Source organism: Pseudobutyrivibrio sp. (genome assembly GCF_015057185.1).
GTDB lineage: Bacteria > Bacillota > Clostridia > Lachnospirales > Lachnospiraceae > Pseudobutyrivibrio.
Map to the genome: position 1 here is coordinate 1 of NZ_SVEV01000004.1, position 57,671 is coordinate 57,671.

At 38.9% G+C, this 57,671-nt stretch carries 48 protein-coding genes (1 of these 48 running past the window's edge); 41 read left to right on the forward strand and 7 right to left on the reverse strand.

The window, feature by feature from the left end:
• Positions 1-333: elongation factor P (locus tag E7276_RS02725; protein ID WP_442960438.1), on the forward strand; the 333-nt coding region annotated here is incomplete at its 5' end.
• Positions 334-340: 7 nt separating this feature from the next.
• The gene (locus tag E7276_RS02730) at positions 341-541 is read left to right on the forward strand and encodes a hypothetical protein (protein ID WP_294213436.1); all 201 of its coding nucleotides are present in this window, start codon (positions 341-343) and stop codon (positions 539-541) included.
• A gap of 57 nt (positions 542-598) precedes the next feature.
• On the opposite strand, the gene E7276_RS02735 is transcribed toward E7276_RS02730, so the two are convergent.
• Complete coding sequence (locus E7276_RS02735; RefSeq protein ID WP_294213438.1) at positions 599-1,378, reverse strand: response regulator transcription factor; 780 nt, start codon at positions 1,376-1,378, stop codon at positions 599-601.
• Positions 1,375-3,186, reverse strand: a complete 1,812-nt coding sequence (locus E7276_RS02740; protein ID WP_294213441.1) for a sensor histidine kinase — start codon at positions 3,184-3,186, stop codon at positions 1,375-1,377. The genes E7276_RS02735 and E7276_RS02740 overlap by 4 nt, the downstream gene beginning before the upstream one ends.
• A 176-nt stretch (positions 3,187-3,362) precedes the next feature.
• Between E7276_RS02740 and E7276_RS02745 the strand changes: the two genes are divergently transcribed.
• The 8 genes from E7276_RS02745 (at position 3,363) to E7276_RS02780 (ending at position 13,004) form a co-directional block, all read left to right on the forward strand.
• Complete coding sequence (locus tag E7276_RS02745) at positions 3,363-4,238, forward strand: carbohydrate ABC transporter permease (RefSeq protein WP_294213442.1); 876 nt, start codon at positions 3,363-3,365, stop codon at positions 4,236-4,238.
• Positions 4,238-5,068 (forward strand): carbohydrate ABC transporter permease, encoded by an 831-nt coding sequence (locus tag E7276_RS02750; protein ID WP_294213444.1) that lies wholly within the window; start codon positions 4,238-4,240, stop codon positions 5,066-5,068. Before E7276_RS02745 ends, E7276_RS02750 begins: the two co-directional genes overlap by 1 nt.
• A 3-nt stretch (positions 5,069-5,071) precedes the next feature.
• A complete protein-coding gene (locus tag E7276_RS02755) occupies positions 5,072-7,435 on the forward strand; it encodes a glycoside hydrolase family 31 protein (protein ID WP_294213446.1) in 2,364 nt (787 codons plus the stop codon).
• A gap of 33 nt (positions 7,436-7,468) precedes the next feature.
• Positions 7,469-8,836 (forward strand): hypothetical protein, encoded by a 1,368-nt coding sequence (locus E7276_RS02760; RefSeq protein ID WP_294213449.1) that lies wholly within the window; start codon positions 7,469-7,471, stop codon positions 8,834-8,836.
• Positions 8,837-8,839: 3 nt separating this feature from the next.
• Positions 8,840-9,970, forward strand: a complete 1,131-nt coding sequence (locus tag E7276_RS02765; RefSeq protein ID WP_294213453.1) for an aminotransferase class V-fold PLP-dependent enzyme — start codon at positions 8,840-8,842, stop codon at positions 9,968-9,970.
• A 3-nt stretch (positions 9,971-9,973) separates the two neighbouring features.
• Positions 9,974-10,273 (forward strand): hypothetical protein, encoded by a 300-nt coding sequence (locus E7276_RS02770; protein WP_294213457.1) that lies wholly within the window; start codon positions 9,974-9,976, stop codon positions 10,271-10,273.
• 127 nt (positions 10,274-10,400) lie between these two features.
• Positions 10,401-11,741, forward strand: coding sequence for an ABC transporter substrate-binding protein (locus E7276_RS02775; protein ID WP_294213460.1), 1,341 nt, complete (start codon positions 10,401-10,403; stop codon positions 11,739-11,741).
• Between the two features lie 105 nt (positions 11,742-11,846).
• Positions 11,847-13,004, forward strand: a complete 1,158-nt coding sequence (locus E7276_RS02780; protein ID WP_294213463.1) for an FprA family A-type flavoprotein — start codon at positions 11,847-11,849, stop codon at positions 13,002-13,004.
• Positions 13,005-13,021: 17 nt separating this feature from the next.
• Here E7276_RS02780 and E7276_RS02785 read toward each other — a convergent pair whose 3' ends face one another.
• A complete protein-coding gene (locus tag E7276_RS02785; protein WP_294213465.1) occupies positions 13,022-13,858 on the reverse strand; it encodes an AraC family transcriptional regulator in 837 nt (278 codons plus the stop codon).
• 175 nt (positions 13,859-14,033) lie between these two features.
• On the opposite strand from E7276_RS02785, the gene E7276_RS02790 reads away from it, so the two are divergent.
• The 5 genes from E7276_RS02790 (at position 14,034) to pfkB (ending at position 20,561) form a co-directional block, all read left to right on the forward strand.
• The gene (locus tag E7276_RS02790) at positions 14,034-16,247 is read left to right on the forward strand and encodes an alpha-galactosidase (RefSeq protein ID WP_294213467.1); all 2,214 of its coding nucleotides are present in this window, start codon (positions 14,034-14,036) and stop codon (positions 16,245-16,247) included.
• A gap of 100 nt (positions 16,248-16,347) precedes the next feature.
• Positions 16,348-17,664, forward strand: coding sequence for an ABC transporter substrate-binding protein (locus E7276_RS02795; protein WP_294213469.1), 1,317 nt, complete (start codon positions 16,348-16,350; stop codon positions 17,662-17,664).
• A gap of 100 nt (positions 17,665-17,764) precedes the next feature.
• Entirely contained in the window at positions 17,765-18,655 is an 891-nt protein-coding gene (locus E7276_RS02800; protein WP_294213473.1) for a carbohydrate ABC transporter permease, read from the forward strand.
• Positions 18,656-18,671: 16 nt separating this feature from the next.
• The gene (locus tag E7276_RS02805) at positions 18,672-19,493 is read left to right on the forward strand and encodes a carbohydrate ABC transporter permease (protein ID WP_294213475.1); all 822 of its coding nucleotides are present in this window, start codon (positions 18,672-18,674) and stop codon (positions 19,491-19,493) included.
• A 117-nt stretch (positions 19,494-19,610) separates the two neighbouring features.
• Positions 19,611-20,561 (forward strand): 1-phosphofructokinase, encoded by a 951-nt coding sequence (gene pfkB / locus E7276_RS02810; protein WP_294213478.1) that lies wholly within the window; start codon positions 19,611-19,613, stop codon positions 20,559-20,561.
• A gap of 597 nt (positions 20,562-21,158) precedes the next feature.
• On the opposite strand, the gene E7276_RS02815 is transcribed toward pfkB, so the two are convergent.
• Complete coding sequence (locus E7276_RS02815; RefSeq protein ID WP_294213480.1) at positions 21,159-21,677, reverse strand: hypothetical protein; 519 nt, start codon at positions 21,675-21,677, stop codon at positions 21,159-21,161.
• Positions 21,678-21,689: 12 nt separating this feature from the next.
• Entirely contained in the window at positions 21,690-22,541 is an 852-nt protein-coding gene (locus tag E7276_RS02820; RefSeq protein ID WP_294213482.1) for an AraC family transcriptional regulator, read from the reverse strand.
• Between the two features lie 156 nt (positions 22,542-22,697).
• On the opposite strand from E7276_RS02820, the gene E7276_RS02825 reads away from it, so the two are divergent.
• The 12 genes from E7276_RS02825 to E7276_RS02880 all read left to right on the forward strand — a co-directional run bounded on the left by E7276_RS02825 (position 22,698) and on the right by E7276_RS02880 (position 38,390).
• Complete coding sequence (locus E7276_RS02825; protein ID WP_294213484.1) at positions 22,698-24,506, forward strand: L-fucose isomerase; 1,809 nt, start codon at positions 22,698-22,700, stop codon at positions 24,504-24,506.
• A gap of 82 nt (positions 24,507-24,588) precedes the next feature.
• Positions 24,589-25,602, forward strand: coding sequence for a LacI family DNA-binding transcriptional regulator (locus E7276_RS02830; protein ID WP_294213486.1), 1,014 nt, complete (start codon positions 24,589-24,591; stop codon positions 25,600-25,602).
• A gap of 28 nt (positions 25,603-25,630) precedes the next feature.
• Positions 25,631-27,112: a xylulokinase gene (xylB, locus tag E7276_RS02835; protein WP_294213489.1), complete on the forward strand. Its 1,482-nt coding sequence runs from the start codon at positions 25,631-25,633 to the stop codon at positions 27,110-27,112.
• A gap of 21 nt (positions 27,113-27,133) precedes the next feature.
• Entirely contained in the window at positions 27,134-28,183 is a 1,050-nt protein-coding gene (locus tag E7276_RS02840; RefSeq protein WP_294213492.1) for a galactitol-1-phosphate 5-dehydrogenase, read from the forward strand.
• A 16-nt stretch (positions 28,184-28,199) separates the two neighbouring features.
• Complete coding sequence (locus tag E7276_RS02845; RefSeq protein ID WP_294213494.1) at positions 28,200-29,210, forward strand: aldo/keto reductase; 1,011 nt, start codon at positions 28,200-28,202, stop codon at positions 29,208-29,210.
• A 143-nt stretch (positions 29,211-29,353) separates the two neighbouring features.
• Positions 29,354-30,202, forward strand: a complete 849-nt coding sequence (gene fba, locus E7276_RS02850) for a class II fructose-1,6-bisphosphate aldolase (RefSeq protein ID WP_294213496.1) — start codon at positions 29,354-29,356, stop codon at positions 30,200-30,202.
• A 37-nt stretch (positions 30,203-30,239) separates the two neighbouring features.
• Positions 30,240-31,211: an ABC transporter permease gene (locus E7276_RS02855; protein ID WP_294213499.1), complete on the forward strand. Its 972-nt coding sequence runs from the start codon at positions 30,240-30,242 to the stop codon at positions 31,209-31,211.
• A 17-nt stretch (positions 31,212-31,228) separates the two neighbouring features.
• Positions 31,229-32,728 (forward strand): sugar ABC transporter ATP-binding protein, encoded by a 1,500-nt coding sequence (locus E7276_RS02860; RefSeq protein ID WP_294213501.1) that lies wholly within the window; start codon positions 31,229-31,231, stop codon positions 32,726-32,728.
• A 15-nt stretch (positions 32,729-32,743) separates the two neighbouring features.
• Positions 32,744-33,733 (forward strand): ABC transporter permease, encoded by a 990-nt coding sequence (locus E7276_RS02865; RefSeq protein WP_294213504.1) that lies wholly within the window; start codon positions 32,744-32,746, stop codon positions 33,731-33,733.
• 78 nt (positions 33,734-33,811) lie between these two features.
• Positions 33,812-34,945, forward strand: a complete 1,134-nt coding sequence (locus tag E7276_RS02870) for a substrate-binding domain-containing protein (RefSeq protein ID WP_294213507.1) — start codon at positions 33,812-33,814, stop codon at positions 34,943-34,945.
• 150 nt (positions 34,946-35,095) lie between these two features.
• Positions 35,096-35,557: an RbsD/FucU family protein gene (locus tag E7276_RS02875; protein WP_294213510.1), complete on the forward strand. Its 462-nt coding sequence runs from the start codon at positions 35,096-35,098 to the stop codon at positions 35,555-35,557.
• Between the two features lie 871 nt (positions 35,558-36,428).
• Positions 36,429-38,390: a fructose-1,6-bisphosphatase gene (locus E7276_RS02880; protein WP_294213512.1), complete on the forward strand. Its 1,962-nt coding sequence runs from the start codon at positions 36,429-36,431 to the stop codon at positions 38,388-38,390.
• Here E7276_RS02880 and E7276_RS02885 read toward each other — a convergent pair whose 3' ends face one another.
• The gene (locus tag E7276_RS02885; RefSeq protein WP_294213513.1) at positions 38,391-39,404 is read right to left on the reverse strand and encodes an AraC family transcriptional regulator; all 1,014 of its coding nucleotides are present in this window, start codon (positions 39,402-39,404) and stop codon (positions 38,391-38,393) included.
• A gap of 162 nt (positions 39,405-39,566) precedes the next feature.
• Here E7276_RS02885 and E7276_RS02890 point away from each other — a divergent pair, with 162 nt between their 5' ends.
• From E7276_RS02890 to fucO, 10 genes are all read left to right on the forward strand, one after another.
• The gene (locus tag E7276_RS02890; RefSeq protein WP_294213514.1) at positions 39,567-40,922 is read left to right on the forward strand and encodes an MFS transporter; all 1,356 of its coding nucleotides are present in this window, start codon (positions 39,567-39,569) and stop codon (positions 40,920-40,922) included.
• Positions 40,915-43,152, forward strand: coding sequence for a family 78 glycoside hydrolase catalytic domain (locus tag E7276_RS02895; RefSeq protein WP_294213516.1), 2,238 nt, complete (start codon positions 40,915-40,917; stop codon positions 43,150-43,152). Before E7276_RS02890 ends, E7276_RS02895 begins: the two co-directional genes overlap by 8 nt.
• 5 nt (positions 43,153-43,157) lie before the next feature.
• Entirely contained in the window at positions 43,158-44,504 is a 1,347-nt protein-coding gene (locus E7276_RS02900; RefSeq protein WP_294213518.1) for a family 43 glycosylhydrolase, read from the forward strand.
• Between the two features lie 8 nt (positions 44,505-44,512).
• Positions 44,513-45,406 carry a glycoside hydrolase family 43 protein gene (locus E7276_RS02905; protein ID WP_294213523.1) on the forward strand — a complete coding sequence of 298 codons (894 nt, stop codon included), beginning with the start codon at positions 44,513-44,515 and terminating at the stop codon, positions 45,404-45,406.
• Positions 45,407-45,545: 139 nt separating this feature from the next.
• Positions 45,546-46,604 carry a Fic family protein gene (locus E7276_RS02910; RefSeq protein WP_294213526.1) on the forward strand — a complete coding sequence of 353 codons (1,059 nt, stop codon included), beginning with the start codon at positions 45,546-45,548 and terminating at the stop codon, positions 46,602-46,604.
• 17 nt (positions 46,605-46,621) lie between these two features.
• Positions 46,622-47,170 carry a TetR/AcrR family transcriptional regulator gene (locus E7276_RS02915; RefSeq protein ID WP_294213529.1) on the forward strand — a complete coding sequence of 183 codons (549 nt, stop codon included), beginning with the start codon at positions 46,622-46,624 and terminating at the stop codon, positions 47,168-47,170.
• 8 nt (positions 47,171-47,178) lie between these two features.
• Entirely contained in the window at positions 47,179-47,913 is a 735-nt protein-coding gene (locus E7276_RS02920) for a MurR/RpiR family transcriptional regulator (protein WP_294213531.1), read from the forward strand.
• A gap of 202 nt (positions 47,914-48,115) precedes the next feature.
• Complete coding sequence (locus tag E7276_RS02925) at positions 48,116-49,516, forward strand: PTS transporter subunit EIIC (RefSeq protein WP_294213534.1); 1,401 nt, start codon at positions 48,116-48,118, stop codon at positions 49,514-49,516.
• A gap of 14 nt (positions 49,517-49,530) precedes the next feature.
• Positions 49,531-50,961, forward strand: coding sequence for a 6-phospho-beta-glucosidase (locus E7276_RS02930; RefSeq protein WP_294213536.1), 1,431 nt, complete (start codon positions 49,531-49,533; stop codon positions 50,959-50,961).
• A gap of 131 nt (positions 50,962-51,092) precedes the next feature.
• Positions 51,093-52,241, forward strand: a complete 1,149-nt coding sequence (gene fucO, locus E7276_RS02935; protein WP_294213539.1) for a lactaldehyde reductase — start codon at positions 51,093-51,095, stop codon at positions 52,239-52,241.
• Here the strand turns inward: fucO and E7276_RS02940 are convergent.
• Positions 52,231-53,247, reverse strand: coding sequence for a LacI family DNA-binding transcriptional regulator (locus tag E7276_RS02940; RefSeq protein WP_294213543.1), 1,017 nt, complete (start codon positions 53,245-53,247; stop codon positions 52,231-52,233). The two genes, fucO and E7276_RS02940, sit on opposite strands and share 11 nt — an antisense overlap.
• Positions 53,248-53,384: 137 nt before the next feature.
• Between E7276_RS02940 and E7276_RS02945 the strand changes: the two genes are divergently transcribed.
• The 4 genes from E7276_RS02945 to E7276_RS02960 all read left to right on the forward strand — a co-directional run.
• Positions 53,385-54,788, forward strand: a complete 1,404-nt coding sequence (locus E7276_RS02945; protein ID WP_294213545.1) for an L-fucose/L-arabinose isomerase family protein — start codon at positions 53,385-53,387, stop codon at positions 54,786-54,788.
• A gap of 111 nt (positions 54,789-54,899) precedes the next feature.
• Complete coding sequence (locus tag E7276_RS02950) at positions 54,900-55,739, forward strand: transketolase (RefSeq protein ID WP_294213547.1); 840 nt, start codon at positions 54,900-54,902, stop codon at positions 55,737-55,739.
• Positions 55,732-56,676 (forward strand): transketolase family protein, encoded by a 945-nt coding sequence (locus E7276_RS02955; protein WP_294213550.1) that lies wholly within the window; start codon positions 55,732-55,734, stop codon positions 56,674-56,676. Before E7276_RS02950 ends, E7276_RS02955 begins: the two co-directional genes overlap by 8 nt.
• Positions 56,677-56,685: 9 nt before the next feature.
• A protein-coding gene (locus E7276_RS02960; RefSeq protein ID WP_294213553.1) for an FGGY-family carbohydrate kinase crosses the window boundary here: on the forward strand, positions 56,686-57,671 show its 5' portion. It continues 487 nt past the right edge of the window; 986 of the gene's 1,473 nt are visible here — the first part of the coding sequence; it begins with the start codon at positions 56,686-56,688; its stop codon lies off the right edge, out of view.

A 57,671-nucleotide genomic window follows, 5' to 3' on the forward strand; every position in this document is an offset into this window, starting at 1 on the left:
GATGGTGAGCTTTACAACTTCATGGATGTTGAGACATATGATCAGGTAGCTCTTACATCTGACCAGATTGGTGATGCTCTTAAGTTTGTTAAGGAAAATGAAATCGTAAAGATGCTTTCACATAATGGTTCTATCTTCTCAGTTGAGCCACCTATGTTCGTAGAGCTTCAGATTACAGATACAGAGCCAGGTTTCAAGGGCGATACAGCTACAGGTGCTACAAAGCCTGCTACAGTTGAGACTGGTGCTGTTGTATACGTTCCACTTTTCGTTGAGAACGGCGAGACAATCAAGATCGATACAAGAACAGGAGAGTACTTGTCAAGAGTATAATTTTATTATGGACTATAGAGAATATCCGCTTTCACAGTTACTTCAAAATAGAAAAATATTTGCCGTATTTGATGAGGAGTTCAGAAAGGGTACATGGCTAGATGCCACCGCACTCCTTGGAAGCGAAGGCACAATCAATTCACTTTATCGTGATGGCACAGTTCCACGCGAGACATTGGATAACATTGTTGCTAGACTCTCTAAATAATCACAGGACCTTGGGTACACCCAAGGTCCTTTCTTAATGCAATGGTAATGGTAAGGGCTAGTCGTGTAATTGCAGGTTTTCAGGATTGCCGTCAATTTCACGGAAGGCAGAGGGGTTCATGCCAACTACCTTGCGGAAGGTTTTGCTGAAATGGAATTGATCGGGGTAGCCAACTTCTTTGCCGATTTCTTGGATTGAATATTTGGTGTTTTTAAGGAGCTTCTTGGCGTTGTGTATTCGTATATTTGTTAGCATTTTGATGGGCGTAGTTCCAGTGAAGCGCTTGAATATTTTTGAAAGATAGGCAGAAGTAAATCCCATTTGATCTGCTAATTCTCCGATGTCTACAGCATCCATATAATGCTCCTGGATGTAATTTACAATGTAGTCAACTTGCTCTCTGGCGTCATAGTTTCCAAATTCGCTAACATCTGAGTTGATGTTGACTTGGCCTAGCTTTAGACCGGCTTTGCTTAGAACCTTGTGTAGTACTTCTGGGTCAACAGGCTTTAATAGATATTCAAATGCGTGCTGACGCAATGCTTCTTGAGCGTATTCGAAATCGGCGTACCCAGTTAGGATGATAGTGATGGTATCCGGGTATTGTCTGTTGATGCGCTCAGCTAGCTGGAGCCCGTTCATTACAGGCATTTGAATGTCAGTGATTACAATTTGGATGTCATCTTTTTCTAGGCATTCCAATGCTTCGTTGCCGTTTGAAGCCTGGGCAGTAACTTTAAAGGCGTCATCAAGGCTGTCAATGGTTCTAACGATGGATTGACGCAAAAAGTGTTCATCTTCCACCAGTAATACGTTGTAAAACTCCCTCTCATTCATAGTTTTTTACCTTCGTCCCCAATCGTACTTGATTTTTCAATACTTCGTCCGATTTTGACAAAGGCTCCTCCTTCTACATTATTCCCAAAATCAAATAAGAAAGTAATACCGTCAAGTAGATATAGCCTTATGAAAATGTTAAGTATCCCCATACCTTCGATTTTCAGACTTGGAAGCACGCCAGTTTCAAGGATGGAATCCATTTGCTTCCTTAAATGTATATCTACGTCTTTATCAAAACCTGGTCCTGTGTCTTTGACCTCAAGGAACCAGTTTTCACCATCTATATATCCATGTATACATATGTGCCATGGCAAAGGTCCTGTAGTTGTAGATTTAATTGCGTTTTCAACTAATAGCTGAATGCAAAGCTTAGGAACATAAAAATCTAGTAATTTGTCTTCAACGTCAAACTCATATGTTAGGTCATCTCCAAATCTGTACTTTAGGCATTCTAGGTACATGTCACATAAATCTAATTCTTCTTCCACGGTAATAACCTGCTCTTTGTTTGAAGAGATGGCTCTTAGAATTGTAGATATATCCTTTACCATGGTGGATACTGAATCCGTCATTCCTTGGTTGGCCATTTCCTCGATGCAAGCAAGAGAGTTGTACAGGAAATGGGGATTCATCTGCGATTGTAGAGCAAGCATTTCCGCTTGTATTTCTTGTTGCTGCAATCCTAACATTGTTTTTGTTTGAGTCTGGGATTGTAAAATATATTCGTTAATTGATTTAGCCAGCTTATCAATTTCTCTGATGTGGGTTGATTCCATATCTAGAGTGTTAAATTGGCTGCTGGAATCTCTGTCATTTAAAAAATGATAAATGTCTCTAATTGGTTTGCTTATTCGTTTGGCTAAAAGCTGGGTAAGCATTAAACCGGCAATAAAAATAGCTATTGAGAAAAATAGTATTATTTTTAAGGCTGAAAGAATCGGTGTAAAAAAGTTGGTGTTTTCAACATACAATACAATTTTGTAGCCTGAATGAGGCATACTGTAGCTGAATAGGTAATCAGTGAACAAAGAAGAACTCTGTAATTTTACATGACCTTCTGTTGCAGCGTTGTAGTAGTTTTCAGCGTTTTCGTCTTCATATTCTAAAGGAAAAACTAGATTTCCTTCTTCGTCATATACGTAAATATCAGGATTATATGCGTATCGATTTTCAAAAGCTGATTTGAAAACCTCGGTATAATACTTTCTAGCTTCTATTGTTCCCACAGGATAGTAGTAAACATTATAGTAGGTTCGAGAAATGGAATAATAGGTATTGCCTTCTGTGAGGGCTCCATTTGTAGCCATATTACCGATTAATACATTTCGTAGTCCATTGGCACTCATTGTTTTTTGGTACCAGGCTGTGTCTGTGTAGTCGGTAATGGAGCCTAGGTAATCACCTACGCCATAGCCTAAGTCGTCTGTGGAATATATATTTAACTGTCGTACTGAGTAATCAAAACCTTTTAGCGAAGTAAGTGCCGCCGCTAAATGTTGTCTTGCTGAAATGTGCTTGTAGGCATCAGTAGAGTTTGTGGAAACGTAGTAGTCTAGAGCGGCAGTAAGTTCAGCCGAATTAATTGCATTTAGAGTGATAGTATCTAGCTGATATATTTGCAAATCAATGTTATCTCCGATTTGCACACAGATTCTATCCAAATCCGAAATGGCATTTTTCTTTATATTATGATACTCAATTGTCGAAAAAATAATCGCTGTGGTACCTAAAACAAAGGTGATCAACAGCACCATATTTTTTGAGAGTATTTTCTTAAGAGTCTTAACTTTTCTGTTTCGTAACATTATCCAACCCACAATACAAAAATAACTTCCGCTGACTTGGATTATAGCACATTTTCCCAAAAATAATCTTCGTTGGTTAAAAAAATACATAAATATGACAAATGAGTCAATGTGAACCATTGTTGATTTTGGCTAAAATAAAATCACATTAAAGGATGTAGCGGGAGGATGATGTAATGAACAAGAAAAAACTTTATCCATGGTATTTCGCCTTTGGCTCTGTATTTATCTATACATTGCTCAGTGTTATTCCAGGCGTAATTGGTATTGGATACTCATTTACAGACTGGAGTTCATATAGTAATGAAATTCATTTCGTTGGTCTCAGAAATTTCCAAGCAGTATTTAGCGGCGATAATGATTATCTTCGATATATCGTAAATACGTTGTTTTTTACATTGGTAACAACAATTTGTAAAACAGGATTTGGTTTGTTGCTGGCACTTCTTTTATGCAGCAAGGTTAAATTCAAAAATCTGCATCGAGGAATAATGTATTTACCAACAGTAATTCCAATACTTGTAACCGGTCTTACATTTACATCAATTCTTAATCCTAAGATTGGTTTTTTGAACACATTCCTAAGAGCAATAGGGCTAGAGGCTTTGACTAAGCAGTGGCTTGTTGATCCAAACATTGCATTCCCATCTGTAATGTTTGTAGATATTTGGAGAGGTACCGGATACATTATGACAATGTTAATTGCAGGTATCATGGCAATTCCAAGTGTATATTATGAAGCTGCGGCAATCGATGGAGCCTCAGGATTTAGAAAATTCACCAATATTACACTTCCAATGTTAAAGCAGACATTAGCGGTAACAATTGTATTAAATGTAATCTATGGCCTAAAGATATTTGATATGGTATATGCCCTTACAAATGGTGGCCCAGGACATAGAACAGAGGTTATGTACACAGCAGTATTCAAAATGTTCTCAAAGGGACTTTATGCAGAAGGTACAACAATAAGCTCAGTAATGTTTGTATTTATGATTATCATAGGTTTCTTCATGGTTAAGATTCTTACGAAAGACGAGGTAGTTGAATAATGGTTGGTGGAAGAAAAGGAAAGATTAAATCAGTTTTGATGAATTTAATAGCAATACTGGTTTCACTGATAATGATAATGCCAATTGTTTTGATTGTAATAAATTCATTCAAGACAACAGGCGAGGCAATGACAATGACTATTGATTTGCCTAAGAAAATTGATATAAGCAATTTTGGAACAGTAATAGAAAAAGGAAAACTGATGCGAAGCTTTTTTAACAGCTTACTTTATGCAGGTGTTTCAACTGCAGTAACTATTGTGTTAGGAAGCATGTCAGCTTACGTTTTTTCACGAAGAAGAAATAGAAGCTTTGCTGCTTTGTATATGTACATAGTTCTTGGAATGGTAATTCCTGTAAACTACGTAGCTCTGATGAAGGTTATGCAGGTTATGCAGCTAAACAATTCAGCACTTGGAATAATCCTATTATATGTAGCAATCCAAACTCCATTTACCATTTTCCTGCTTTATGGATTTGTATCAAAAATTCCTACAGAGTTGGATGAAGCAGCAATTATAGATGGCTGCAATGCCAGACAGTTGTATTTCACAATTATAATGCCTCTTTTAAAACCGGCTATAGTGACTGGACTAGTGCTTTGCTTTTTAAATACATGGAATGAATTCGTAATGCCACTTTATTTCTTGAATTCATCTGAAAAATGGCCAATGACTTTGGCAGTTTACAACTTCTTTGGACAGTTTGAAACAAGCTGGAACTTGATTTGCGCAGACGTAATTTTAACATGTGCTCCAGTTATTATAATGTATCTTGTGGGACAGAAATACATTGTTGGCGGACAGACAGCAGGAGCAGTAAAGGGATAAATAATGGGAAAAGAAATAAGAAAGAATAGTAATCTAATTAAACTAGAGTCAATGGGAGACAACATCATAAGAGTTGTGTATACCACAAGGGATGCCTTTGATGATAATTCTTCGATTGGAATTGATCATAATAATCTGCAGGGGCTAGAAGCACAGCCAGAAGGTGATTGCTTTATAGCAGATGCAGGTAGATTAAAGGTAAAGGTAAATCCAGATAATCTGAATATGCAGTGGAATTCAAAGAATGGAAGGCTGTTTGATATTCCGGCTGCAAAGCTGGCCCGAACGCCAGTAATTAATTATACAACAGGCGATGAAGCTCCAATAATTAAACGTGTAAAAACAGTTGATGGCGAAAGGAACTTTGTTGAAAACTTAAAGCCTGTTGAAGATCATGAAGCCTATAGATGCAAAATATTTTTTAACTGGGCAGATGATGAGGCTATTCATGGACTTGGACAGGCAGAGGAAGGAATATTTAACCTGAGAGGCAAGGTTCAATATCTCTATCAGCACAACATGAGAATACCTATTCCATTTTTTATTTCAGATAAAGGCTACGGAGTGTTGATTGACTGTGGATGCTTAATGACCTTCAACGATGACGAAAGAGGCTCATATATCTTTTTAAAATGTGTGGAACAGCTGGATTTCTATGTGATATATGGAGATAGCTTTGATGAAATCATTGCAGGCTTCAGACAGCTTACAGGAAAGGCTGCCATGCTTCCAAAATGGGCATTCGGTTATGTACAATCTAAAGAAAAATATAGCAGCGCAGCGGAATTGGTTCAGGTAGCAAAGAAGTATAGAAAATTAAATATTCCTATTGATTGCGTGGTTCAGGACTGGAAAACCTGGGAGGGGGACTCTTGGGGCTGTAAGGTCCTAGATCAGAGCCGATATCCAGACCAATATAATTTCAGTGAAAAATTAAAAGAATTAAATGTACACTCTATGGTTTCAGTTTGGCCAAATATGAATTCTGGAACTCCTGATTATGATGAATTGATGGCAGCTGGAAAGATGCTTAACGATCTTGCTACCTATGATGCTTTCGATGATCAGGCTAGAAAAATTTATTGGAATCAGGCGAAAAAGGGTCTTTATGACAAAGGCTTTGAATCATGGTGGTGTGATTCCACAGAACCTTTTTCAGGACCAGACTGGAATGGTGAGGAGCTAAGAGAGCCTTGGGAAAGATTTGAAATCGTTGGCAAAGAACACGAGAAGTTCCTTGGACAGGAGAGGGCAAATCTTTATGCTACTTTTCATGCAAAGGGTATGTTTGAAAACCAAAGAGCAGATTTTGCAGATAAAAGAGTTTTGAATCTCACTCGCTCGGGCTATGCTGGTATCCAAAAATATGGAACCATGCTTTGGTCTGGCGATATAAGTGCGAGATGGGATGTTCTAAGAAAACAAATTGTAGAGGCTTTAAATATGGCAAGCTCAGGAATGCCATACTGGACCTTTGATATAGGAGGTTTTTTCGTAGTCCATGAAAATTGGCAGGCACGTGGTTGTGACTGCAATAATGATAACTCTCCTAAATGGTTTTGGCATGGAGACTACGAGAATGGTATAGCTGACGACGGCTATAAGGAGCTCTACGTTAGATGGCTTCAAATGGGCCTATTTCTCCCTATGTTTAGATCCCATGGAACGGACACACCTAGAGAGATTTGGAACTTTGGTAAGGCAGGAGAAAAGTATTATGACGCTATCGCATATACGATAAAGCTCAGATATAGACTTATGCCTTATATATACTCTTTGGCAGGTCAGGTGAATGCCCTTGATAGACAAATGATAGAGCCTTTATATTTTCAGTTTAATGCTGATAAGGAAGCAAAAAGCTGTGATAGTCAGTTTATGTTAGGTAAGGAGCTTTTGATTTGTCCTGTGACTGAGGAAAATGCTGACACATGGAATTGCTATCTACCTAGTGGATGCGATTGGTATGATTTTGATACTGGTGCTAAGTACCAGGGGGGCCAGTGGCTTAACAAAAAAATAGATTTGATGAGCATACCAGTATTTGTAAAGGCAGGAAGTATTATTCCAATGGAAGCAGCACTTGATTATGCTACACAAAAGGTTAGCACTCCTATGGAAATTAGAATTTATGAAGGCGCAGATGGTGCTTTCACATTCTATGAGGATGCAGGCGATGGCTATGATTATGAGAATGGAGCTTCTAATCTCATTGAAATGAAATGGAATGATGCAAAAAAAGAATTAAACTTAGCTAGTTCGAATTTTAGTTTTGATGGTGGCATCACAGGTAGAAAATGTGTAGCAAGCTTAGGAGATGCAAAAAAAGAATTTACCTATGATGGAAATGAGATAACAATTAATTTTTAGAGTTACCTTGGAGAAGGTAAAAGGAGGATAATTATGAAGCAGAAAGCTATGGAAATAAAGTTAAAGGTTAGACCTATTGTTGGATGTTTAATTCATTCACATTTTTGGGAGGGACCATGCCGTGCAGGACATGCTGAGGAAATGACACCAGAGGCAGAAAAAGCAGCAGCTGATAAGGCATTTAAGGATGCCACAGAATTGTTAAAGGGTGCTACAGATAAAATTGATTTTCTACCAGCAATAGATGCAAGATATTATGAGACCTTCGTAGTAGATAAAGAGACATATGCAAAAATAGAAGAGGATATGGATGAAGTAGATTTCTTCCTTTGCATGAATTGGAGAATTCCAAAGCTTGAAAGATATAGAAAGCCAGTTGTTATTTTACAAAACGGTAATGAGGGAATAGATTTTGCAGCATATTGTCGCTCTCTAGGAATTGAGGCATATGTTTGCATGGATTTAAAGGATTTAAACGAAATAGCACATGCACTATGGGTAAGAAAAGCAGTAGCAAATACTAGAGCGCTTGTACTTACAGCAGGCCAACAGCCAACATTTGGACTTCAGTCACTTATCCGTGATCCAGAAATCCTTCGTCAGCGTTATGGCTTCGAGGTTGTTAAATTACCATTCCTTTCAATTGTGCCATATATGGATAAAATTACTGATGAGGAAGCAAAGCCTATTATGGATAAGTTTCTTAAGAATTCATCTGACACACAGATTAAACCAGAATTCTTAATCAATGATGTAAAATACTATTTGGCTGCTAGAAAGATGATGGATGACTACGATTGCAATGCGTTCTCAACAGCATGCCACGAGCTTTGTACATCTGAGGTACCTCAGAACCGCAAGTTTACACCTTGTCTTTGCCATTCAATTATGAAGGATGATGGTATTCCAAGCGGATGCGAGGAAGATTTAAATGCATTGATGGCAATGGTAATTATGCAGTACACAGCTAATAGACCAGCATTTATGGGCAATCCAAACTACGAGCAGGATGAGCTTGCAAGAATTCATCACGCAGTTCCAGCTCTCCAGATGAATGGTTACGGCACAAAGGAATTAGACTACAAGCTTTGGGCATTCACAGGTCAGGGCTTTGGTGCAAAGCTTCAAATTGATTTTGCTCAGAATGATCAGGATGAAGTTACACTTGGAAGATTTAATCCAGCCGGAGATACAATGGTTGTAAAAACTGGAGAAGTAATAAAATCAGAATTTGTTGATGTATATTGTAGTCCATTCTATTATATTAAAATGGATGATGCTAGAAAGTGGATGCACAATCTAGCTGGCTTTGGTCACCATCAGGTGCTTATATTTGGAGACTACATGCAGGCACTTAAGAATGTAGCAGAGGTTATGTATTTCAATATTTTAGAAGGATAAAAAATGGTTTATTTGAATCAGGCAGCTACCACTTTTCCTAAGCCTAAGCAGGTTTTAGATGCTGTTTCTGATGCAATAGCAAATCAACCTCAGGGGCAGTTCCGTTCAAGCTCTGCCTCTGAGGATATATTTGATATTTGCAGGAAAAATCTTGGGAAATTGTTTGGTGTAAAACAATATCAAAATATCGTATTTACGGCGGGAGCAACTGCAGCAGCAAATGCATTATTTTATGGGTTGGATTTTGAAACTGGTAAAGTTGTGGTTTCTCAAACTGAGCATAATAGCATTTTGCGACCAGCTATGAACCTTACAGAAAAAATCAGTGAGGGGATTATTTTGCCATGCGATGAAAAGGGATATTTAGAGCCTGATACATTAGAAAGTATTCTCGAAGAAAATGACAATCAAATAAGAGCAGTGTTTATTAATCATTGCTCTAATGTAACTGGAGCAATACAACCTATTGAAAAATTGGCTCAGGTTTGTCATAAACATTTGGCTATGATTATTGCAGATTTTTCCCAGAGTGCTGGTTGCATACCAATTGATGCAGACAGCTGGGGAATAGACGCATTTATTTTTGCAGGCCATAAAGGATTGTATGGCATCCAGGGAATTGGCGGATATTACATTAGACCAGAGTATAGTGTTAAACCATTTATGTATGGAGGCACTGGTCGCGATTCAAAAATAATCAGATATGAAAATAATTTTGAGTATGAGGTAGGAACAGGAAATGGCCCAGGCGTGGCTGGGTTAAATGCAGGAGTTAGATTTATTCTTGATACTGGAGTGGAAAATATAAGATTTCACGAGCAGCAGTTAATGGATACACTTTATAAAAGGCTAGCAGATATGAAGGGGATTAATCTTATAGCTATCCCAAAGGAAAAACGAGGACCGGTTCTTAGCTTTACAGTAGAGGGAATTAATCCATCAGATGTTGCTTATATTTTGCAGAATGGATATGAAATCACGGTGCGGACAGGACTTCACTGTGCACCATTAATTCACGAGGCACTGCACACTAAGGACAAGGGGACAATTAGAGTGAGCGTGTCATATTTTAATACTAAAGAGGATGTTGATGCTTTGATAGCTGCAATGACAGATATCACAGCTGGTTTATAGATTATGAAGATAGTTGACGTTAGAGAATCAAGGGAACGATGTGCCGAATCAGGCTGGTTTGCCTATGATTTCATACTAGAAGAACAAGTAAATAAAGAATTGATTTTGGCTTTAAAGCCTTTAGGGGCAATGACTTATCTTCCTATGTTAAAAAAGCCTTTCTTTAAAATCGAGTCTAATTATTATTTCCTAAAGGGTATGGAAAAGGATGATTTTATACGTGTCGCAGTTCATGACAAGCACAGGGAAGAACTGGATAAGGTTAGGGACTATATAGAAAATTTGTCAGTTTTTTCCAGTTAAAAAATCACATAAAACAGCTTAAAAAATCCATGGTAGTAAATAGCACCATAGGGTTAAATTATAATTAATAACAGACAGTTTTGAGAGGGTTACTGTCGAAATATCAAACAGAAATGGGGGATTTCTTATGAAGAAAAAATTAATTTCTGGGTTGCTTTGTGCAACAATGGCATCCGCACTTTTTGCAGGATGCGGTGGCTCGTCTGAAACAGGATCAGACGCTTCGGGAGAGAGCGGATCTTCAGCAGCAGGCGGCACAATTACAATCATGGCTAGCCAAGATTGGATTGAAGACTCTGAGCAGGAGCTTGGAGCAAAGTTTGAGGAGGAGACAGGTATTCACGTTGACTACCAAATCCTTCCAGCAGACCAGTATCAGGATGTTTTGCTTACACGTTTGAACTCTGGTGAAGGGCCTGATATTTTCATGGCACAGTCAGGCTTTGCCATTGACACAACCTACAAGGTTCAGGAAAATGCAGTTGATTTATCTAACGAACCATGGATGAGCACTTACAGCTCATTTTCAGCAGAGCAAACGTCAGTAGACGGCAAAAACTATGGTATGACATACTATGATACAACAACAGACTACTACATGATTTACAACAAAAAAATCATGGAAGCAGCTGGTGTAACATCTGTACCAACAACATTTGCTGATTTTGAAGCTGCATGCCAAAAAATTATGGATTCAGGTGTAACACCTATTTACGAGCCTGTAGCTGATGGTTGGCATCAGACAATGCTTTGGACAGCGAACGCTCAGGTTATGGACAAGGAAGATCCAGGCATTATTGACAAGCTCAACAACAACGAGACAACATTTGCTGAGAACGAAACAATGCTTACAGCATTAACTCAGCTCAATGATTTAGCACAAAAGGGATACTTTGGAGACAACTATCTTTCAGATGAATTTGCAAATGCAGAAGGATATCTTGCATCAGGTGAATATTGCATGTGCTTCTTAAAGCCAGGTGCAATCGCATCAATCGTAGCAAATGAAAACAACGCAGGCTACACAGAAGATGATTTCGGCATCATGCTTCTTCCAATCTGTGACAACCAGTACCTCAACGTACACCCAACTGGACCATCTAAGTTTATCTACTCTGGTTCAGCAAATATCGATGCTGCAAAGCAGTACCTTGAGTACATTTCTTCTAAGGACAGCATTCAGTATGTAATCGACAACGCATCAGATGTTGAAAACCTTCCATTTGATGCAGGTCAGACACCTGAGTACTCAGCTACAACAGAAGAATTCCTTGGAAGCTTTGACGACGCAACATCAGGCATGGTTCTCCAGGACGTATGTAAATACTACAATGAGCAGTGGATGGATATTTCAGCAAACATCGCATCTATGTTCATTGGAGACATGACACCACAGGAAGTACTTGAAGCAATCGACGCAGGACGTGCACAGCTTGCAGAGGCAGCTGGCGACCCTAACTGGCAATAATATTTGAGTAACTTATATATAGGCCTTGGATTCTAATGGATCCAAGGTCTTTTTTATGAGGTGCATATTTGATATTATTAAATCAGATTATTGAGGAGGTATATCATGGGTGTTAATTTTTCAGAGGCAATAAAGTATATTGGATGTAATGACAAGACAATTGATTTATTTGAGAGCCAGTATCCTGTTCCTAATGGAGTTTCATACAACTCCTATGTGATTATGGATGACAAGATTGCGGTAATGGATACGGTGGATCCTAGATTTACTGACGAGTGGCTTGCTAATCTTGGTGAGGCATTGGCAGGACGTAAGCCTGATTATTTGGTGGTTCAGCATATGGAGCCGGATCATTCAGGTTCTATTAAGGCTTTCTTGGAGAAGTATACCGATACTACAGTTGTGGGAAATGCAAAGACATTTCCAATGATGGGACAGTTTATGGATTCGGCGCTTTTTGAAAATCGTAAATGCGTAGTGGCTGAGAGGGATACTCTTGAGCTGGGAAATCATACCTTGACATTTGTTATGGCACCAATGGTTCATTGGCCAGAGGTTATGGTTACATATGAATCTAGTGAGAAGGTGCTGTTTTCTGCTGATGGCTTCGGAAAGTTTGGTGCACTTGATGTGGATGAGCCATGGATTGATGAGGCACGTAGATATTATCTCAATATTGTGGGTAAGTATGGTGCTTCAGTACAGGGATTGTTGAAAAAGGCTACAGCTCTTGATATTAAAACTATTTGCCCTCTTCATGGTCCAATTCTCACTGAGAATTTAGGATACTATATTGATTTGTATGATACATGGAGCAGCTACAAGCCAGAGATTGATGGTGTGCTTGTAGTTAGTGCATCTATCCATGGAAACACAAAAAAGGCAGCTCTTCAAATGTATGAAAAGCTTCAGGCAGCTGGTGTAGAAGCTAAGTTTATTGATGTGTGCAGAGAGTCAGTTTCAGAAGCGGTTGCTCAGGCATTTCGTTATAGTAAAATGGTTAGCTGCGCTAGCACCTATGATGGAAATTTGTTCCTTCCAATGGAAGATTTCTTGCATCATCTAAAGGCAAAAACTTATCAAAATAGAAAGGTTGCTTTGGTTGAAAATGGAACATGGGCTCCTCAGGCAGCTAAATGCATGAAGGCAATTTTAGAGCCTATGAAGAATATTGAGTTTATCGAGCCAGTTGTTACAATAAAGTCTACTCTAAATCAAGAGAGTGAACAGAAATTGTTAGAACTTGTTGATGCGTTGAAATAAAAAAATGGGGTGAGAGATTAAGAAATCTCCACCCCATGATTTTTTCTATATTCTGTTGGCGATACATTTTTGATTCTTTTGAATGCTTTAGAGAAAGTAAAAGAATCGGAATAACCAACTAATAAAGCTATGCTGCTGATGTTTTCGGTGCTTTCCAAAAGCAATTCAGTAGCTTTTTTTATTCTATAGGTTAGAAGATATGACTGTGGTGTGTAACCAGTTGCATGCTTGAAAACTCTAGTAAGATAACTACGATTCAAGCCGCATGCAGAAGCAACCTCCTCTATTCCTATTGGTTCAGAATATTTTAGACGAATAAAGCTTATTGCATTTCTTACATAGGCAAGACGTGGATCAACATCTATTTGTTCTCGATTGGTAGAAAGCTCAATGACCTTATCAAAAAATTCATAGACCTTTGCATAGCATAGGCATTCACGGCTGCTGTTATCATATATTTCATTAATAATATCCAGTAGACATGTGCTATCAGAGCTTGGAATGAATACAGGATTTTCTGTATTGACCCCCGCGCTGTTAAAAAGCTCCAAGGTTCTAGGACCATCTATATGCATCCATGCATAGCTCCAGGGATCATCGGCGTCCGCCTCATAATATGCCTTACATTTGGCTGGAATAAGAAATCCCTGACCAGCTTTAACTTCAAATCTATTCCCATTTAAAATCAAAAATCCGCGTCCGGAGCAGACATAATGAAATATAGTTCTTGGACGGACAATAGGACCATAATTATATCCAGCTTCGCATTTATAAAAGCCAACCTCAAAAAGGTAAAAGTCGTTAGACTTTGTGTAATCCAAGAACTTTACCTTATCAACCCCAGTTACAACCATATATCTCCCTTTCTACAATGTCACATTGTGACATCATTAAAAACCATTAAGCCATAAACATTTTTAGATATCCAAATATAATTATATCAAGACTAAAACAATATTCAGATGTTTTAATTCTCTTATTTACATGATAAGGGTATTATAACAAATCTACAGGCGTTGAGGTGAATGAATGGCAGTAAAAATTAATGATTCAGAAAAACAATTTCACTTGTACAATTCCAAACTCAGCTATGTTATAGGAGAAGGTCCTGATGGTGGGATTGAGCAATTGTATTTTGGTAAAAGAATTAATGAGAATCAGATTCTCAAGGGATATCAGACTAGATGCGGTAGACCTCTTTGCTGCCCAGCAAATGAGGAAGAGACATATTCAAAGGAGCTAGGGCTTCGAGAATATCCTTCCTTTGGAACTGGAGATTTTAGAGGGGCTGCATATGAAATATGTCAGGAAAATGGCTCTAGAGTTACAGAGCTTGTTTTTAAATCCTATGAGGTTTGTAGCGGTAAAAAGAAGATACCAGGTCTCCCAGCCAGCTACGTTAACAATGAGGATGAAGCTACAACATTAAAGCTTACTTGCTTTGATGAAGTGGCAAAGGTTGAGGTGGTTCTTTATTACACTTTGTTTGAGAATTATCCAATCATTACTCGAAATGTAAGCTTTAAGAATCTGGGTAAGGAAGAGTTAAAGCTTACAAAAGCCCTTAGCTGCTGTATTGACTTCTTTGACAATGAATATGATTTGGTTCAGTTCGAAGGTGCTTGGGGAAGAGAACGTTATCCTAAGATAAGAGCAATAGAAAAAGGAATCATGCAGGTAGAAAGCATGAGAGGTCATTCTAGCCCTAACTTTAATCCATTTGTAATCATAAAAAGAAAAAATACAGATGAATTTCAGGGAGAAGCTATTGGAATTAATTTAGTTTATAGTGGAAACTTTTTGGCAAGGATAGAGGCAGGAAGCTTTGGAGGCTTCAGATTTACAATGGGAATTAATCCAACCTGGTTCCAGTGGCCACTTGGGGAGAATGAAGAGTTTTATACACCTGAGGTTATCATCACCTATACAAATGATGGACTTAATGATCTGAGCCAAAACATTCATCGTTTCATGAATAATCAATTGGTACGTTCACCATACAAGAATAAACCAAGACCAATTCTTCTCAATAACTGGGAAGCTACAGAAATGAATTTTGATGAAGAAAAAATCCTAAAGATTGCCAGAAAGGGTAAAGAAGCTGGGGTTGAACTCTTTGTATTGGATGATGGTTGGTTTGGAAAAAGAAATAATGATTACGCAGGTCTTGGAGACTGGTTCGTAAATACGGATAAATTGCCAGATGGAATTTCCGGTTTATCAAAAAAGATAAATGAAATTGGATTAGATTTTGGTTTGTGGATTGAGCCTGAAATGGTAAATGAAGATTCTGATTTGTACAGAGCACATCCTGATTGGGTGCTTGCTGCTCCAAACAGAAAGAAGACACTAGGTCGCCATCAGATGGTTTTAGATTATTCTAAGCCAGAGGTTGTTGATTATATTTATGACATGCTTCACAAGGTTATTTCAACAGCATCAATTAGCTATATTAAGTGGGATATGAACCGTGCTATCACAGAGTGCTATAGCCAAAATGTGCCAGCTGATAGGCAGGGAATGGTTTATCACAAATATATTATGGGGGTATATAGCTTGTATGAGCGATTAATCCAAGAATTCCCTAATATTTTGTTTGAATCCTGTGCCAGTGGTGGTGGACGCTTTGATGCAGGAATGCTTTATTATGCGCCACAGGCTTGGTGTTCAGATGATACAGATGGTCATGAACGTGTGAAAATTCAATATGGTACAAGCTATGGCTATCCAATTTCATCTATAGGTGCCCATGTTTCAGCTTCTCCAAATCAGCAGACAGGAAGAACCATGGATATAGACGACAGGGCAAACATTGCTTGCTTTGGTACCTTTGGCTATGAGCTTGATTTAAACGAAGTGTCAGAGGAAGAATTTGAACGAGTTAAAAAGCAAATCGAGTTTATGAAAAAGTATAGAGGACTTTTCCAGTATGGTACACTTTATCGCTTACAGTCGCCATTTGAAAAAAATACTGCAAGCTGGATGGTAGTTTCTGAGGATAAGAGCCTTGCAATCGTTGCGATTTATCGTTCTTTAAAGACTCCGAATGATGAGCTTGAAAGGATAAAGCTTCAAGGATTGACAGAAAATGCTATTTATGAAATAAATCACAAAGAAATGTATTATGGGGATTTACTTATGGCGCAGGGAATTGGTACAATGGAACCTGCTGAAAATTGGTTTGAGTCGGATAATGACTTCACTTCTAGAATGTTTATACTAGAACAGCATGTCACAAAATGACATATATAGTGATTATTATTCCATACAAAGATATGTATTTTAAGGCTATTATAAAAAAAGAATAAGGTAACCGAAAGGCACAAAATGGGAGGTAGTTTTTATGAAAGCAAAAAGAATAGGGGCTTTAGTATTGAGCTCACTCATGGCAATGTCCATGATGGCTTGTGGAGATTCGGCCGGTTCTGAATCTAGCGATGCCGGAGCAAGTACTGAAGGAACAGCAACCGAAATGCAGGGTAGTGTAGAGGGAGAGTTAACCGTATGCATTTGGGATGAGAACCAGAGACCAGGTCTTCAGGAAATTATTGATGAATGGTCAGCAGAGTCTGGTGTAAAAGCAACAATTCAAGTAGTTGGCTGGGATGATTACTGGACACTTCTTGAAGCAGGCGCTTCAGGTGGAGAACTTCCTGATGTATTCTGGATGCACTCAAATCAGGCACAGAAATACATGGAAAACGACATGCTCATGGATTTAACAGACAAAATCGCTGCTAGCGACAAAATTGACATGAGCAATTATTATGAAGGAATCGTAGATTTATATCAGTCAGATGGAAAGCAGTACGCAGTACCTAAGGATATCGATACAATCGCTCTTTGGTACAACAAGACAATCTTTGATGAGATGGGGGTTGCTTATCCAGATGAGACATGGACATGGGATGATTTCGTAGATGCAGCTGCAAAGCTTACAAATGAAGATCACTGGGGATATGCAATTGCACCATCTAACAACCAGGATTCATTCTACAATGCAGTATACTCTATGGGCGGAGAAATCATCAACGAGGACAAGACAGCTTCAGGATATGACAATCCAAACACAGTTAAGGCAATTCAGATGTTTGTAGATATGGTACAGGATGGCTCTTGCCCAGACCTTAATACAGTATCTGAGACAAAGCCTGATGTACTTTTCGAGTCAGGTAAGGTTGCAATGGTAACACAGGGTTCTTGGATGGTAGCTGCATTCAAAGATAATGAGTATACAGCAGCAAACTGTGATGTAGCTGTTCTTCCAAAGGATGCTACAACAGGTAAGAGAGTTTCTATCTACAATGGTCTTGGTTGGGCTGCTTCAGCTACAACAAAGAATCCAGATGCAGCTTGGTCACTTATTGAGTGGTTAGGTTCTAAGGAAATGCAGGAGAAGCAGGCAGAGCTTGGTGTAACAATGTCAGCTTACAAAGGATGCTCAGACCTTTGGGTTAACTGCACAGACGTATTTGATCTTAACGGTCATATGAAGATGCTTGATGCTGATTTAGTATTTAGACCATACTCTAAGTACACAACTGTTTGGGAAGATATGCAGACAGAGAAGCTTAAAGATGCATGGACTGGTGAAAAGGATGTTCCTACAGTTTGCCAGGAAATTTGTGACAGCATGAATCAAACTCTTAGTGAAGAGTAACTCTTTCTTCCTTCTAATAAAATACATGTGATATATGGACGAAGGTGCAGAGATTGCAGTTCTGCACCTTCTCCTAATTTAAAAGTGGAGAAGTAATGTTATGAATAAAAGTAAAACAACTAAACGAGAACGCAGTGAATTTATTTGGGGCTGGTTATTTATTGCTCCTACAATGATTGGACTTATTATTTTAAATATTATCCCAATCTTTCAAACTATATATCAGAGCTTCTTTAAAACAGGCGATTTTGGAAAAGGTAATATTTTTGTAGGATTGGAAAACTACAAAAACGTATTTGCGGATTCAGAAGTGTGGCAAGCACTTATTAATACTTTGAAATATGCAGTGGTAGAGGTACCACTTTCAATTATAATTTCTTTAGTTTTGGCAGTATTTTTAAATGGGAAAATTAAGGGCAAAAGCACCTTTAGAACAATATTCTTCCTACCAATGGTTGCGGCACCAGCAGCAATCGCAATGGTATGGAAATGGCTATATAACTCAGAATTTGGATTGCTAAATCATATTTTGCCAGGTAAAACAAACTGGATTTCAGATCCAAAGATTGCAATATATTCAATTGCAGTAATTGGTATTTGGTCAATAATCGGATACAACATGGTACTGTTTTTAGCAGGCCTTCAGGAGGTTCCAAAGGATTATTATGAAGCTGCTTCTATTGATGGCGCCACAGGCATCCAGCAGTTTTTTAACATTACAGTTCCACTTGTATCTCCAACAATTTTCTTTGTACTTGTTACAAGAATAATTGCTGCAATGCAGGTATTCGATGTAATTTATATGGTTATTGATAATACAAATCCAGCATTAAACAAAACTCAGTCATTAGTTTGCCTCTTTTATAAGTATTCATTCCAACAGGGTAAAAAGGGATATGGCGCTACTGTTGTTGTAGTTCTATTAGTAGTGATTATGATATTCACTGTTTTACAGATGATTGGACAGAAGAAGTGGGTACACTACAATTAAGAAGAAGGTGAATGTTATGGGAAAGAGAAATAAAGCGATTATATATATTATTCTAGTCATAATGTCATTCATTATGCTGGTACCGTTTGTATGGATGATTCTTACTGCTTTTAAAACAGTTGGAGAGTCAACTCAGATGGACCCTTTTGTAGTATTTCCATCGAAATTTAGATTAGATAATTTTGATGAAGTATTACACAATGTTAATTTTGGTCGTTTGTACTTTAACACAATAGCAATGATAGCTCTAAGAGTTTTGTGCGCAGTGCTTACATCAACAATTGCAGGATATGCATTTGCACGACTAAACTTCAGGGGCAAGAATATCATGTTTGGATTAGTTTTATTCCAAATGATGATTCCATCACAGATTTTTATTATTCCACAGTATGTAATGGTAAGTAACCTAGGCTGGACAAATAGCTTACTTGGTTTGCTTTTCCCAGGATTAGTATCAGCATTTGGTACATTCCTGCTTAGACAGGCATATTTAGGATTGCCAAGAGAATTAGAGGAAGCAGCTCGCCTAGATGGCTGCAATATAGGCCAAACATTCTTATTTGTTATGGCTCCACTAGCTAAATCATCTATGGTAGCCCTGGGTATTTTCACAGCAGTATTTGCCTACAAGGATTTGATGTGGCCAATGATTGTATGTCCTGACACAAACAAAACTACACTTGCAAGTGCGCTATCAAAAATGCAGGGTCAGTTTACTGCAAACTATCCAGAGCTTATGGCTGCAGCCCTTATTGCATGCTTACCAATGATTGTTATCTACGTACTTTTCCAGAAGCAGTTCATTGAAGGTATTGCAACATCAGGTGGAAAGCTTTAATACGTATATACGGAATGGAACAATTCTGTAAAAAAATATAAGGATATCCACATTCTGTGGATATTCTTTTTTATTTAAGGCATACTAGGTTCAAGCAAACGGAGGGGGAATAGGACAATGATTTTAACAGTAACATTAAATGCAGCAATTGACAAAAGATACGTAGTTGAAAACTTCCAAGAAGGAGAAGTTAACCGTGTATTAGAATGCGAATATGTACCAGGGGGAAAGGGCCTTAATGTATCCAAACCACTGGCAATCGCTGGAGCAGATGTAGTTGCAACAGGCTTTGTAGGCGGTCACGCTGGGGCATACATTTGCGATAGATTAAAAGACTTCAAGGTTAAAGACGGATTCTACAGAGTTGCAGCAGAGAGCCGCTCTTGCATCAACATTTGGGACACAGCCAAAAAGAAGCAGACAGAATTCCTAGAGCCTGGCTTTGTAATCGACGAAAAGGATTGGAAAGGCTTCGAAGAAAAATTCAAAGAACTAGCCAAGGATGCAGAAGTTGTCACAATTTCAGGAAGTGTACCAAAGGGCCTAGATTCCTCAGCATACAAAAAACTCATTTCTATCGTTAAGGACCTAGGCAAGAAAGTAATCCTAGATACAAGCGGCAAGCTTCTCACAGAGGCCGTAGAAGAAATTCCATATATGATCAAACCTAACATTGACGAAATTGCCATGCTAACAGGTGAAAAAATCAACGTGGATGCACCAAACTTCTTTGAAGACGTTATTGCAGCAGCAAAACGTGTCCACAACATGGGCGTAAAGCTTGTGGTAGTTTCCCTTGGGGCAGACGGTTCCCTAATGGTATGCGACGACGGCGTATTCAGAGCAATCGTACCACGAGTAGACGCCGTAAACACCGTAGGCTGCGGCGACTCCATGATAGCCGGCTTCGCCCTCGGCATCTCAGAAGGACTCTCACCTGTCGAGACCATGCGCAAAGCCAGCGCCATTTCAGCCGCATCCGCCATGACCGAAGAAACCGGACGATTTAACATATCTGACATGAAGAACATTCTACATCAGATTGATATCAAACAAATAGACCGCTAACATCAAAAAAATGCGCCTACCCGCCCGGGCCCCCGCTGCCCACCACTGTCGGGGAAACAATTTTGCGAATATTATAGTTTTCCAATATGCAAAAAGGGAGCATCTGCATGTGTCTTTCTATGGATGAACCATTTTGCAAAATGTATTTTTGTTGGGCGGACATATTAGAGTATATAAATTGGTACAACTCAGGTCTCAAGTGGAAATTGGGCTCATGTTACATTCGCTAAGAAAATTTAAAAAGCAGGATTATCATATATTGGCACCGTGCTTTATACGACATCGTGTCGCGTGTCGCACTTGCGTCGCCGTCCTAGCGACGCATGCCAATATATTGATAATCCTGCTTTTAATTTTCTAAGCTTATTCCAAAATCGCCCAATTCCCACTGAGCCTGAGTTGTACTAGTTTAATTTTGTTGTGTCCGCCCATAAAATACTTTTTGCAAAATTGTACAGACATGAGAAAGACACATGCTAATAAAGATGCGACACTTTGCATATATGGAAAACATAATATTCTTGCAAAGTTTCCTCGACAGTGGTGGGCAGCGGGGGCCCGGGCGGGTAGGCGCTAAAGGTGTGGTAGGTTAGCGGTCTATTTGTTTAGGTCCTCTTCTGATGTAGAATGTTCTTTTGACATGTAGGTGTACATGAGTCCGTTGTAGTCGGATGAGATGACGGCTACAAGTGAGATGTTGCCGGAATCAAGGCGCCAGATGTCAGAGAGCTGGGTTACGTCGTCGGAGCTTTCGGTGGTTTTGCCGTGGTTGTTTTCTAGTTGCTTGTGGATGTCTGCGTATAGTGCAGATACTTCTTCGCCGTCTTCGGATGAATAGAGCCAGGTGATGCTGGCCATTTTTCCGTCCTCATCGAAGGTGTAGCGAACGTTTCCGTCCTTTTGTAGGTATTCGCTGGCGTAGGAGTAAGTGTCTCCTAGGTAGGTAACGGTGGTTTCTGCAGGTTCTCCAAGTTCTTCAATCATTTCGTCGTAGGTTGTGTCAAATGTAAGTGATGAAAATGGAATACGATCCTTGTCAGATTTGCAGGCAGTAAAGGTTAGTGCAATGACAAGTGATAATGAAATGATTTTTGCAAGTGTGTTTCTTCCCCTCATAGTTGTGTCTCCTTAAAATTCCTGTTTTATGAATTGCTTAGGCGTGATGTCTTTGTACTTGTGGAATGTTTTAATAAAGTAGCTCTCATCGTTGAAACCACAGGAAATTGCGACCTCTCGAATAGAGACATCTTTTGTTGAAAGCATTTCGCAGGCACATTCAATACGATAATAATTCAGATAATCGATTGGCGTGCGCTCAGTCATTGATTTAAAGTAGCGGCAGAAATATTTTGGATTCATACCTGCTATGTGGGCAAGGCTGTCCAAATTGATGTTGTTGGAATAATTCTCAGAAATATACTGGAGCACCTCTTTGATGGAGTTGAGACGTTCACTGGTAATGTTATCAATGGTGCTCTTGGTGTAGAGACGGCTTTGAATGATTTCTCCAAAGAGAATGTAAAGGTAGCCTTGAACCTTGAATTCGTAGCCATCACCTTTCTCTGATAAGGTGTTGCATAGATCCTGAACAATGGCAGAGATTACCCTGTTGTTTTCAGAAAGGAAGGAATTGATTCTGATTTTGTGACTGATAATATCCTGAACCGTTTTGCTACAGGCATTGTTATTTTTCAATAACATCTGTAAATCGAAAACGATGCAATCGTAAATGCAGTCCATTGGAGTGCCACCGTGAAGCATTCCATCGGAAATAAAAATCACATCCCCGGCATGATAAGTTTGAGTGTTGTCATCTAGAGTAAGGGTGAATGAACCCTCGCGTATGAATACAATCTCATAGTTAGTGTGCCAATGATAAGTCATCAAATACCTAGGAGTACGGGGCGTTTCCCTGTAATGAGCGATAGGGAAATTAAAGGTGCCATGCTGACGATGCTCCTGATAATCAATATATTTCATAACAAACCCTCCAAAACATACAATCAACCAACTTAAATCAAAAAGTGAATATTGTCATATTTTTATTCAGTATAACACTTTTTATGAAAAAATCCATTAAATATAATTAACTTATAACGTAACGGTTCGCCTTTAATGGCAAGGAGGATAAATATTATGAGTAAGAACAGATATATCGGAGAATACCCAGTAATCGGTATCCGTCCATGTATTGATGGTCGCCGTGGACCTCTTAAGGTTAGAGAGTCTTTGGAAGATCAGACAATGAACATGGCAAAATCAGCTAAGAAGTTGTTCGAGGAAAATCTTAAATATTCTAATGGAGAACCAGTAAAGGTTGTCATTGCAGATACAACTATTGGTCGAGTTGCTGAGTCTGCAGCATGCGAGGCAAAGTTTAGAAAAGAAGGAGTTGCAATCACACTTTCTGTTACACCTTGTTGGTGCTATGGTTCAGAAACAATGGATATGAACCCACTTACAATTAAGGGTGTATGGGGACTTAATGCAACAGAAAGACCTGGCGCTGTTTATCTTGCTTCTGTACTTGCTACACACGCACAGAAAGGTCTTCCTGCATTTGGTATCTACGGAAAGGATGTTCAGGAAGCTGATGATACAGTTATTCCTGAGGATGTTAAAGAAAAACTCCTTAGATTTGGTCGTGCCGCAGTTGCAGCTGCTTCTATGAGAGACAAGTCATACTTACAGATTGGTTCAGTAACAATGGGTATTGGCGGCTCTATCATGGATCAGAACTTCGTAGAAGAATACCTTGGCATGAGAGTTGAGTCAATTGATGAGGTAGAAATTCTTAGAAGAATCGATGAAGGAATCTACAACGAGGATGATTATAAGAAGTGCCTCAATTGGATTAAGACAGAATGCAAGAAGGGCTTTGATAAGAACCCAGACTTTGTAAAGAAGAGCGACGAGCAGAAAGAAAAGGATTGGGAATTCGTTGCTAAGATGGCAGTTATTATCGAAGATTTATATCAGGGAAATCCAAATCTTCCAGAGGGAAGAGAGGAAGAGGCTGTTGGACACAACGCAATCTGCGGTGGTTTCCAGGGCCAGAGACAGTGGACAGACCATTGGCCAAACTGCGATTTACCTGAGGCAGTTTTAAATACATCCTTTGACTGGAATGGAGCTAGAGAGCCATTCGTCCTTGCAACAGAAAATGATGCATTAAACGGACTTGGAATGTTATTTATGAAGCTCCTTACAAACAGAGCTCAGATGTTTGCAGATGTTAGAACATGCTGGAATACAGAGTCTGTAAAGAGAGTTACAAATTATACATTAGAGGGACATGCAAAAGAAGCTGATGGTATTATCCATCTTATTAACTCAGGCGCTTGCTGCTTAGATGCATCTGGTGTATGTACTGACAAAGATGGAAATCCATGCATCAAACCATGGTATGAAATCACAGAAGAAGATCAGAAGAAGATTATGGATGCAGTAACATGGTGCGAAGCTGATAATGGATACTTCAGAGGCGGCGGATGGTCATCACGTTTTGAGACAAAGGTTGAAATGCCAGCAACAATGATACGTTTGAACCTTGTTAAGAACTTAGGTCCAGTGCTTCAGATTGCAGAAGGTTGGACAGTAGCTTTACCTGAGGATGTTTCTGATACTCTTTGGAAGAGAACAGATTACACATGGCCAAGTACATGGTTCACACCAAGATGTGATGGCAAGGAAGGCAGTCCATTTGAGAATGCATACAGCTTGATGAACAACTGGGGCGCAAACCATGGTGCAATTTCATATGGACACATTGGAGCAGACCTTATCACAATGGCATCAATGCTTAGAATTCCAGTTTGCTTACACAATGTTCCTGATAAGGATGTTTACAGACCAGCTGCTTGGAATGCATTTGGCGCAGACAAGGAAGGACAGGATTTCAGAGCATGCGCAGCTTATGGACCACTTTATAAGACAGTAAGATAATTATAAAAATTAAGCCGGGGGCTTAGGCTCCCGGCATATTAAAAAAAGCCGAGCGAAACGTTTCGCTTAAAAGGGGAGAAAATTGAGCGCAACAATTAGAGATATACGGAAAAAGACGGGGCTTTCACTTGCTACTATTTCAAAATACATAAATGGTGGAAATGTATTACCTGAAAATAAGGAAAAAATTGATGCCGCAATAAAAGAATTGAATTATCAAGTCAATGAAATGGCACGTGGTCTTGTTACCAATAAAACCAGATCCATTGGCGTTATGGTAAACGATATTAGTAGTATGTTTTGCGGCGTTTTGCTCAGATATATTGGGGATGTACTTAAGGAAAATGGTTATAGCATGATTATTTCGGATTCAAGAGATGATGAAAAAATTGAATCGGAAAATATCAAGTTTCTGCTAAATAAAAAGGTTGATGGAATAATCGTAATTCCACTTTCTAATTCAGCTAACTTTCTAAAACCAGCCTATGCTCAAAATGTTCCAGTGGTTTTACTGGATAGATCAATTCGTAATTGCCAGTCAGATTGTGTACGAATTGACAACAGGGAGGCGGCTTTAGAGGCCACAAATATACTGATTGAAAATGGCCATAAGAAAACGGCGGTGATTTACTCATCAACGATTTACACAGGAATAGAGAGATATAAAGGATTTAGAGAGGCTATGCAGGATGCGGAAATAAAAGTCCCTGTAGAGTATATCAAATCAGGAGTACATAGCATCGAACACGGATATCAAAGTATGCGAGAGCTTCTGGCATTAAAAAATAGGCCTACAGCAGTTCTCACCAGCAACTACGAAATTACCTTGGGGGCAGTTATGGCGGTGAATGAATCTAAGTATTCATGCCCAGAGGATATTTCGATTCTGGGATTTGACAATCTGATTCTTTCACATGTTGTGCAACCAAAAATGACAATGGTTGTTCAACCGATGAAAGAAATGGGCCGAAAAGCCGGAGAGCTTATTTTAAAACGTGTCAACGAAAAAGATGAAAGTGCACCTATGGAATATATTTTAGGTACGAGAATAGAAAAGGGAAATTCTATAAAGAAGCTTCGAGATTGTCAAAAATAATCGTGACAATTCATTTTAGGAGAATGTTATGGGAGCAAAATTACTTGGAATTGATATTGGCACTTCTGCTTGCAAAATTGCTGTTTTCGATGAAGATGGCACAGTAGTTGAACAAGTAAACAAGCCATATCAGGTGTATTACCCTCAACCAGGATTCGTAGAGCAGGATGCGGACGAATGGTGGGAAGCAATCGTTGCAGGTATAAAGGATATCCTTGCAACGAAAAAGGTTTTGCCAGAGGAAATAAAAGGAATAGGAGTTGATGGACAAAGCTGGTCAGCAATACCTGTTGACAAGGATGGCAAGGTTCTTGCAAAAACTCCTATTTGGATGGACACAAGAGCAAGAGACATTTGTGACAGAATCAATGCCGAGGTGGGCGAAGATAAAATATTTCAGGTGGCAGGAAATAAATTTTTACCTAGCTACACCACACCAAAGATGCTTTGGTTCAAAGAAAATAAACCTGAAATTTTTGAAAGGACCTATAAGTTTTTACAGAGTAATAGCTACATAGTTTACAAGCTAACTGGAAATATGAGTCAGGATTTATCCCAAGGATACGGACTCCACTTTTTCAACTGTAAAAAACTGGAATATGACAGCAAATTAGCTCAGGAGCTGGGGTTATCAGTAGAGCTTGTCCCTCCACTTTATGAATGTGATGAGGTGGTCGGCCATGTAACTGATGAGGCGGCAAAGTATACTGGACTGAAAGCTGGCACTCCAGTCGTTGCAGGTGGTTTGGATGCAGCCTGCGGAGCCTTAGGGGCTGGCGTATATAAAAGTGGCCAGACCCAGGAGCAAGGCGGACAGGCAGGTGGAATGAGTATTTGCCTGTCAAAAGCACTTGCCGACAAGGCTTTGATATTAAGTCCTCACGTAGTTCCAGGTGCATGGTTGTTGCAGGGAGGAACTGTTGGCGGAGGCGGAGCTCTTAGATGGTTCAAACAGGAATTTGGCGGTAATGAAAGCTTTGATGATCTGACAAAGGCAGCAGAACAAATTCCAGCAGGGGCCGAGGGAGTAGTATTTTTACCATACATGTCTGGTGAGCGTTCTCCAATATGGAATCCAGATGCCAAAGGCGTATTTTATGGATTATCCTTTGACAAAACAAAAGCTCATATGACGCGTGCAGTGTTAGAGGGTGTAGCTTTTTCTTTGGAGCACAATTTGCAGATTGCAAGAAAAACTGGAGCTGAAGTTGGTGTTATGAATGCCATGGGTGGCTCGGCAAATTCTTTACTTTGGACTCAGATAAAAGCTGATGTTACAGGCTGCAAAATACAGGTGCCAGCATCTGATACAGCTACAACACTTGGAGCTGTCATTTTAGCTGGAATAGGTTGTGGTATTTATAGTTCTTATGGAGAGGCTGTGGAAAAGACTATTCACATTACTCGAGTACATGAACCAAATCCGAAGAACCATGAAATATATAAAAAATCCATGGAGCTTTATTTAGAGCTCTACGAGGATTTAAAGGAAACATTTAACAGATTTTAGGTCAAGCAAGGAGATAATGAAATGAAAGCAGGAGTAGTACATGCAAAAAATGATATCAGATATGAGGATATCAAAAAGCCTGAGGTTGAACCAGGAAAGGTAATTGTAAAGGTTAAGTACACAGGAATATGTGGTTCGGATGTACCTAGAGTAAATGGCGACGCTTGTCACTATTATCCTAATGTTTTAGGACATGAATTTTCCGGTGTAGTTGATGAGGTTGGTCAAGGAGTTACAACACTTAAGAAAGGGGACAGAGTAGCAGGTGTACCACTTGTACCTTGTATGAAATGTCCAGATTGCCAAAAGGGAAATTACTCTTTGTGCAAGCACTATAGCTTCATTGGTTCAAGAGAATTCGGTAGCTTTGCAGAGTATGTATCAGTTCCAGAGAAGAACGCAGTTAAGTTTGGTGATGATGTAACCTTTGAAAAGGGAGCGTTATTTGAGCCAGCAACAGTTGCACTTCATGGCCTTCGCAGAGTTGATTACAAGGGTGGAAAAAATGTTGCAATCCTTGGTGGGGGAACAATCGGAATGATGACAGCTCAGTGGGCAAAAATATTTGGTGCAAAATCAGTTACAGTTTTTGACATCCTTGACGAGAGACTTGAGCTTGCAAAGAGACTTGGGGCTGACTATGGTGTCAATTCCGGCAAGGAAGGCTTCATGGATCAGGTAAATGAAATCACAGGCGGTAGAGGCTTTGATTACGTTTATGAAACAGCTGGAAATACAATCACTATGAAGATGGCATTTAAGCTAGCTGCCAACAAAGCAGGGGTTTGCTTCATTGGCACACCTACTAGAGAGTTAAGCTTCACTGTTGATGAGTGGGAAGCAATTAACAGAAAAGAGTTTACACTTACAGGTTCATGGATGAGCTACTCAGCACCATTCCCAGGAGATGAGTGGGAGCTTACAGCTCACTATTTCTCAACTGGTGAATTAAAATATGATGATTCATTTATTTTCAAGAAGATACCATTAAGCAAGATTGCGGATGCTTTTGAAATGTATAAAACACCAGGAACTGTTAAAGGAAAGATATTAATAGATAGCGAACAATAAAGGAGGATGTTCTACTATGGGAGTTGATGTTACAAAGGTACCTCAAATTACTCTTAACAATGGAGAAAAAGTACCATGCATCGGACTTGGAACTTTTGGTTCAGACAGATTTGATGCTAAAGAAGTTTCTGCTGCTGTAGAGGGGGCAATCAGAGCAGGCTATAGAATGATTGATTGTGCTGCATGCTACGGAAATGAAAAGGAAATTGGTCAGGTTATTAAAAAGGTATTGGACGACAAGGTTTGTGAGAGGAAAGACCTTTATGTAATGACAAAGGTTTGGAACGATATGCACAGACGTTGCGAGGAAAGTGCAAAAAAGAGTATTGCAGACCTTCAATGTGAATATATTGATTTATTCTTTATTCACTGGCCATTCCCTAATTATCATGCACCACATTGTGATGTTACATCTAGAAATCCTGATTCAAAGCCATTTTCTGTTGAAGAATTCATGGATACCTACAGACAAATCGAGGGCTTGGTAAAGAAGGGATTAGTTAGACATATTGGCATTTCAAACATGACTATTCCAAAGCTTGAGCAGGTTATTGATAAGTTTGAAATCAAGCCAGTTGCCTGCGAGATTGAGCTTCACCCATGTATGCAGCAGCAGGAGTTGTTTGATTATCTTGTAGCTCATGATATTCAGCCAGTGGGCTATATGCCAATGGGTTCACCTATGAGACCTGAAAGAGATATGGAACCTGACGATATTGCAGATTTACAGCTTCCAGAGATGAAGAAAATAGCTGAAGCACACGGTGTTCATCCTGCAATTATTGCTCTTAAATGGGCAATTCAAAGAGGTCAAATACCTATTCCATTCTCATTACATAATTATGTAGCAAACCTTGAATGTACAATGAGTGACCCTCTTACAGATGAAGAAATGAAGGTTATTGCAGGACTTGAGAAGAATAATCGTTTAGTTAAGGGACAAGTATTCCTGTGGCCAGGTGCAAATGACTGGCATGATTTGTGGGATGAGGACGGAATTATTGTTGATTGTCCAGATGCTAAATAAAGTATTCAGAAAATTAAAGTGACTTTTGTTATATTTTTTTACAAGATTTTGCCTACATAAATTTTTCACATATGGGATAATAAACATAAGCAAACGAAACGTTTCGCTTTAGGCAATATCTGTTCAGGGAGGAGGATTAAGACATGTCATTAGTGACAACAGCGGAGATGTTAAAAAAGGCAGATGCAAATGGGTATGCCGTAGGAGCGTTTAACGTAGAGAACATGGAAATGGTAATGGCTGTTATTAAGGCCTGTGAAGAAATGCATTCACCAGCAATTTTGCAGACAACACCATCTACAGTTAAATATGCAGGACTTGATATGTATTATGCAAACGTTAAAGCAGCAGCTGAGCGAGCATCAGTACCTATCGCATTGCATCTAGATCATGGCAACAGCTTTGAACTTGCTATGCAGGCACTCAGAGTTGGATATACATCGATTATGATTGATGGTTCTCATGATTCTTTTGAAGAAAATATTGCAGTATCGAAGCGAGTTTCAGATGCTTGCAGACCAAATGGTATTCCAGTAGAAGCAGAGCTTGGCAAGGTCGGGGGTAAAGAAGATGACCTTGAATGCGATGATCCAGGATACACAGATCCTGATGACGCAGTAAAATTTGTGAGAGAAACTGGAATCACATCCCTGGCAGTAGCAATAGGAACTGCTCATGGTATTTACAAGGGTGAGCCTAAGCTTGATTTAAATCGTTTATCAGAAATTAGACAGGTTGTAGATATTCCTCTTGTACTTCATGGAGCATCTGGCGTTCCAGATGAAACTGTTAAGGAATGCATCAAACGTGGTATCAGCAAGGTTAACTTTGCTACAGAGTTACGAATAGCTTATAGCAATGGAATTAAGGAATATCTAAAAGAAAATCCAGATGCCTTCGATCCTAAAAAGTACGATGCAGTTGGAATGGAAAAGGTAACAGAGTTAGTAAAAAATAAAATTAAAGTATGCGGTAGCGAAAATAAAGCTTAATTCATACTTTTAGTTTGTGGGATTGGGGGAATAAAACTTGGAGAAAATAAAACAGAATCCTATTGTTAAAAAGATAGGATTTAACAGAATTGTACTTATCGGCGTTCTCCTTTTAATGTACTTGTTATTCTGTGTTGCTACAGGATTCAAGTTCGCAGGATTACCAAGAATTCTTAGTGCTCTTAATTACGCATATTTCCTTGGTTTCTTGTCATTGGGAGTTACATTTGTAATCGCTACAGGCGGAATCGATTTCTCAATCGGACCAGTAATGTTCTGCTCAGCATTGATTTCAGGTTACTGCCTAACAAGTTATGGAATGCCAATGGGACTTGCACTTTTAATTAGTGTTTTGGTTGGCTTCTGTTTCGGAATGTTTAATGGATATTTAGTAGCTTATTGGTCAGTACCACCATTTATCGTTTCAATGGCCAGCATGAACATTGCAAAGGGTATTGCTTCGGTATTTACAAAAACCCAGTCAGTTTCATGGCCACAGGCCGCAGCAGGTGGATGGTTTAGAAAGCTTGTTAGATTTGGGGATTTTCCAATGGGTCTTTTAATCTTTTTAGTAGCAGCAGTTATATGTGCGGTTCTTCTTAACAAGACCAGACCAGGACGTTATATCCTTTGCTTAGGAAGCAATCGCGAAGCGGTTAGACTTTCAGGTGTAAACACAAAGAAATGGGAGATGTTAGCATACGTTATTTGTGGAATCTTAGTAGGTATCGGAGCAATCTTCTTTGTAGGTGCTTACACAACTGTTCAGCCTGGATATGGTGATCAGTATAACAACGAAGCAATTGCAGGCTGCGTAATGGGTGGTACATCTATGGCAGGTGGTCTTGCTTCAATAAGCGGTACAGTAATCGGTGTATTTATAATAGCTCTTCTTCAGGAAGGTATTCTTGCACTTGGATTTACAAAGGATTATCAGCTTATTATTACCGGTGTAATTGTTATCGCAGCTGTTTATGCTGACGTAGTTGCTAGACGTAGAAAGAATTAACCAGGAGGGAGAATAAGATGGGTGAAGTAATACTTACAATGAACGACATTGATAAATCTTTCCCTGGTGTTCATGCTCTAGATCATGTTCACTTCGATGTAAAACGAGGTGAGGTGCATGCCCTTATGGGAGAGAACGGTGCCGGTAAATCAACATTGATGAAGGTACTTACAGGAATCTATACAAAGGATTCAGGTACTATTGAATATGAAGGTAAAGAAGTGGAATTCCATAATGCTAGAGAAGCTCAGGAAGCTGGTGTAGTAATTGTACATCAGGAGCTTAACATGGTAGGCCACTTAACAGTAGCTCAAAATATTTTCATCGGTCGTGAGTTTAAGAAGGGACTTAAAATCGATGATAAGAAAATGAATGAAGAAGCTAGAAAGCTTTTTGAAAGACTTAATATTGACATTGATCCATCAGCTACAATGTCAGATTTAACAGTCGGAAAACAGCAGATGTGTGAAATTGCAAAGGCCATTTCTCACGAAGCAAAGGTTATCGTATTTGATGAGCCATCTGCAGCTCTTACAGAAGCAGAAATTGCAGAGCTTTTCAAAATCATTAGAGATTTAAGAGAGCAGCAGCTTGGTATCGTTTATATCTCACACAGAATGGATGAGATAAAGGTTATCACAGATAGAGTTACAGTCATGCGAGATGGTGGTTATGTTGGAACACTTATCACAAAGGATTGTACAAAGGATGACATCATCAACATGATGGTTGGTCGTGTTATTTATGAAGAACCAAAAACAAAGAGCTTAGTTCCAAAGGATGCACCAGTAGTTCTTAAGGTTGAGCATCTCAACGCAGGAAAGATGGTACAGGATGTAAGCTTTGAGCTAAGAAAGGGAGAAATTTTAGGATTCTCTGGTTTGATGGGTGCAGGTCGTACAGAAACAGCCAGAGCAATATTTGGAGCTGATCCAAAGGAGAGTGGAGACATATATGTTAACGGAAAGAAGGTTACAATCAATTCTCCTCAGGATGCAGTAAACAATGGTATCGGATATCTTTCAGAGGATAGAAAGAGATATGGTATCGTAGTTAGAAAAACAATTGCTGAGAATTCAACTCTTGCAACCTTGGATAAATATATGAAGGGTATCTTCATTGACAAGAAGAAGGAAGCAGAGGTTACTCAGAAATATGTTGATTCACTTGCTACTAAGACACCAAGTATTGACCAGTTAGTTGTTAATCTTTCAGGTGGTAACCAACAGAAGGTTGTAATCGCTAAATGGCTTGTTCGTGATTGCGAAATCCTTATTTTCGATGAACCTACAAGAGGTATCGATGTAGGTGCTAAGAACGAAATCTACAAGCTGATGAATCGATTAGCAGCAGAAGGAAAATCAATCATTATGATTTCCTCTGAGATGACAGAAATACTAAGAATGAGTGACAGAATCATAGTTATGTGTGAAGGTAAAGTTACTGGTGAGCTTGACATCGAAGAAGTTTCACAGGAAAAGATTATGACAATGGCAACTCGTGAGATTAAAGATTAGTTTGGAGGGAGAATAATGAATAACGGTGTAAATAAAAAATCCATCATGCAAAGACTTGGTGGTCAAAAATTTATTGTCCTTCTGGTAGTAATTGTATTATTTGCAGTATTCTCAATCGCTAGCGAGGATTTTAGAAAGTACACAACAGTATTACAGATTTTAGACTTTTCATACTATATTGTATTAATGGCAATCGGTGTTACATTTCCACTTATTACTGGTGGTGTAGACCTTTCAATTGGAACTGGACTTATTTGCTACTCATTGGCAGGTGGCTACCTAGTAGTTCACCATGGGGTGCCAACAATCGTAGGAATACTTATAAGCGTTCTATTTGGTATCATCATCGGTTGCGCCAACGGTGTATTAATCGCAGTTATGGATTTACCACCATTCTTGGCAACACTTTGTACATGTATGATAACAAGAGGTCTTGGCTCTATTTGCTCAAAGGGTTATGGCGTTTCATGGCCTACAACTGGAGCACCAGGCAGCTGGTTTAGAGGAATTTTCAAGCTTACTATTGGAAATACAAAATATCCAATTGGCTTTCTTTGGATTCTCCTTATCGTTGCTGCCATGGCATTTGTACTCAATCACACAAAGATTGGACGTTATACAATTGCCATTGGTAGTAACAAAGAAGCAGCAATCCTTTCTGGTATAAATGTAAAGTTTTACCACATTATGGCATACACAATCTCAGGATTCTTTGCAGGCCTTGCATCAATTGCATACTCAGCTGTATTCCCTACAGTTCAGCCAGGAACTGGTGCTGGATTCGAGCTTGAGGCAATCGGTGGAGCAATCATCGGTGGTGTTTCTGCAACAGGTGGTGCAGGAAGCATCGAAGGAACACTCATTGGTGTATTCGTTATCTGCTTACTTAAAACTGGATTACCATATGTTGGATTACAGGCAAACTGGCAGCAAATTATTACAGGTTTAGTTCTTATTGGGGCGGTTCTTGTAGATATCATCAAGAAACGTAGAGCTAGAGCTTAGTTAGATATGGCACTCTTTTGGAGAAAAGAGTTCATATAGAAAATTTTATCTCATTGAAAAAAACGGGAGGGTTAAAACATGAGAAGAAGATTTTTAGCAACATTTTTAACAGCTGCAATGGCAGCAACACTTTTTGTAGGATGTGGCGAGGAAGCTGCTTCTACAGGTGGAACAACTGAAGGCGGCGACACAGCTGCTCAGACAACAGACGGCGGTGAAACAACTGCAGCAGCTGGCGATTATCACTTTGAGATTATCGTAAAGTCTTACCAGTCTTCATATTGGCAGGCTGCTGTTAAGGGTATCGAGCAGGAAGCTGAGGCTAAGGGCGTTACAGTTAACTGTACAGGTCCTAATGCTGAGTCTGATATCGCTGATCAGGTTAACATGCTCAACAGTGCTATCAACAACGCACCAGACGGAATCGGTCTTGCAGCTTGTGATCAGGACGCATGCCTTGATTCTCTTCAGACAGCACTTGATGCAGGTATCCCTGTAGTTTGCTTCGACTCAGGTATTCCTAATGCACCAGCAGGCTCTGTAGTTTCTACAGTTGCAACAGACAACTACTCAGCAGGTGCTACAGCAGCTGAGAATCTTTACCCAGCACTTAAGGACCAGATCGGCAACGGTCAGGTTAGAGTCGGTGAAGTTAACCAGGAAGCTACTTCAGAGTCAATCATCAACAGAGGTCTTGGATTCATCGACAAGTTTGCTGAGCTTGCAGCAGCTGATGGATTTACAGTAGCAGTTGTTGGTAATGAGAAATATGTAAATGATACAAAGGCTGAGACAGTTGCAGAAGCTGACGCTGACATCGTTATCGAAGTTGCAGTTCCTGCACAGACAACAGTTGAGCTCTGCGCTACAGAAGCTTCAGCAATCATGAACAAGTCAGACACAATCGGTATGTTTGGTTCTAACCAGGTAGCAGCTGAAGGTATCCTTACAGCAAACGAGAACCTTAACGTTCTTGGCGACAAGATCCTTGCAGCGGGCTTTGATGCTGGTTCAGTAATCAAGGGCGCTATCCAGAGCGGAACACTTTACGGTGCTGTTACACAGTCTCCACTTGCAATGGGTATCACAACAATCGATGTTCTTTGCGATGCAGCAGCTGGTAACTCAGTATCAGATGTTCCTACAGATGGTTACTGGTACAATGCAGACAACATGGATGACGAAAGCATCGCTCCTAACCTTTACGACTAATAAATAACGTGAGTGATTACGCTAACAAAGTTGTTACGCCTACAATCCTAAGTAACTCTTCACTCGAGCGGGGAACGCTCTCATTCAGAGTTCTTAGAGATTGTCGGCTACAACATTTGTTACCTATCACTCAAGCTTAGGAGGACGATAATGCTTAAAGGAATTCCAACCATATTGTCACCAGAGCTTCTTAAGGTTCTGGACGAGATGGGACATACAGATGAAATTACAATAGCTGATGGCAACTTCCCAGGACACAGCTTTGGAAAGCCAGTCATCAGACTTGATGGTCACGGAGTACCTGAAATATTAGATGCAATCCTACAGGTATTTCCACTAGATACTTATCCTAACAAAAATGGTGAAATTGACCCACCATGCACTTTGATGGCACTGGAACCAAATGATGTCGGCAAAGTTCAAACCCCTATTTGGGATGAGTACAAAAACATAGTTAAGAAGTATGACGACAGAGGCGCTGACGCATTCCAGGAAATCAACAAATGGAAATTCTACGATCAGACCCACGAGAAATCAACCTGCGTCATTATGTCTACAGAGACAGCAATTTACGCTAACATTATTCTCCGCAAGGGTGTCGTTATCAATTAACGCATCCTGTCAAAAATCATACCTCATTAATTGGGCTCGCCACATCGGCGGGCCCAAACCTTTTCTAATACCTCATCTTATGATAGTACCTCTGCCCCCCACCTTGCCTTTTTACTATCTGTCCGTCACCCGGAGCCCATAGATTTATAGAACTTGCCCCCGCGGCACGTCAGCGCCTGGCTGTCCCCATTTCGCACACTTTGCAAGAATATCTTGTTTTCTAAATATGCAAAGACTCGCATCTTTATTAGCATGTGTTTTTCTCATGTCTGTACAATTTTGAAAAGCTGTTTTCTGCAGGTGGACACTCACAAATTATATTAAATGTACATCTCAGGGGCAGGGGGACTTGGGCGATTTAAGAGTGAACCTAGAAAAATAAAAGCAGGTTTTGATAAAAATATGGACGAGGTGCCATGGACGGCACCGAGAGCCCGACAGTGAAATGGACTGAACTAAAGGGCGGTCCATATTTTTACAAAACCTGCTTTGTCATTTTTCTTGGTGAACGGAACATGAGCCCAAGTCACCCTGCTTTCCTGAGATGTACAGAAAGTAACCTACAGTGTCCACCTGCTGGAAAACACTTTTCAAAATAGTTCATCCATAGAAAGACACATGCGGATGCTCCCTTTTGCATATTGGAAAACTACGATATTCGCAAAATTGTGTGCGAAATGGGGACAGCCAGGCGCTGGCGTGCCGCGGGGCAAAGTACAGATGGCAGAGTGGGCTCCGGGTGACGGGCTGGAGGGCTTGGCAGCAAGGGTGGGGGATAGGAGGCAGAGTGGGGAAGATGAGGTATTAGAAAAAATACAGTTACTTTGTGGCGTAATTGATGTATGATAGCAATATAAAGAAGGAGATAATTATGGGGAAAAATAGTTTTGAGAATCATTATTTGAGGGTGTTGTCTAAGCAGTTTCCAAATGTGGCTACCACAGCGACGGAGATAATCAATCTTCAGTCTATCCTTAGTTTGCCAAAGGGCACAGAGCATTATTTGTCGGATATTCATGGGGAGCATGAGCAGTTTGCGCATGTTCTGAAGAATGGTTCGGGTGCTGTAAAAAGAAAAATAGATGAGGAGTTTGGCAATATGCTTTCCGAGAAGGAAAAGCGTGATTTGGCTACCCTTATTTATTATCCTGAGGAGCGAATTAGAATGATTCAGGATAGCTCTTGGAATATGGATGATTGGTATGTAGTTATGATTAATCGTCTGATCCAGGTGTGTAAGGCCGCCGCTAGTAAGTATACTCGCTCCAAGGTGCGAAAAGCTTTGCCTAAGGATTTTGCGTATGTGATTGAGGAGCTGATTACTGGAAGACGTGATCATGGTGACCAGGAGGCTTATTTCAATGAGATTATTCATACGGTTATACGAATTGGAAAAGCACCTGAGCTGATTATTGCTCTTTCCAATTGTATTAGTAGGTTTGTTGTGGACCATTTGCATATTGTGGGGGATATCTATGATAGAGGTCCCGGACCACATATTTGTATGGATACACTTATGAACTATCATAGTGTGGATATCCAATGGGGAAATCATGATGTAGTGTGGATGGGTGCTGCTACGGGGCAGCTGGCTTGTATTGCTACAGTGCTTAGGTTTTCTGCTAGATATGGCAATTTGGATATACTTGAGGATGGCTATGGTATTAATTTGTTGCCTCTGTTTAAATTTGCTATAGATACTTATAAAGAGGATCCTTGTGATTGTTTTGCACTTCATTATCGTGAGGGCGAATATGATTTAGCAAATGCGGAAACTGATAGAAAGATGCATAAGGCTATCGCTATTATTCAGTTTAAGGTAGAGGGGCAGCTGATTAAGGAGCATCCAGAGTTTCATATGGAAGATAGATTGCTTCTGGATAAAATGGATTTGCAGCGAGGGGTTATTACTATTGATGGTAAGGAGTATGAGCTGTTAGATAAGAATTTCCCTACCGTAAATCCGGATGATCCATATGCACTTTCTGCTGAGGAGGCAGAGGTTATGGAGAAGCTTCGTAATGGATTCATTAACTGTGAGAAGCTTCAGCAGCATGTGAGATTTTTGTATCGTAAAGGCGGATTGTATAAGACCTATAATAATAATTTGCTGTTCCATGGTTGTGTGCCTTTAGATGACAACGGTCAGTTTAGAGAGGTTGAGCTTTGTGGCAAAAAATATAAGGGCAAGGCTCTTTATGATGCCCTAGAGCAGCTTCTTAGAAAGGGTTATTATGCCATTGACCCAGATGAGAAGAAGCAGGGCATGGATATGTTGTGGTTTACTTGGTGTCACGCTAATTCACCTGTGTTTGGCAAGGATAAGATGGCTACCTTTGAGCGATATTTCATTGCTGAGAAGGAGACTCATGTAGAGAAAAAGAATCCTTATTATACCTGGTATGATAAGGATGAGACAGTTACCATGATATTAAATGAGTTTGGTCTTGATTCTCCTGAGAGCCATATTATCAATGGTCATGTGCCGGTTGAGGCAAAAAAAGGAGAGCTGCCGATCAAATGTGGTGGTAGACTTATTGTAATAGATGGTGGATTTTCAAAGGCATACCAGCCAAAGACTGGTATTGCAGGTTATACCTTGACATACAATTCCTATGGATTTTTGCTTGCTGCTCATGAGCCATTTGAGTCAGTTGAGAAGGCTGTTGAGACTGGTAGTGATATTCACTCAGATACTGTGCTTGTTCAGCATGTAGAGCGACGCAAGACCGTTGCTGATACTGACAATGGTGAGTTAATTAAAGAATCCATAGCTGAGCTAGAGGAATTGCTTGATGCTTATCGTACAGGTAAGCTGGTTGAGAAGGAGTAGTCATAATTGCTCCCTATATTTTGCAGGTGACATTCCATAATAGCTTTTGAAGGCTTTGTAAAATGTACTTAAATCGTTGTAGCCTATCATTTCCATGATGGAATTAATAGGGATTTCTTTGTTTCCTAGGAGCTCTGCAGCTTTTTTCATGCGGAGCTCCTTTGTTATTTCTGAATAATTTTTACCGGTACTGTTTTTGATGATACGAGTGATATGACGCTCGCTATATCCAAAGAATCTAGCTAATTCTGCAAGGGTTAAGTTAGCATAGTTATTTTGAATGTACTGTAGCATTAGAATAAGGTTTTCGTCGTTGGCGGAGTTTCCATCTGGAACCATAAGGACATCCTTCTCGTGTACTCGCAATAGATGTATAAAGAAAAGAGAGATTAGAGTGTCCATCATCCTGCCACGATATTTGGAATCGCCAAAAAATTCCTTTGATAATTGGGTAGAGATGTCTGTTAATACAGCGTCACTACCGGTTCTAAAGGTGATACAGTTTTGGTCTTTTATATTATAAAGACAATGCATGAAAAAATTAGAGAGTACGTCCTTGTCTGATAGTAGACCTAAAAAGGAGTTTTCAAAGGTACTGGTCCTGATTTGTAAATTTATAATGTCTGCATCATCAGAAAAAGCAGCAAGGGCATGCTCGTGACCAGGTGCAATAATGCATATGTCACCAGGGAGCAGAGTGTGAGCCTTGTTATCCATGTAATTTGTACAGGTGCCCTCTCTATTGTAAACAAGCTCAAAAAATGTGTGAGAGTGAAGCAGTGGAGGTAAATAACGAGCATGCTCAACTATTCCGACATTTTCGCCGGGATTGAAAAAGCTATCCTCATCCAAGGAATCGTCAAATGGTATTTGTAAAGAGTTGTAGAAATTGATACCAGTAATGGAAGATATTTCGTTCAATTCTTCCTTAGTGACATATTCACGGCTAGTAAAAACAGGATTTGCATGACATATTTTCCTAAGTTCTATTTCCAATTCAGACAATGGTTTCATAAAAACACCCCAATAAATAAAGTAAGTTTCATTTTTTATGATGATAAATCACATGTCCGATTTTGCCAATAGTTTTTGTCTTATTGGGTGAAAGTTATTGTAAAATAATCATGTTATTCTTAGCATAAATCAAAATGAATTATGTGTTTTAGGAGGGTAATCATGGAAAATCAACAAAAGCATTCAGGCTACACAAAAAAGACAGCCATTGCTTACGCACTGTCTCAAGGTGGCGGATTTATGTTAATTCAGGCAACTGTAGCCAGCTATTTTTCTAACTTTATGACGGATACTGTTATGATTCCTGCAGCGGCAGCATCAGTTATTATGTTTATTGCAACTTTGTGGGATGCAATAAATGATCCGATTATGGGTGGTATATGTGATAGAACAAAAACAAAGCATGGTTCATATAGACCTTATTTGCTGTGGGTACCATTAGTTTTAACTGTTGTCTCATTTTTCCTATTTTTGAATCCTTCAGGACTATCAAGTACACAGAAGGTTCTATATATTGGAGTTTTTTATATCCTCTATGGAATGTGCGTAACAGCACTTACCATGCCTCAGATGGCACTTATGCCAGCAGTTACAAAAAATGATAAAGAGAGAGGTCATGCGGTAACACTTGGAATGATTTCTGTTGCTATCGCATTTACGATTGCATCTACATTCACAACAAGCTTTGTTGGCTTTTTTGGAAGCTATGCACCGCTGATGATTATTTACGGTATTCTTGCAGTACTTGCAAATATAATGCTATTTAGAAATACAAAAGAACGTTACAGAATATCTGTTGATGGTCGTTCAGTGTTTGAGGATTTAAAAGTATTTGGTAGACATAAAAAACTAATAATAATGCTTATTATCTGGATGATGTCATCTGTTGGATATGGGGCAATGTTCTCCACATCCGTATATTACATGATGTATTACATTATGAGACCTGATTTAATTGGTGCATATATGGGCGTGCTTTCTATTGGTGCACTTATTTCCATGATGGTTCTCATGCCACTTTTCATTAAAATTTGCGGAACACCAACAAAGGCATTCATATTTACTCAGGCAGTTACCCTGATTTGCTACGTTCTTCTATTCTTTGTTGGAAACAAAAATATGACACTTTTATTTGTGGTTTCAGGAATTGCCACAGCATTTTCAGCCATGGAGCAGGCATTAATTAATTTCTTTGTAAATGACACAATTGATTATATCCAGCTAAAGGAAAATGTAAGTATGAATGGTATGGTTTCTGCAATCAAAGGTTTTTCATATAAGTGTGGTTCTACTCTTGTTAGTTCAGGTGTATTGGCAGTGCTTGCAGCCAGCGGCTACATCGCAAATGCCATTGGTCAGGAACCAGAGTCAGCAATGATAGCTATCAACTCGCTTAGATTTGCACTTCCTGCAGCTACCTGCGTAATTCTTATTGTTTGCTTGATATTTAATCCTATTGAAAAACATAGAGCAGAGATTAACAAAATGAAAGAAAGTATGAGAGCGATAGATGAATAAAATGAATGAATTAGGACGTTGGATAACAAACAAAACTAATAGACCATTTATTGCTAGAAAAGAAATTGTAGTTTCAGGGCCAGTGAAAAATGCTAAGGCATTTGTTACTGGCCTTGGCCAGTTTAATTTCTACATTGATGGCAATAAGGTATCTGATCATGTGCTTGACCCAGGCTGGACAGATTATAGGAAAACTGTGCAGTACGTGGATTTTGATGTAACAAAGGAGCTTTCAAAGGGGAATCATATACTGGAAATTGAAGTTGGAAATGGATGGTTTAACTGGGATATGGAATTTGGATATAGCTTCCATTTCCCAGAGTTTATGCCACCAAATCCTAATCCATATGTGGATTTTGGAAAATATCTAATTTGTAACATGAAGCTTGTGATGGAGTATGAGGATGGTACAACCTCAGAGGTAATAACTGACGATAGTTGGCAGGTAAAGTCTCATAGAATCAAGCACTCAAATGTGTATGGTTCTGAGTATATTGGGACTGATGGTGGATGTTGGGAGAGTGCAGTAATAGCAGATGCCGAGGATATTCCATCTGGAAAATTAAAACTTCAAACTCAGCCCGCTATTAAAGTAATCAAATCATACGAGGGAAAACTGATTGATACACAAAATGGAATTCGTATATACGATTTAGGACAGAACATATCCGGTATTCTAAGGGCTAAAGTTAAAGGCAAAAAAGGTGATGTAGTAACCTTCAAGCCTGCAGAGAAGCTAGACGAAAATGGTTTTCCAGATCAAATGGCAAAAAACTGGATGCTTATTGATAATGTAATTTCGTATGAAATCCTTGGTGACAACACTATTGAAGAAGTAAAACAAGCATTTACATATTTCGCTGGACGATATTTTGCTGTAGAGGGAGATGCGGACATAATTGAACTATATGGAGACGCGATTTCGTCAGCATGGAAGACTGATGGTCAGTTTAAATGTGATGATGAAAGACTAAATGGAATTTACGATATGATTGAAAAAACAGTGGAGGCAAATATGCTAAGCGTCCACACAGACTGTCCAACAATCGAGCGTTTTGCATGGCAAGAGCCAAATCACCTCATGGGTGCAGCTATCATGTACATGAAGGATGGCAAGGAATTATGGCGTAAGTTCCTTGATGATATGAGAGACGCCCAGCACGATGCTAAGGATAAATTCAAGGATTTTCAGGGAAATGATTTTTATCCTGGGGATGGACTAGTGCCTTCACAGGCTCCATGCTACATTCCAAATGTATTGCCAATTCCAGGAATGGGCAGCTTCTACGATATCATTCCTTGGGGAAGCTCTATTATTTTAGGAACCAGATGGCATTATATATTTTACGGAGATAAAAGCATCATTGAGGAAAACTATGAAGCAGGTCTCAGATATTTAAATCATTTAAAAACTAAGGTTAATGAAGAAGGATTCATTAATCATGGTCTTGGTGACTGGGGCAATCCTAGAGGAGAGCTTGCTAGGGAAAACGTGGAGACTGCATTTTTATATGCAGATGCCATAACACTTGCGTGGTTTGCAGATATCCTTGGTAAAAAAGAAGATAAAACAGCCCTTGAAAAATATGCAGAAGAGATAAAGCTTAACTACAATGAGAAACTGTTGGTAAAAGATGCGGAAGGAAAATACTGCTACCAAAGCTTTGAAAAACGAGAAGAAGGAATTGTTGTAACACAGGCAATAGAGGCACTTCCTTTGTACTGGGGCATGGTGCCAGAATATGCTGTGAATGATGTTGCAGAAAGTCTTAAGAAAACTATCGAAAGCTCAGGAGCATTAATTGCAGGTGAAGTAGGTCTTCCATATGTTATTCAATCTGCAGCCAAGTACGGTATGAATGATTTGATATTCAAATGTATCACAAGAAAAGAGCATCCATCCTATTACGCATTTATCCTTGATGGGGAGACTACCCTTGGAGAATATTGGGAGTCTAATCCTCGCTCACATTGTCACGATATGATGGGGCACATTATTGAGTGGTATTACAACGGACTGGCAGGTATCAAGCCTCTGGAGCCGGGCTTCAAAAAGGTATTAATTGAACCATATTTGCCTGATTCTATGAATCATGTAGAGACTAAATATCATTCTGTTAGTGGCGATATCAAGGTAGCTCTTAATAGGATTAACGATAAGGTTGACATTGTTGTAGAGTCAACCGGCGTAATTGAGTACGAAGTAAGTAGAAAATTCTTGGAGGCTTGAAAATAATGAAATACGAAAATCAAAGAAATCCAATATTACCATTAGATATTCATATACCAGATAGTGAAGCCCATGTAATGCCAGATGGAAAACTATATGTGTATGGAAGTTTTGACAACAGAGAGGATGTGTACTGTAGTGAGGAGTATCATGTTGTTTCAACTGAAGATATGAATTTATGGGAAATAGAAGATGAGGCTTCTTTAGTGGGAAATCAAGTATCATGGTTTAATAATCCTGATGCCCCTAAATATCCAGGAATTGACTGGTCTAATCCCACACCATTTATAAAGAAGATGATGGCAGAACGATCTGAAGATAAAGAAGCATTTGAGGTTGATAATAATAAGCCTAAGCCTGCACTTCTTTTTGCTCCAGATTGCATAGAAAAGGATGGCAACTATTACTTTTATTTCTGTATGTCGGATGATAGTGAAGGTGTTGCTATATCAGACTCTCCTAAAGGAAAGTTTACAAATATGTTCCAGTTACCTTGCGGCGGTATTGATCCTGCAATATTCGTTGATGATGATGGGCAGGCTTACTATTATTGGGGACAGTTATTTTCCCATGGAGTTAAACTAAATGAGGATATGATTAGTTTTGATAGAGATAAAATAATAGACAATCTTGTAACTGAAGAGAACCATTATTTCCATGAAGGCTCATCTATGCGAAAAATTGGTGACAACTATTATTACGTATATGCAGATATGGAGCGAGGCAAACCAACATCACTGGGATATTCAATGTCAAAATCACCTCTTGGACCATTTGAATATAAAGGAATAATAGTAGATAACGCATCATGTGATCCTGCAAGCTGGAATAACCATGGGTCAATAGAATGCGTCAATGGTCAATGGTATGTTTTCTATCATAGATGTAGCAGAAACAGCCAGCTATATAGGCGTCTTTGCATCGAGAAAATCAGTATTTTACCAGATGGTACGATACCAGAGGTAAAAATGACATCACAGGGAGTAGGAGAGCCATTTGCCCTTGGAGAAAAGATAATGGGGTATATGGCTTGTGAGGTTCATGGAGGATGCTATATAGATATTGATGAAAAGTATCAAGAGGTCCTTACTAATTTCAAAGCGGAAAGTGAAGCAGTATTTAGATATGTTAAAAGTACTGTAGATTTTGAAAAGATTAAAGTTACAGCATTAGGAAAAGGAAAAGTTCAGGTATTGATGAATGGAAAAAATGTTGGAACAGTAGATATTAATTCCACAGGCGACTATGATGCTTTTGAAGGTTTGATTGAATGTCCAGCTGGAGAATATGAATTAGTAATTAAAGCTATAGATTCAAAAGATTTAAAAATTGCTGAGATTATATTGGAGTAAATGTAGAAATGAAAAGAGAAGATATAAATATTCGTGATCCATATGTATTAGTGGATGAGGGAAAATACTATTTGTATGGCACCAGAAGTGATACCTGTTGGGGGGAGGCTTTTGGATTTGATTGCTATGTAAGTAAGGATTTGGAAAATTTTGAAGGACCAATCGAAATCTTTAAAAGACCTGAAGGATTTTTTGCTACAGAAAACTATTGGGCACCTGAGTGTTATAAGTGTGGTGGAAAGTATTATCTGGTGACTACTTTTGGTGGTAAAGATTTCAAAAAAGGAATCTATATTTTGAAATCAGATAATCCAACTGGTCCATTTGAGCCATACTCTAAACGGCTTACACCTGATGAATGGACTTGTATTGACGGAACTTTATATTTTGATGAGGAAAAAATATATCTAGTATTTTCGCATTCCTTTGAGGATGCACTAGATGGTACCGGAAATGCGGATGGAGATTTTTGTGTAGTAGAGCTCTCAGCAGATTTACAGGAATCCATTACACAGCCAAAGGTACTTTTTTCTCCAAAGGAAGCAACTTGGGCAAAGCCAGTCCCTTTTGCCAAGGCAGAGTTTGGACTAGAGGTGGACTGTTATTTCAGCGATGGACCAAGCTTCATGAAAATGGATGATGGAAATCTTTACATGATATTTTCAAGCTGGAGCACTAACGGATATGCGGTAGGAGTAGCCTTATCAGAAACTGGCACAATGAACGGACCATGGCATTTACAGGATGAGACATTATATCCTGAAAATGGTGGACATGGAATGTTCTTTAAAAATCTCGATGGGGAGATTATTTTTACACTTCATTCTCCTAACGATAAACATATGGAGCGCCCACATTTCTGGAAAGTAGAATATAAAAATCAACGCCTACTATTAAAGTAGAGCAGTGTTTTGAAGAATATAATTTTATATCTGCATATTAAAAGATAGTATCTGCATATAAAACTTCCAATTATATGCAGATACTTGTTGTATATCTGCATATAAAGTAATAAAATATATGCAGATACGGAGGTGCATTATGCATATATTCGACTACTCTTTTTTAGATAATGGATTATTGCCTGCAGATATGGTTAATTTAACAGCATCTATTGCAGCTTTTAATGCTATTTCATCAGATAGGCGAGACGCAAATAAAAAAATATATACAGAGTTGGAAAGGATAGCAAGGGTTCAATCTGTAAAGGGGTCAAATGCTATAGAAGGCATTATTACAACTGATGTAAGAATTAAGGAAATTGTAGAGAAAGGAACTGCACCATTAAATCATAGTGAACGTGAAATAGCAGGGTACAGAGATGCACTTGATGAAATTCATTTAAATCATAGAAATTTGACATTTAATGAGAACACTATTTTACATATACATGAAGTTATGAGCAAAATCGCAGGTTATGAGCTCTCAGGACAATATAAGGATGAGGATAATCTTATATTGGAATTAGGAGCAGATGGTAGGCGAAGAATTAGGTTTACTCCGGTGTCTGCTGCTGAGACGAAGGAAGCCGTTGAGCAGATGATATTAGCGTATATGGATGCTAAATCTAATCCGAATATAAATAATCTATTGTTAATTCCATGTGTTGTATTGGATTTCTTATGTATTCATCCTTTTACAGATGGTAATGGTAGAGTTTCTAGATTGTTGTCAATACTTTTAATGTATAAGAGTGGATTTGATGTTTGTAAATATGTTTCTTTTGAAGAGCAAATTAACAATTCAAAAGAGTACTATTATGAGGCATTAGAGGAATCATCAAAGGGATGGCATGAAAATAGTAATTCGTATTTTGAGTTTATGAAGAATTTCTTGTCAACTCTATACAAGTGCTATAAGGAGTTGGATAAGCGTTTTTCAACAGTAAATGGTAACAGATTGACTAAAACGAAGCGAGTAGAACAAACGGTTTTAAATAGTGTTCTGCCAGTATCCAAGGCGGAAATATGTGATATTTTAATGGATGTCAGCCCCACTACGGTAGAGGCTGTGTTGGGTAAAATGGTAAAGACAGGCGCTGTAAAAAAAATAGGAAATGCCAGATCAACTAAATATGTTAATGCAGAGTATGTTGAGTGAAATAAAAGGGAGAATCTATGCCAGACATTAAATACAAGCTTGCCGAAGCAATGAAGAAATGTATGAAGACCACATCTGTGGAGAATATTACTGTAAAACAGATAGTGGAAACATGCGGAGTTTCGCGGCAGAGCTTTTACAGGAATTTCATAGATAAATATGATTTGGTGAACTGGTATTTTGACCGTCTATTGGAGCAATCCTTCAAGGAAATGGGCAAGGGCGAGACTATACGTGATGGTCTCATCAAAAAGTTCCAGTATATCAAGCAGGAAAGACTCTTTTTTACAGCTGGCTTCAAGGGTGATGAGCAAAACAATTTAAAAGAGCATGATTTTATTATGATTTATGAATTTTACTGTTCACTCATTCGTGACAAGACAGGTGCCCCACCTGAGCATCACACCAGAAAGCTTCTTGAAATGTACTGTCAGGCATCCATTTATATGACGGTTCAGTGGCTGATGAAGGGTATGAAGGAAACTGAGGAGGAGTTGGCAGATTTGATGGTTGATGCTATGCCAAACCCTTTAAAAGAATTGTTTATAAAAATAGAAATACTGTAGGTGTAACAATGTTTGAAGCTGACCAAATTCAGAGTTTTAATGAATTAGAAATGGAAGTGTATAGATATGTTGTGGAGCATATGAATACTATTCCGTATATGCGAATTCGAGAACTTGCAAAAGAAACACACGTATCAACGACAACAATACTTAGATTTTGTAAAAAGGTTGATTGTGATGGCTTTTCAGAGTTTAAATTCAAATTAAAAGAAAAAATAGGCCAAAAGGATTCATTAGTATTAATTGATGACAAAGCAGAGATTGATCGATTTTTTACAGAAAGATTTCCATCAGAGCTATTCCAACAACAAGTAGAGGAAGCTATTACTATAATGGCTAAATCAGGGACCATTGTGTTTTTAGGTTTGGGAAATAGCTTGCCAATTGCTCAATATGCAGCCAGGGTTGTTTCTAATTCTGGCAAGTTTAGTGTATGCATATCAGATCCATTTTACCCAGCTAGAATGGTGCCGAATCTAGATGCTACAATTGTTATCCTGTCTATTTCAGGAGAGTCTACCCAGTTATTGGAGTTGGCTAGAGATGTTAAAAATACTAAATCAACGGTTATTAGTATTACCAGCAATCCTAATTGCTCCCTGGCTCGATTCGCTGATGTTGCAATCGCTACAGGTGTTATGCCACAGCGAAGGAAGGAAATCGATTATACAACCAATGTTCCGGTGCTGTATTTGATTGAATATATGGCTAAGAAATTGGAAAACAGAAAAAGTGAGGAATAAAAAACAAGGTGTTACTATTGAAAAACAAATTCCAATAGTAATAACCTTTTTTTTATTGGCAAAAAAGTATTCTGTAATTCCTGATGTTGGGATATTATGCCTATGTGAGAATTGATCATTACAATCTATTCAGATAACCGCGGATTCTGTTTTGATTGTAAAACAAGCCTATTTGAGGCGAGAATGATGAAAGGGTAATGATATGGCGGATATAAGTAAATATCAACAATTGTCAGATGAAATTATAAATCTTGTTGGTGGTAAAGAGAATATCAAACAGTTTATGCACTGTGTGACACGTTTGCGATTTCAGTTAGCAGATAAAGACAAGGTAAACAATGAAGCAGTAAAGGCTATTCCAGGGGTTATTGGAACTAACTGGTCGGGAGAACAATTTCAGGTAATTATTGGACCAGTGGTTGGAGAGGTTTATAAAAAGATTTGTAGTGAAAACAATCTAGAAGCTGAGAGCCCTATCGATGAAGCTGTAGAACAAGATGTAGCAGAAAAAAAGAAAAAGAAATTTGGAGATTATGTAAGCGCCGTTTTATCAGGAATTGCAGGTTGTGTTATTCCTCTTTTACCTTTGCTTATCGGTGCAGGTTTATTAAAAGTATTCATTACTATATTTACAAATTTAAACATAGTACCAGCAGATAATTCAACAATAGTAGTGTTCAATTTTGTGGCAGATGCAGCATTTTATTTCCTTCCTGTATTTGTAGGTGCTACAGCTGCACGTAAATTTGGAGCTAATATGAGCTTAGGAATGTTGCTTGGTGCAGCACTGATTTCTCCAACATTTATTGAATTAGTTGGAGCAGGCGAAAAGCTTACAATTTTTAATCTTCCAATTCATGGAGCATCATACTCTAGTACAATTTTCCCAGTAATTTGCTCTGTATATTTAATGAGCTATGTGGAAAAATTTGTTGCTAAGAAGTCTCCAGAATCACTTCGCAACATTTTGGAGCCGCTAATTACACTTGTAGTTATGATTCCAGTTACTTTTGTTGTGATTGCTCCACTTGGTGCAATATTAGGTGATGGACTCGCTACAATTCTAAATGAGATGTATATACGATTTGGTTGGGTGGCAATTGCAATTCAAGCAGCTATTTATCCATTCATGGTTTTAACAGGTATGCATGTTGGTTTGATTCCAATTGGTATCAACAACATTATGACACTAGGATATGAGCCAAGTGCAATCCTTGTTGGTGTTTCAAATCTTAATCAGGGTATGGCTTGTTTTGGAGTAGCATGTAGAACAAAGGACAAAAACCTCAGAAGTACAGCTATTTCTTCAGGTATAACAGCAGTATTCGGTGGTGTTACAGAGCCTGCCTTCTTTGGTGTTAACTTGGCATACAAAACACCTTTATATGCTTCAATGATTGGATCATTAATTGGTGGAGCTATTGCAGGTATTTTACATGTATATAGTTATTCCTTTGGTTCATCAGCATTCCCATTCCTGCTGTTCTGCTATATCAGCCCAGAGGGAAGAGGTTTAATTGAGACATTAGTTTCATTATTAGTTGGTATGATAATCACATTTATAGCAACATTATTCCTTTATAAGGATAAAAACAAAGAGTAAGAGAGATTTATAAAATGAGTTTTCCAGATAAATTTTTATGGGGCGGTGCAGTTGCGGCACATCAGTTAGAAGGTGCATGGAATGTAGACGGTAGAGGTCCTAGCGTATGTGACGTGTTGACTGCAGGCTCACGAGAAAATCCTAGAAAAATTACAGATGGTGTTATAGCAGGAGAAAGCTATCCAAATCACAATGGTATTGATTTTTATCATACATATAAAGAAGATATTGCACTTTTAGCAGAGATGGGCTTTAAATGCTTTAGAACATCAATATCATGGAGTAGAATTTTCCCAAATGGTGATGAGTTAGTCCCTAATGAGAAGGGGTTAGAATTCTACGATGATTTGTTTGATGAATTACTCAAATACAATATTGAACCAGTAATTACCCTAAGTCATTTTGAAATGCCATATTTCTTAGCAAAGGAATATGGCGGCTGGATCAATAGAAAGCTAATAGACTTCTTTTATCGTTATGCTACAACTGTAATGGAGCGTTACAAGGATAAAGTTAAATACTGGCTTACATTTAACGAAATCAACAATCAAACTAATATAGCCCATGATATGTGTGGATGGACGAACTCTGGTATTCTCTTTTCAAAAATGGATAACCCACAAAAGGGATTATATCAGGCAGTGCACAATGAAATGGTTGCAGCTGCAATGGTGGTAAAAAAGGGACATGAAATCAATCCAGATTTCAAAATTGGATGTATGGAAGCATTTGTTCCGATTTATCCATATTCATGTAATCCAGAGGATATTATGTTGGCTCACGATGCTATGCATGACAGATATCTTTTTACAGATGTACAGTGCAGAGGACACTATCCATCATATATCAAGGCAAAATGGAAACGTGAAAATTGTAAGCCTGATATTTTACCTGAGGATGAGGAAATACTTGCTCAGGGAACTGTAGATTATATTGGATTTAGCTATTATATGTCTAATGCTGTAAAGGCAGATGCTTATGATGAAATGGCTGCACTTTATGGTGGAAATTGTCACAATGTACCAAACCCATATGTATCTAAATCTGATTGGGGCTGGCAGATTGACCCAGTTGGATTGAGATATTCTTTGTCGGCTCTTTATGAGAGATATGAAAAACCGCTTTTTATAGTAGAAAATGGTTTCGGAGCCATTGATGAACTGAAACCAGACAAAACATGTGATGATACATACAGAATTGAGTACCTTAAAGCTCATATTAATGAAATAGAAAATGCAATCGTTAATGATGGTGTAGATGTAATAGGCTATACTCCATGGGGATGCATTGATGTAGTTTCGTTTTCAACAGGGGAGTTAAGAAAAAGATACGGATTTATATATGTAGATATTAATGATGACGGAACTGGCACTCGCAATAGATATAAAAAGAAGAGCTTTGATTGGTACAAAAAAGTTATAGCTTCCAATGGAAGTATTAGGTAAATGTTACACAAGTGAATATCTGTAACTTATATTAACACACTCTATGATGATAAAATATCATTAGTAGGGTGTGTTATTTATTTAACAAACACATCGGAGTTCATCATTTTCAAAGAAAAGGAGTAAATGTTATGGCAAACAGAATTTCACTTAATGCAACATCTTATCATGGTGCAGGCGCTATCAGTGAGGTAGTAACAGAGATTAACAACAATGGATTCAAGAAGGCATTTGTAGCATCTGATCCAGACCTTATTAAGTTTGGAGTAACAGGAAAGGTTACAGACCTTCTTGATGCAGCAAAGATTCCTTATGAAATCTATTCAGATATTAAGCCAAACCCAACAATTGAGAACGTAAAGAATGGTGTAGAAGCATTCAAGAAGTCTGGTGCTGATTGTATCGTAGCAATCGGTGGTGGTTCTTCAATGGATACTTCAAAGGCTATCGGTATCATCATCACAAACCCAGAGTTTGAAGATGTTCGTTCATTAGAGGGTGTGGCTCCAACAAAGAATCCTTGCGTACCTATTATTGCAGTTCCAACAACAGCAGGTACAGCAGCTGAGGTTACAATTAACTACGTAATCACAGATGTAGAAAAAGAGAGAAAATTCGTATGTGTTGATACACATGATATGCCAATCGTAGCTATCGTTGATCCAGAGATGATGAGTTCAATGCCAAAGGGACTTACAGCTGCAACAGGTATGGATGCTCTTACTCATGCAATCGAAGGATATACAACAAGAGCTGCTTGGAAAATGACAGACATGTTCCATCTTGAGGCTATTCGTCTTATCTCTTCAAATCTTCGTGATGCTGTTGAAAATAAGAAGTCAGGTCGAGAGGGAATGGCACTTGGCCAGTACATTGCTGGTATGGGCTTCTCTAACGTAGGTCTTGGTATTGACCATGCTATGGCTCATACACTTTCTGCACATTATGACACACCACACGGTGTTGCTTGTGCTATGTTTCTTCCAATCTCTATGGAATTCAATCGTGAGTATACTGGGGAGAGACTCCGCGAGGTTGCTAGAGCTATGGGAGTACAGGGCGTTGACAATATGTCTCAGGAAGAGTATCGTGACGCAGCTATTGCAGCAGTCAAGAAACTCTCTGAGGATGTAGGAATTCCTAAGACACTTGATAAGATTAAGGAAGAAGATCTTGATACACTTGCTACAGATGCTCTTAACGATGCATGCTACCCAGGTAACCCACGTGAGGCTACAAAGGAGCAGGTAATTGAGATGTTCCGTATGCTTATGGCATAAAATGAGATAATCTCTTTATCATTTTTGTACTAATCTCAATTTTTGATGAGTGATATACCTTAGTTTCAATTTGATCAATTAGTTGGCGTGCCGCGGTTTTTCCTATGAAAAGTCGTGGCACGTCCATTGTTGTAAGAGATGGCTCGATGATTCGACCTTCGTTAATATTATCAAAACCAATAATTGAAATATCTTCAGGTATACGGTAGCCACGTAGCTTAAATGCCTTTATAGCGCCAATGGCAATAATGTCATTATCAGCAAAATATGAGCGGGCAATATCGGCACCTTCATCAAGAATTTCAAGCATATCTGCCATGGCGTCTTCTATTGATGGAGCTAGTTTATGGATAATAGAACGGGATTTTGACATTCCGTTCTCTTTTATTGCCTTAAAATATCCCTCTTGTCTTGCGGCAAAGTTGTAGATAGGATAACTAGACTGTAGGTATCCTGGTTGGCTACCTGTGAGACTAATAAGATAATTAGTGGCAACGTAGCTGCCCTGAGAGTTGTTAATCAAAACACTATTGCAATCCAAAGAATCAAAATAGGTATCCAGCAAAGTAAGTGGAATACCTAGCTTTATAAATTTCTCACAAACTTCTTTTGTAATTTCTGTACCTACAAGGACAATTCCAATACAGTCATTTCCTCGAAGCTCAGCAAAACATTCATCTAAATCATCTGTTTTCTCATAGAACTGCATCAACCTGGTGTTTATTTTTTTCTTCTGACATTCTTCCTTAACTCCCTGATAGAGCTCTTCAAAAATAGGAGTGTAGCTCAAAATGGCATTGTGAGTTTTATAGAAAATTACGTAAATGCTTCCGGTAATATCATTGTTTGTTTTGATTTTAGAAAAATCAAAACCTGCCTCCTCGGCAGCATGAATAATCATTTGTCTGGTCTCGGTGCTGACACCTGGTTTGTTATTGAGGGCCATGGATACAGCTGTTGCGCTGATATTAAGTTGTTTTGCCAGTTCCTTTGCTGTGATAGCCATATTCAGCCTCCTGAAAAATAAAGTAAAAATAAAGTTATATTAACTTTACAAAATATAGAAATAAAGTTTACGTGACTTTATATTAACAATTAAGAAGGAAATCGTAAAGGGGGTTATCCCAAAAAGGAGGAGAAGAAATGGCAAAGATAAAACTTGGTTTTGCACCAACAAGAAGAAGTATTTTTAGTGCACCAGCAGCGGTAGAGTACGCAAATTATACCCGTGAAAAGTTAAAGAGCATGGGGGTTGAATTTGTTGACATTGATGATATTTCGGAGGATGGTCTATTACACAATGATGAGGACCGCATAAAAATAGAGGCAAAGTTTAAAGCAGAAGGGGTTGATGGATTATTCTTCCCACATGGAAATTTCGGAACAGAGTATGAGGTTGCTCGTCTGGCAAAGAGCATGGATTTACCTGTTCTTATCTGGGGACCAAGAGATGAAAGACCAGATGAGAATGGTATCAGACTTCGTGATAGCCAGTGCGGAATTTTTGCAACAGGAAAGGTCCTTAGAAGATTCAAAATTCCTTTTACATATTTAACAAATTGCAATTTAGAGGATGCTGCTTTTGAAGAGGGAATAAACAGATTCCTTAGAGTATGTAATGTAGTAAAGACCTTTAGAAACATTAGAATTCTTCAGATTGGACCACGTCCATTCGATTTCTGGTCAACAATGTGTAATGAAGGTGAGCTCCTTGAAAGATTCAATGTCCAGCTGGCACCTATTCCTCTTCCAGAGCTTACAGCAGAAATGAAGGCTGCAAAAGAGGAAGGAAAGAAGGTTGCAGAGACAATTGCATATTGCAAGGAAAAATTCAATATACAGATAAATGATGAACAACTTGAAAATGTTGCAGCATTAAAGGTTGCAATGAAGAATTTAGCTGAAAAATATGGCTGTAATGCAGGTGCTATTCAGTGTTGGAATGCTCTTCAGTCAGAAATTGGCATCATGCCATGTGCTGCAAACTCACTCTTAAATGAAGAAGGGTTTCCACTTGTATGTGAGACAGATATTCACGGTGCTATTACAGCACTTATGGTTGAGGCAGCAGGTATGGATGAGACTCGTTCATTCTTTGCAGATTGGACTGTAAGACATCCTGACAATGACAATGGAGAATTGCTACAGCACTGCGGACCATGGCCTATCTCATGCGCAAGCTGCAAGCCAACAATCGGATATCCTTTGGCTTTTGATCATCCAGGTGCAGTTGAGGCTGAGGCAAAGCATGGACTTCTCACGCTTGCCAGATTTGATGGTGATGATGGAAATTACTCTTTACTTCTTGGAAACGCAAAGGGTATTGATGGACCATACACAAAGGGAACATACCTTTGGGTAGAAGTAGAAAACTGGCCAAGACTTGAAGCTAAAATCGTAGAAGGTCCATACATTCATCACTGCGTCGGCATCCATCAAGACGTAGTACCTGTCCTCTACGAGGCATGCAAATACATAGGAGTTACTCCTGATTTATACGATGACGTAGAGCAGGACGTGCTAGACATGATTCACGGTATCAAATAATTAATATATGAGCCAGTAGACATCAAGCTCTTAGATCTCTCAAGCGAAGCATGTTAGCTGAGCGGAGAGTCACTAAGGCTTGTAGTCGTAACTGGCGGATTAGGAGTTAATATGAATTACAAAGATTTAAGCGTCAAAGCTATGGACCTGCGTAAGGTAGTGGTCGAAATGATTATGAAATCTGGTGGTGGTCACATAGGCGGAGATTTCTCTGTTATGGAGACACTGGTGGATTTGTATTTTAATCAAATGAATATTAGTCCTGAAAATAAGGATGATCCAAATCGTGATTATTTCATTATGAGTAAGGGACACTCTGTGGAGAGCTATTATGCTGTTTTAGCTGCAAAGGGATTTTTTGATACTGATGAGCTTATTAATACATTTTCACAGTTTGGGTCAAAATTCATTGGTCATCCAAATAATGAGATTGATGGTATTGAAATGAATTCTGGTTCACTTGGACATGGTCTTCCAGTAGCTGTTGGTATGGCTATTGCCTGCAAAAAGGATAATCGTCCAAGCAGAGTATATGTAGTTATGGGCGATGGTGAGGTAGCTGAGGGCTCAGTTTGGGAAGGCTTTATGGCAGCAGGTCACTATAAGCTAGATAACCTTGTGGCTGTTGTTGATAGAAATAAGCTTCAGATTTCTGGTACTACAGAGGATGTTATGACTCATGAGAATCTTCATGCTCAGATTGAAAGCTTTGGCTGGAATGTGATTGAAGCTAATGGAAATAGTATAGAAGAAATGGATAATGCCTTTAATCAGGCAAAGACAGTAAAAGGAATGCCAACTTGTATTATCGCAAATACGATAAAAGGCTTTGGCGGTGGCGAAGTAATGGAAAATAAAGCCAGCTGGCATCATCATGTTCCAAATGAAGAGGAATATAAATTAATTATGCAATCATTAGACGCAAGAAAGGAGGCAGTGGCAAATGAATAAGATTCCAAACAGACAGGCTATTTGTGAGACATTAATGGCTCACGCAAAAAATGATAAGGACATTATTGCACTTTGTTCTGATTCAAGAGGCTCTGCTTCAATGACTCCTTTTTTTAATGAGTTTCCAGAGCAATCAGTAGAGGTAGGTATTGCAGAACAGAACTTGGTTGGTATAGCAGCAGGTATGGCTCATGTTGGTAAAAAGCCATATTGCTTCTCACCAGCATGCTTCATTTCAACACGTTCATATGAGCAGGCAAAGGTTGATGTTGCATATTCAAATACAAATGTAAAGCTTATAGGTATCAGTGGTGGTATTAGCTATGGCGAGCTTGGAATGAGTCATCACAGTGCTCAGGATATTGCAGCCATGTCAGCCATTCCAAATATGAGAGTATATCTGCCAAGTGATAGATTCCAAACAGCAAAGTTGATAGAAAAGCTTTTAGAGGATGACAAACCAGCCTATGTAAGAGTTGGTAGAAACCCAGTGGAGGACATTTACTCAGAGGATAACATTCCATTTGAGATGGACAAGGCTACTGTGCATAAATATGGTCAGAATAATGAGAAAAAGGTTGTTATTGTTGCCTGCGGTGAAATGGTACGTCCATCAATTGAAGCTGCTAAGCTTTTACAGGAAAAAAACTATGCAGTTACTGTACTTGATATGTACTGTGTAAAACCATTCGATAGCAAAGCATTGATAAATGCAGCAGCTGATGCAGAGCTTGTAGTGTCAGTTGAGGAGCATGCTCCATTTGGAGGTTTAGGCTCAGTTGTAGCAGGAGTAGTATCAGCAAACAAGCCAGTTAAGGTTATACAGCTGGCACTACCTGATGATCATGTAATCACAGGCAAATCAAAGGCTGTTTTTGACTACTATGGATTAAATGGAGAGGGTATCGCAAATACGGTAATTAATAATTTGCACTAGGACAATGTTATGGAAAAAAATTATTTAATTAGTATTGATCAAAGTACACAAGGTACAAAGGCACTTTTATTTGATAAAAATGGTACCCTTATGTGCAGAGCAGACGTGCCACACAAGCAAATTGTTAATGATTTAGGATGGGTTAGCCATAATCCAGAGGAAATCTATGAGAATGTGATAAAGGCAGTCAGAGGGGTTCTTGCAAAGGCAAATGTCAGCCCAGAAAAAATTTTAGGAATTGGAATCAGTAATCAGCGCGAAACCAGTGTTCTCTGGGATAAAAAAACTGGATTATCTCTTAATAATGCAATAGTTTGGCAGTGTGCCAGGGCAACAGAAATATGTGAGAGAGATGATGTAAAGACTTCCTCCCAAAAAGTATTTGAAAAGACCGGAATCAAACTCTCACCATATTTCCCTGCCAGCAAAATTGCATGGCTTATAGAAAATACTGAGGGAGCTAAGGAAAAGCAAAAGAGACATGGAATATGTCATGGAACAGTGGATAGCTATCTGGTATATCGCTTAACCAAGGGTGAAGTGTATGCAACAGATTATTCCAATGCCAGCCGCACTCAGTTATTTAATATTTTTGAGTTGAAGTGGGATGAGGAAATATGCAAGCTATTTGGTATTAATCCTGAGGATATGCCAAAGGTTATGGACTCAAATGCGTGCTACGGATATACGGATTTTGAAGGCTTGTTTACAGAGCCAATACCTATTCAGTCAGTTTTAGGCGATAGTCATGGCGCACTATTTGGACAGGGCTGCAGAATGGCAGGCATGGCTAAGGCTACCTATGGTACAGGTTCATCAATCATGATGAATATTGGCGAAAATCCCCTTCTCAGTAAAAATGGTCTTGTTACATCTCTGGCATGGGGGATTGATGGCAAGGTTAACTATGTGCTAGAGGGCAATTTAAACTACACCGGAGCAGTAATCACATGGCTCAAGGATGATATGGAGCTCATTGAAAGTGCTGCTGATAC

What these genes read in the sequence shown, in the direction of transcription:
- E7276_RS02730 (WP_294213436.1), top strand. Translation starts at nt 341, where the DNA reads ATGGACTATAGAGAATATCCGCTTTCACAGTTACTTCAAAATAGAAAA.
- E7276_RS02735 (WP_294213438.1), bottom strand. Translation starts at nt 1,378, where the DNA reads ATGAATGAGAGGGAGTTTTACAACGTATTACTGGTGGAAGATGAACAC.
- E7276_RS02740 (WP_294213441.1), bottom strand. Translation starts at nt 3,186, where the DNA reads ATGTTACGAAACAGAAAAGTTAAGACTCTTAAGAAAATACTCTCAAAA.
- E7276_RS02745 (WP_294213442.1), top strand. Translation starts at nt 3,363, where the DNA reads ATGAACAAGAAAAAACTTTATCCATGGTATTTCGCCTTTGGCTCTGTA.
- E7276_RS02750 (WP_294213444.1), top strand. Translation starts at nt 4,238, where the DNA reads ATGGTTGGTGGAAGAAAAGGAAAGATTAAATCAGTTTTGATGAATTTA.
- E7276_RS02755 (WP_294213446.1), top strand. Translation starts at nt 5,072, where the DNA reads ATGGGAAAAGAAATAAGAAAGAATAGTAATCTAATTAAACTAGAGTCA.
- E7276_RS02760 (WP_294213449.1), top strand. Translation starts at nt 7,469, where the DNA reads ATGAAGCAGAAAGCTATGGAAATAAAGTTAAAGGTTAGACCTATTGTT.
- E7276_RS02765 (WP_294213453.1), top strand. Translation starts at nt 8,840, where the DNA reads ATGGTTTATTTGAATCAGGCAGCTACCACTTTTCCTAAGCCTAAGCAG.
- E7276_RS02770 (WP_294213457.1), top strand. Translation starts at nt 9,974, where the DNA reads ATGAAGATAGTTGACGTTAGAGAATCAAGGGAACGATGTGCCGAATCA.
- E7276_RS02775 (WP_294213460.1), top strand. Translation starts at nt 10,401, where the DNA reads ATGAAGAAAAAATTAATTTCTGGGTTGCTTTGTGCAACAATGGCATCC.
- E7276_RS02780 (WP_294213463.1), top strand. Translation starts at nt 11,847, where the DNA reads ATGGGTGTTAATTTTTCAGAGGCAATAAAGTATATTGGATGTAATGAC.
- E7276_RS02785 (WP_294213465.1), bottom strand. Translation starts at nt 13,858, where the DNA reads ATGGTTGTAACTGGGGTTGATAAGGTAAAGTTCTTGGATTACACAAAG.
- E7276_RS02790 (WP_294213467.1), top strand. Translation starts at nt 14,034, where the DNA reads ATGGCAGTAAAAATTAATGATTCAGAAAAACAATTTCACTTGTACAAT.
- E7276_RS02795 (WP_294213469.1), top strand. Translation starts at nt 16,348, where the DNA reads ATGAAAGCAAAAAGAATAGGGGCTTTAGTATTGAGCTCACTCATGGCA.
- E7276_RS02800 (WP_294213473.1), top strand. Translation starts at nt 17,765, where the DNA reads ATGAATAAAAGTAAAACAACTAAACGAGAACGCAGTGAATTTATTTGG.
- E7276_RS02805 (WP_294213475.1), top strand. Translation starts at nt 18,672, where the DNA reads ATGGGAAAGAGAAATAAAGCGATTATATATATTATTCTAGTCATAATG.
- pfkB (WP_294213478.1), top strand. Translation starts at nt 19,611, where the DNA reads ATGATTTTAACAGTAACATTAAATGCAGCAATTGACAAAAGATACGTA.
- E7276_RS02815 (WP_294213480.1), bottom strand. Translation starts at nt 21,677, where the DNA reads ATGAGGGGAAGAAACACACTTGCAAAAATCATTTCATTATCACTTGTC.
- E7276_RS02820 (WP_294213482.1), bottom strand. Translation starts at nt 22,541, where the DNA reads ATGAAATATATTGATTATCAGGAGCATCGTCAGCATGGCACCTTTAAT.
- E7276_RS02825 (WP_294213484.1), top strand. Translation starts at nt 22,698, where the DNA reads ATGAGTAAGAACAGATATATCGGAGAATACCCAGTAATCGGTATCCGT.
- xylB (WP_294213489.1), top strand. Translation starts at nt 25,631, where the DNA reads ATGGGAGCAAAATTACTTGGAATTGATATTGGCACTTCTGCTTGCAAA.
- E7276_RS02840 (WP_294213492.1), top strand. Translation starts at nt 27,134, where the DNA reads ATGAAAGCAGGAGTAGTACATGCAAAAAATGATATCAGATATGAGGAT.
- E7276_RS02845 (WP_294213494.1), top strand. Translation starts at nt 28,200, where the DNA reads ATGGGAGTTGATGTTACAAAGGTACCTCAAATTACTCTTAACAATGGA.
- fba (WP_294213496.1), top strand. Translation starts at nt 29,354, where the DNA reads ATGTCATTAGTGACAACAGCGGAGATGTTAAAAAAGGCAGATGCAAAT.
- E7276_RS02860 (WP_294213501.1), top strand. Translation starts at nt 31,229, where the DNA reads ATGGGTGAAGTAATACTTACAATGAACGACATTGATAAATCTTTCCCT.
- E7276_RS02865 (WP_294213504.1), top strand. Translation starts at nt 32,744, where the DNA reads ATGAATAACGGTGTAAATAAAAAATCCATCATGCAAAGACTTGGTGGT.
- E7276_RS02870 (WP_294213507.1), top strand. Translation starts at nt 33,812, where the DNA reads ATGAGAAGAAGATTTTTAGCAACATTTTTAACAGCTGCAATGGCAGCA.
- E7276_RS02875 (WP_294213510.1), top strand. Translation starts at nt 35,096, where the DNA reads ATGCTTAAAGGAATTCCAACCATATTGTCACCAGAGCTTCTTAAGGTT.
- E7276_RS02880 (WP_294213512.1), top strand. Translation starts at nt 36,429, where the DNA reads ATGGGGAAAAATAGTTTTGAGAATCATTATTTGAGGGTGTTGTCTAAG.
- E7276_RS02885 (WP_294213513.1), bottom strand. Translation starts at nt 39,404, where the DNA reads ATGAAACCATTGTCTGAATTGGAAATAGAACTTAGGAAAATATGTCAT.
- E7276_RS02890 (WP_294213514.1), top strand. Translation starts at nt 39,567, where the DNA reads ATGGAAAATCAACAAAAGCATTCAGGCTACACAAAAAAGACAGCCATT.
- E7276_RS02895 (WP_294213516.1), top strand. Translation starts at nt 40,915, where the DNA reads ATGAATAAAATGAATGAATTAGGACGTTGGATAACAAACAAAACTAAT.
- E7276_RS02900 (WP_294213518.1), top strand. Translation starts at nt 43,158, where the DNA reads ATGAAATACGAAAATCAAAGAAATCCAATATTACCATTAGATATTCAT.
- E7276_RS02905 (WP_294213523.1), top strand. Translation starts at nt 44,513, where the DNA reads ATGAAAAGAGAAGATATAAATATTCGTGATCCATATGTATTAGTGGAT.
- E7276_RS02910 (WP_294213526.1), top strand. Translation starts at nt 45,546, where the DNA reads ATGCATATATTCGACTACTCTTTTTTAGATAATGGATTATTGCCTGCA.
- E7276_RS02915 (WP_294213529.1), top strand. Translation starts at nt 46,622, where the DNA reads ATGCCAGACATTAAATACAAGCTTGCCGAAGCAATGAAGAAATGTATG.
- E7276_RS02920 (WP_294213531.1), top strand. Translation starts at nt 47,179, where the DNA reads ATGTTTGAAGCTGACCAAATTCAGAGTTTTAATGAATTAGAAATGGAA.
- E7276_RS02925 (WP_294213534.1), top strand. Translation starts at nt 48,116, where the DNA reads ATGGCGGATATAAGTAAATATCAACAATTGTCAGATGAAATTATAAAT.
- E7276_RS02930 (WP_294213536.1), top strand. Translation starts at nt 49,531, where the DNA reads ATGAGTTTTCCAGATAAATTTTTATGGGGCGGTGCAGTTGCGGCACAT.
- fucO (WP_294213539.1), top strand. Translation starts at nt 51,093, where the DNA reads ATGGCAAACAGAATTTCACTTAATGCAACATCTTATCATGGTGCAGGC.
- E7276_RS02940 (WP_294213543.1), bottom strand. Translation starts at nt 53,247, where the DNA reads ATGGCTATCACAGCAAAGGAACTGGCAAAACAACTTAATATCAGCGCA.
- E7276_RS02945 (WP_294213545.1), top strand. Translation starts at nt 53,385, where the DNA reads ATGGCAAAGATAAAACTTGGTTTTGCACCAACAAGAAGAAGTATTTTT.
- E7276_RS02950 (WP_294213547.1), top strand. Translation starts at nt 54,900, where the DNA reads ATGAATTACAAAGATTTAAGCGTCAAAGCTATGGACCTGCGTAAGGTA.
- E7276_RS02955 (WP_294213550.1), top strand. Translation starts at nt 55,732, where the DNA reads ATGAATAAGATTCCAAACAGACAGGCTATTTGTGAGACATTAATGGCT.